At 62.2% G+C, this 55,209-nt stretch carries 58 protein-coding genes and 1 tRNA gene (2 of these 59 cut by a window edge); 15 read left to right on the top strand and 44 right to left on the bottom strand.

The features are described from left to right. The 5 genes from NKJ26_RS00815 to NKJ26_RS00795 all read right to left on the bottom strand — a co-directional run. Window positions 1-715: the 5' portion of an isoprenyl transferase gene (locus NKJ26_RS00815; protein ID WP_502903067.1), read on the bottom strand. Its footprint begins 20 nt before the window's first position; only the first 715 of its 735 coding nucleotides appear in the window; its start codon is at window positions 713-715; the stop codon falls past the left edge of the window. A 32-nt stretch (window positions 716-747) separates the two neighbouring features. Continuing rightward, complete coding sequence (gene frr / locus NKJ26_RS00810) at window positions 748-1,302, bottom strand: ribosome recycling factor (RefSeq protein WP_352692995.1); 555 nt, start codon at window positions 1,300-1,302, stop codon at window positions 748-750. 110 nt (window positions 1,303-1,412) lie between these two features. Next, on the bottom strand, window positions 1,413-2,135 hold the full coding sequence (gene pyrH / locus NKJ26_RS00805) for a UMP kinase (RefSeq protein ID WP_027025102.1): 723 nt from the start codon (window positions 2,133-2,135) through the stop codon (window positions 1,413-1,415). Window positions 2,136-2,266: 131 nt separating this feature from the next. Beyond that, entirely contained in the window at window positions 2,267-3,376 is a 1,110-nt protein-coding gene (locus NKJ26_RS00800) for an aldo/keto reductase (RefSeq protein WP_352692993.1), read from the bottom strand. A 37-nt stretch (window positions 3,377-3,413) separates the two neighbouring features. After that, window positions 3,414-3,950, bottom strand: coding sequence for a nuclear transport factor 2 family protein (locus NKJ26_RS00795; protein WP_352606385.1), 537 nt, complete (start codon window positions 3,948-3,950; stop codon window positions 3,414-3,416). Window positions 3,951-4,064: 114 nt separating this feature from the next. Here NKJ26_RS00795 and NKJ26_RS00790 point away from each other — a divergent pair, with 114 nt between their 5' ends. Beyond that, a complete protein-coding gene (locus NKJ26_RS00790; protein ID WP_352692991.1) occupies window positions 4,065-4,985 on the top strand; it encodes a LysR family transcriptional regulator in 921 nt (306 codons plus the stop codon). 35 nt (window positions 4,986-5,020) lie between these two features. Here the strand turns inward: NKJ26_RS00790 and tsf are convergent, their stop codons facing one another. The 5 genes from tsf to NKJ26_RS00765 all read right to left on the bottom strand — a co-directional run bounded on the left by tsf (window position 5,021) and on the right by NKJ26_RS00765 (window position 8,770). Then, window positions 5,021-5,941, bottom strand: coding sequence for a translation elongation factor Ts (gene tsf, locus NKJ26_RS00785; protein ID WP_027025106.1), 921 nt, complete (start codon window positions 5,939-5,941; stop codon window positions 5,021-5,023). Between the two features lie 108 nt (window positions 5,942-6,049). Further along, window positions 6,050-6,832 (bottom strand): 30S ribosomal protein S2, encoded by a 783-nt coding sequence (gene rpsB / locus NKJ26_RS00780; RefSeq protein WP_352606391.1) that lies wholly within the window; start codon window positions 6,830-6,832, stop codon window positions 6,050-6,052. 186 nt (window positions 6,833-7,018) lie between these two features. Next, the gene (locus tag NKJ26_RS00775) at window positions 7,019-7,630 is read right to left on the bottom strand and encodes a LysE family translocator (RefSeq protein ID WP_352692988.1); all 612 of its coding nucleotides are present in this window, start codon (window positions 7,628-7,630) and stop codon (window positions 7,019-7,021) included. Further along, window positions 7,627-7,905 carry a DUF4031 domain-containing protein gene (locus NKJ26_RS00770; protein ID WP_352692986.1) on the bottom strand — a complete coding sequence of 93 codons (279 nt, stop codon included), beginning with the start codon at window positions 7,903-7,905 and terminating at the stop codon, window positions 7,627-7,629. Before NKJ26_RS00770 ends, NKJ26_RS00775 begins: the two co-directional genes overlap by 4 nt. A 34-nt stretch (window positions 7,906-7,939) precedes the next feature. Then, complete coding sequence (locus tag NKJ26_RS00765; RefSeq protein ID WP_352692984.1) at window positions 7,940-8,770, bottom strand: cell envelope integrity EipB family protein; 831 nt, start codon at window positions 8,768-8,770, stop codon at window positions 7,940-7,942. A 138-nt stretch (window positions 8,771-8,908) separates the two neighbouring features. Between NKJ26_RS00765 and NKJ26_RS00760 the strand changes: the two genes are divergently transcribed. From NKJ26_RS00760 to NKJ26_RS00735, 6 genes are all read left to right on the top strand, one after another. Continuing rightward, window positions 8,909-9,373, top strand: coding sequence for a RidA family protein (locus tag NKJ26_RS00760; RefSeq protein WP_352599354.1), 465 nt, complete (start codon window positions 8,909-8,911; stop codon window positions 9,371-9,373). Between the two features lie 6 nt (window positions 9,374-9,379). Next, a complete protein-coding gene (locus tag NKJ26_RS00755; protein WP_352692982.1) occupies window positions 9,380-10,108 on the top strand; it encodes a glycerophosphodiester phosphodiesterase in 729 nt (242 codons plus the stop codon). A 56-nt stretch (window positions 10,109-10,164) separates the two neighbouring features. Then, window positions 10,165-11,379 (top strand): GNAT family N-acetyltransferase, encoded by a 1,215-nt coding sequence (locus NKJ26_RS00750; protein WP_352692980.1) that lies wholly within the window; start codon window positions 10,165-10,167, stop codon window positions 11,377-11,379. Window positions 11,380-11,471: 92 nt separating this feature from the next. Beyond that, entirely contained in the window at window positions 11,472-11,909 is a 438-nt protein-coding gene (locus NKJ26_RS00745; RefSeq protein ID WP_352693295.1) for an HIT family protein, read from the top strand. A gap of 118 nt (window positions 11,910-12,027) precedes the next feature. Beyond that, window positions 12,028-12,600 (top strand): hypothetical protein, encoded by a 573-nt coding sequence (locus NKJ26_RS00740; protein ID WP_352692978.1) that lies wholly within the window; start codon window positions 12,028-12,030, stop codon window positions 12,598-12,600. Continuing rightward, window positions 12,534-13,163 carry a phosphatase PAP2 family protein gene (locus NKJ26_RS00735; RefSeq protein ID WP_352693293.1) on the top strand — a complete coding sequence of 210 codons (630 nt, stop codon included), beginning with the start codon at window positions 12,534-12,536 and terminating at the stop codon, window positions 13,161-13,163. Before NKJ26_RS00740 ends, NKJ26_RS00735 begins: the two co-directional genes overlap by 67 nt. 172 nt (window positions 13,164-13,335) lie before the next feature. Here NKJ26_RS00735 and clpA read toward each other — a convergent pair whose 3' ends face one another. The 3 genes from clpA to NKJ26_RS00720 form a co-directional block, all read right to left on the bottom strand. Next, window positions 13,336-15,804 carry an ATP-dependent Clp protease ATP-binding subunit ClpA gene (clpA, locus tag NKJ26_RS00730; RefSeq protein ID WP_352692976.1) on the bottom strand — a complete coding sequence of 823 codons (2,469 nt, stop codon included), beginning with the start codon at window positions 15,802-15,804 and terminating at the stop codon, window positions 13,336-13,338. Window positions 15,805-15,810: 6 nt separating this feature from the next. Then, window positions 15,811-16,140, bottom strand: a complete 330-nt coding sequence (gene clpS, locus NKJ26_RS00725; RefSeq protein WP_010909565.1) for an ATP-dependent Clp protease adapter ClpS — start codon at window positions 16,138-16,140, stop codon at window positions 15,811-15,813. Window positions 16,141-16,416: 276 nt separating this feature from the next. Continuing rightward, complete coding sequence (locus NKJ26_RS00720) at window positions 16,417-16,746, bottom strand: phasin family protein (protein WP_027025117.1); 330 nt, start codon at window positions 16,744-16,746, stop codon at window positions 16,417-16,419. 287 nt (window positions 16,747-17,033) lie between these two features. Between NKJ26_RS00720 and NKJ26_RS00715 the strand changes: the two genes are divergently transcribed. After that, window positions 17,034-18,485 (top strand): D-alanyl-D-alanine carboxypeptidase, encoded by a 1,452-nt coding sequence (locus NKJ26_RS00715; RefSeq protein WP_352692974.1) that lies wholly within the window; start codon window positions 17,034-17,036, stop codon window positions 18,483-18,485. A gap of 46 nt (window positions 18,486-18,531) precedes the next feature. Here the strand turns inward: NKJ26_RS00715 and NKJ26_RS00710 are convergent, their stop codons facing one another. From NKJ26_RS00710 to NKJ26_RS00700, 3 genes are all read right to left on the bottom strand, one after another. Beyond that, complete coding sequence (locus NKJ26_RS00710) at window positions 18,532-19,233, bottom strand: DnaJ domain-containing protein (protein WP_352692972.1); 702 nt, start codon at window positions 19,231-19,233, stop codon at window positions 18,532-18,534. A 243-nt stretch (window positions 19,234-19,476) separates the two neighbouring features. Further along, window positions 19,477-19,914, bottom strand: a complete 438-nt coding sequence (locus tag NKJ26_RS00705) for a DUF1489 family protein (RefSeq protein ID WP_352692970.1) — start codon at window positions 19,912-19,914, stop codon at window positions 19,477-19,479. A 72-nt stretch (window positions 19,915-19,986) separates the two neighbouring features. Beyond that, complete coding sequence (locus tag NKJ26_RS00700) at window positions 19,987-21,390, bottom strand: L-serine ammonia-lyase (RefSeq protein ID WP_352692967.1); 1,404 nt, start codon at window positions 21,388-21,390, stop codon at window positions 19,987-19,989. A gap of 173 nt (window positions 21,391-21,563) precedes the next feature. Between NKJ26_RS00700 and NKJ26_RS00695 the strand changes: the two genes are divergently transcribed. After that, window positions 21,564-22,283, top strand: coding sequence for a DUF599 domain-containing protein (locus NKJ26_RS00695; protein WP_352692966.1), 720 nt, complete (start codon window positions 21,564-21,566; stop codon window positions 22,281-22,283). Here NKJ26_RS00695 and NKJ26_RS00690 read toward each other — a convergent pair. The 6 genes from NKJ26_RS00690 to NKJ26_RS00665 form a co-directional block, all read right to left on the bottom strand. Beyond that, on the bottom strand, window positions 22,256-23,053 hold the full coding sequence (locus tag NKJ26_RS00690) for a YdcF family protein (RefSeq protein ID WP_352692964.1): 798 nt from the start codon (window positions 23,051-23,053) through the stop codon (window positions 22,256-22,258). The two genes, NKJ26_RS00695 and NKJ26_RS00690, sit on opposite strands and share 28 nt — an antisense overlap. A gap of 61 nt (window positions 23,054-23,114) precedes the next feature. Then, a complete protein-coding gene (locus NKJ26_RS00685) occupies window positions 23,115-24,680 on the bottom strand; it encodes an amidase (RefSeq protein ID WP_352692962.1) in 1,566 nt (521 codons plus the stop codon). Next, complete coding sequence (locus NKJ26_RS00680; RefSeq protein WP_352692960.1) at window positions 24,680-25,135, bottom strand: GNAT family N-acetyltransferase; 456 nt, start codon at window positions 25,133-25,135, stop codon at window positions 24,680-24,682. Before NKJ26_RS00680 ends, NKJ26_RS00685 begins: the two co-directional genes overlap by 1 nt. 7 nt (window positions 25,136-25,142) lie before the next feature. Then, window positions 25,143-25,430 carry an Asp-tRNA(Asn)/Glu-tRNA(Gln) amidotransferase subunit GatC gene (gatC, locus tag NKJ26_RS00675; RefSeq protein ID WP_352692958.1) on the bottom strand — a complete coding sequence of 96 codons (288 nt, stop codon included), beginning with the start codon at window positions 25,428-25,430 and terminating at the stop codon, window positions 25,143-25,145. A 117-nt stretch (window positions 25,431-25,547) separates the two neighbouring features. After that, complete coding sequence (locus NKJ26_RS00670) at window positions 25,548-25,964, bottom strand: hypothetical protein (protein ID WP_352692956.1); 417 nt, start codon at window positions 25,962-25,964, stop codon at window positions 25,548-25,550. A gap of 24 nt (window positions 25,965-25,988) precedes the next feature. Further along, the gene (locus tag NKJ26_RS00665) at window positions 25,989-26,696 is read right to left on the bottom strand and encodes a metal-dependent hydrolase (RefSeq protein WP_352692954.1); all 708 of its coding nucleotides are present in this window, start codon (window positions 26,694-26,696) and stop codon (window positions 25,989-25,991) included. Window positions 26,697-26,821: 125 nt separating this feature from the next. Here NKJ26_RS00665 and ruvX point away from each other — a divergent pair, with 125 nt between their 5' ends. Next, complete coding sequence (ruvX, locus tag NKJ26_RS00660) at window positions 26,822-27,328, top strand: Holliday junction resolvase RuvX (RefSeq protein ID WP_352599321.1); 507 nt, start codon at window positions 26,822-26,824, stop codon at window positions 27,326-27,328. On the opposite strand, the gene NKJ26_RS00655 is transcribed toward ruvX, so the two are convergent. The 3 genes from NKJ26_RS00655 to NKJ26_RS00645 form a co-directional block, all read right to left on the bottom strand. Then, window positions 27,246-27,587 (bottom strand): DUF6105 family protein, encoded by a 342-nt coding sequence (locus NKJ26_RS00655; protein ID WP_352692952.1) that lies wholly within the window; start codon window positions 27,585-27,587, stop codon window positions 27,246-27,248. The genes ruvX and NKJ26_RS00655 overlap by 83 nt on opposite strands. After that, a complete protein-coding gene (locus NKJ26_RS00650) occupies window positions 27,587-28,135 on the bottom strand; it encodes a hypothetical protein (RefSeq protein WP_352599317.1) in 549 nt (182 codons plus the stop codon). The genes NKJ26_RS00655 and NKJ26_RS00650 overlap by 1 nt, the downstream gene beginning before the upstream one ends. A 190-nt stretch (window positions 28,136-28,325) precedes the next feature. Continuing rightward, window positions 28,326-29,954 carry a DNA alkylation response protein gene (locus tag NKJ26_RS00645; protein ID WP_352599315.1) on the bottom strand — a complete coding sequence of 543 codons (1,629 nt, stop codon included), beginning with the start codon at window positions 29,952-29,954 and terminating at the stop codon, window positions 28,326-28,328. Window positions 29,955-30,132: 178 nt separating this feature from the next. Between NKJ26_RS00645 and NKJ26_RS00640 the strand changes: the two genes are divergently transcribed. The 4 genes from NKJ26_RS00640 to dprA are packed head-to-tail and all read left to right on the top strand — an operon-like array spanning window position 30,133 to window position 34,171. Then, a complete protein-coding gene (locus tag NKJ26_RS00640) occupies window positions 30,133-31,113 on the top strand; it encodes an aspartate carbamoyltransferase catalytic subunit (protein ID WP_352692949.1) in 981 nt (326 codons plus the stop codon). Then, a complete protein-coding gene (locus NKJ26_RS00635) occupies window positions 31,110-32,396 on the top strand; it encodes a dihydroorotase (protein WP_352692947.1) in 1,287 nt (428 codons plus the stop codon). Before NKJ26_RS00640 ends, NKJ26_RS00635 begins: the two co-directional genes overlap by 4 nt. 57 nt (window positions 32,397-32,453) lie before the next feature. After that, window positions 32,454-33,041 carry a glycerol-3-phosphate 1-O-acyltransferase PlsY gene (gene plsY / locus NKJ26_RS00630; RefSeq protein WP_352599309.1) on the top strand — a complete coding sequence of 196 codons (588 nt, stop codon included), beginning with the start codon at window positions 32,454-32,456 and terminating at the stop codon, window positions 33,039-33,041. Then, window positions 33,038-34,171, top strand: coding sequence for a DNA-processing protein DprA (gene dprA / locus NKJ26_RS00625; protein ID WP_352692945.1), 1,134 nt, complete (start codon window positions 33,038-33,040; stop codon window positions 34,169-34,171). The genes plsY and dprA overlap by 4 nt, the downstream gene beginning before the upstream one ends. A gap of 8 nt (window positions 34,172-34,179) precedes the next feature. Here the strand turns inward: dprA and NKJ26_RS00620 are convergent, their stop codons facing one another. The 6 genes from NKJ26_RS00620 to NKJ26_RS00595 all read right to left on the bottom strand — a co-directional run bounded on the left by NKJ26_RS00620 (window position 34,180) and on the right by NKJ26_RS00595 (window position 40,746). Next, a complete protein-coding gene (locus tag NKJ26_RS00620) occupies window positions 34,180-34,386 on the bottom strand; it encodes a hypothetical protein (RefSeq protein ID WP_352599305.1) in 207 nt (68 codons plus the stop codon). Between the two features lie 63 nt (window positions 34,387-34,449). After that, window positions 34,450-35,232 carry a trehalose-phosphatase gene (gene otsB, locus NKJ26_RS00615; RefSeq protein WP_352692942.1) on the bottom strand — a complete coding sequence of 261 codons (783 nt, stop codon included), beginning with the start codon at window positions 35,230-35,232 and terminating at the stop codon, window positions 34,450-34,452. Next, entirely contained in the window at window positions 35,232-37,004 is a 1,773-nt protein-coding gene (locus NKJ26_RS00610; RefSeq protein WP_352692940.1) for an alpha,alpha-trehalose-phosphate synthase (UDP-forming), read from the bottom strand. Before NKJ26_RS00610 ends, otsB begins: the two co-directional genes overlap by 1 nt. Window positions 37,005-37,106: 102 nt before the next feature. Next, entirely contained in the window at window positions 37,107-39,269 is a 2,163-nt protein-coding gene (locus tag NKJ26_RS00605) for an amylo-alpha-1,6-glucosidase (protein ID WP_352599373.1), read from the bottom strand. Between the two features lie 45 nt (window positions 39,270-39,314). Next, window positions 39,315-40,376 (bottom strand): glycosyltransferase family 4 protein, encoded by a 1,062-nt coding sequence (locus NKJ26_RS00600; RefSeq protein WP_352692938.1) that lies wholly within the window; start codon window positions 40,374-40,376, stop codon window positions 39,315-39,317. Between the two features lie 294 nt (window positions 40,377-40,670). Then, window positions 40,671-40,746: transfer RNA gene (locus NKJ26_RS00595), tRNA-Lys, on the bottom strand. A 292-nt stretch (window positions 40,747-41,038) separates the two neighbouring features. Between NKJ26_RS00595 and NKJ26_RS00590 the strand changes: the two genes are divergently transcribed. Next, window positions 41,039-41,503, top strand: a complete 465-nt coding sequence (locus tag NKJ26_RS00590; RefSeq protein WP_352599298.1) for a BA14K family protein — start codon at window positions 41,039-41,041, stop codon at window positions 41,501-41,503. A gap of 93 nt (window positions 41,504-41,596) precedes the next feature. Here the strand turns inward: NKJ26_RS00590 and NKJ26_RS00585 are convergent, their stop codons facing one another. The 13 genes from NKJ26_RS00585 to NKJ26_RS00525 all read right to left on the bottom strand — a co-directional run. After that, window positions 41,597-42,094, bottom strand: coding sequence for a DUF6882 domain-containing protein (locus NKJ26_RS00585; RefSeq protein WP_352692936.1), 498 nt, complete (start codon window positions 42,092-42,094; stop codon window positions 41,597-41,599). 28 nt (window positions 42,095-42,122) lie between these two features. After that, window positions 42,123-43,616, bottom strand: a complete 1,494-nt coding sequence (gene glpK, locus NKJ26_RS00580; RefSeq protein WP_352692934.1) for a glycerol kinase GlpK — start codon at window positions 43,614-43,616, stop codon at window positions 42,123-42,125. Between the two features lie 92 nt (window positions 43,617-43,708). Further along, window positions 43,709-45,436, bottom strand: coding sequence for an ABC transporter substrate-binding protein (locus NKJ26_RS00575; RefSeq protein WP_352599292.1), 1,728 nt, complete (start codon window positions 45,434-45,436; stop codon window positions 43,709-43,711). Window positions 45,437-45,521: 85 nt separating this feature from the next. Beyond that, entirely contained in the window at window positions 45,522-45,809 is a 288-nt protein-coding gene (locus NKJ26_RS00570) for a DUF2160 domain-containing protein (protein ID WP_352692932.1), read from the bottom strand. Window positions 45,810-45,877: 68 nt separating this feature from the next. Next, complete coding sequence (locus NKJ26_RS00565) at window positions 45,878-46,798, bottom strand: carbohydrate ABC transporter permease (protein ID WP_352692930.1); 921 nt, start codon at window positions 46,796-46,798, stop codon at window positions 45,878-45,880. Window position 46,799: 1 nt separating this feature from the next. Further along, on the bottom strand, window positions 46,800-47,666 hold the full coding sequence (locus NKJ26_RS00560) for a carbohydrate ABC transporter permease (RefSeq protein ID WP_352692928.1): 867 nt from the start codon (window positions 47,664-47,666) through the stop codon (window positions 46,800-46,802). After that, window positions 47,667-48,734 carry an ABC transporter ATP-binding protein gene (locus NKJ26_RS00555; protein WP_352599284.1) on the bottom strand — a complete coding sequence of 356 codons (1,068 nt, stop codon included), beginning with the start codon at window positions 48,732-48,734 and terminating at the stop codon, window positions 47,667-47,669. 9 nt (window positions 48,735-48,743) lie between these two features. Next, window positions 48,744-49,823, bottom strand: a complete 1,080-nt coding sequence (locus tag NKJ26_RS00550; RefSeq protein WP_352692926.1) for an ABC transporter ATP-binding protein — start codon at window positions 49,821-49,823, stop codon at window positions 48,744-48,746. Between the two features lie 42 nt (window positions 49,824-49,865). Next, window positions 49,866-51,392: a glycerol-3-phosphate dehydrogenase gene (gene glpD / locus NKJ26_RS00545; protein ID WP_352692924.1), complete on the bottom strand. Its 1,527-nt coding sequence runs from the start codon at window positions 51,390-51,392 to the stop codon at window positions 49,866-49,868. A gap of 116 nt (window positions 51,393-51,508) precedes the next feature. Next, window positions 51,509-52,276: a DeoR/GlpR family DNA-binding transcription regulator gene (locus NKJ26_RS00540; RefSeq protein ID WP_027025153.1), complete on the bottom strand. Its 768-nt coding sequence runs from the start codon at window positions 52,274-52,276 to the stop codon at window positions 51,509-51,511. A 123-nt stretch (window positions 52,277-52,399) separates the two neighbouring features. Further along, entirely contained in the window at window positions 52,400-53,812 is a 1,413-nt protein-coding gene (locus NKJ26_RS00535; protein ID WP_352692922.1) for a pyridoxal phosphate-dependent decarboxylase family protein, read from the bottom strand. Between the two features lie 69 nt (window positions 53,813-53,881). Further along, window positions 53,882-54,613: a proteasome-type protease gene (locus NKJ26_RS00530; RefSeq protein ID WP_352692920.1), complete on the bottom strand. Its 732-nt coding sequence runs from the start codon at window positions 54,611-54,613 to the stop codon at window positions 53,882-53,884. Window positions 54,614-54,742: 129 nt separating this feature from the next. Then, window positions 54,743-55,209, bottom strand: partial view of a transglutaminase family protein gene (locus tag NKJ26_RS00525; protein ID WP_352692918.1) — the 3' portion only. 328 nt of this gene lie beyond the right edge of the window; the window shows 467 of its 795 coding nt (coding positions 329-795); its start codon lies beyond the right edge, outside the window — the gene reads right to left on this strand; the stop codon is at window positions 54,743-54,745.

The raw sequence follows: 55,209 nt of genomic DNA, 5'->3' as shown, positions 1-55,209 counted from the left end.
AAGCGACGTCTTGCGGGTCCAATCCGCCGAAGCGGCGTTCGCGGCCGGCAAATTCGCGCAAAGCCTCGGCAAGGTGCTCACGGCTGAAGTCCGGCCAGTAGCAAGGCAGGAAGACCAGCTCGCTATAGGCAGCTTGCCATAGCAGGAAGTTGGAAAGCCGAAGCTCGCCGCTGGTGCGTATGACCAGTTCGGGATCTGGAATGCCCTGAGTGTCGAGAGCGCCGGCAAAGCTTTCGGCTGATATCGCCTCGCTGTCGAGCTCGCCGCGCGCCACGGCCGCGGCAAGCTTGCGCGCCGTGCGCACGATCTCGTCGCGTCCGCCATAGTTGAAGGCGATCACCAGCGTCAGTGCTTCATTACCCGATGTCAGCGATTCGGCCTCGTCGAGCAGTCCTCTGATATCGGGCTGCAGCCCTGCCCTGTCGCCGATGATCCTGACGCGCACGCCGCTCTGGTGCAGTTCGGCCAGATCGCGGCGGATGAACAGCTTCAACAGCCCCATCAGGTCGCTGACTTCGGACTTCGGACGCGACCAGTTTTCCGACGAGAAGGCATAGACGGTCAGGAAGGAAATGCCGAGGCCGGGTGCCGCGCGCACCGTCTTGCGCAGCGCCTCGACCCCAGCCCGATGACCGGCAAGCCTCGGCAGGCCGCGCGCCTTGGCCCAGCGTCCGTTTCCATCCATGATGATCGCGACATGCGCGGGCGTTGCCATGATCTCGCTTTCGGATCGGCCTATGGCCAACCCTAAACCTGCATGATTTCAGCTTCCTTTTCGGAAAGCAGATGGTCGATGGTGCTGATCGTCTCGTCGGTGAGCTTCTGGACCTGGTCCGAACGCTTGCGCTGATCGTCCTCGCTGATGTCTCCGTCCTTCTCCGCCTTTTTCAGGAAGTCCATGCCGTCGCGGCGCACATGGCGCGCGGCGATGCGGGCGTTCTCGGCGTAGCCGTGCGAGATCTTGACCAGTTCCTTGCGGCGCTGCTCATTGAGTTCAGGCAGCGGAATCCTGAGATTGGTGCCATCGACGATCGGGTTGAAGCCGAGATTGGATTCACGGATGGCGCGGTGGACCGCCCCGACCATGGACTTGTCCCAGACCGATACCGAAATCATCCGCGGCTCCGGCACCGAAACGTTGGCCACCTGATTGATCGGCATGGAGGTGCCATAGGCCTGAACCTGGATCGCGTCGAGCAGATTGCTGGAGGCGCGACCGGTCCGCAGCGAAGCCAGATCGTGCTTGAACGCCGCGATCGCCCCGTCCATGCGCCGTTTGAGATCGTCGTACTCACCACTCATCTTAGTCTCCTCGACCCGTCTGACGCGGGTTCACTGCTTCAGGGCGCCGCCCCACGTTCGAGCCTGATTTTCGAAAGCCGGTTTTCCCGTTTTCGGGACCAGGCCCCGGCTCAATCGTCAGCGACGACCGTGCAGCGGCCGCCGCCCCTTAGAATATCGCCGAAACCACCCTTTTCGTGGATCGAATAGACGATTATCGGAATGTTATTTTCGCGCGCAAGTGCAATCGCTGCCGTATCCATGATGGAAAGACCCCGATTTATGACTTCGGCGTGGCTGATGCGCTCGAAACGTGTCGCATGCGGGTCCTTTTTCGGGTCGGCCGAATAGACACCATCGACCTGGGTGCCCTTGAACAGCGCGTCGGCACCGATCTCGGCCGCGCGAAGCGCCGCCGCCGAATCGGTGGTGAAGAACGGATTGCCGGTGCCGCCGGCAAAGATCACGACCTTGCCCTGGTTCATGTAGGCCGTCGCCTGGCGCTGCGAAAAGCTCTCGCAAAGCTCGGGCATGGCAATCGCCGAAAGCACCACGGCGTCGACGCCGATCTTGTTCAACGATGTGCGCAGTGCCAGCGAGTTGATGACCGTGGCAAGCATGCCCATGTGGTCGCCGGTGACGCGGTCACCGCCCTTGGAGGCAACGGCCACGCCACGAAAGATATTTCCGCCGCCGATGACGACGCCAACCTCGATGCCCAATGCGCGGGCTTCGGCGATGTCGGCGGCGATCCGATCCACCACCGAAACGTCGATGCCGAAATGTTGTTCGCCCATCAACGCTTCGCCCGACGCTTTCAACAAGACACGTCGGTAGAGGGGCTTCACCGTCATCTGGTCCTCGTCATTTTGCGTGGCGCATCCTGGCCGGCATTCGTAACGCGCCGTCCCAAAAACACTGGGTTCCGATACACGAAGGGCGCCGCGATGTCACGCGGCGCCCGTGCGGGAAATTCCCGGATTGGTCAGCTTGTGGACACGCTGGCGGATTCGCCCTCGACAAGCACCGGCGACGTATAGCCGGAGGGCTTGTCGCCGGTTACCGCACCGCCGGTGACGCGCGCTTGTATCTCCGATCCGAAATAGGAATAGGGAAATGGTGCCGGAATGCTGCTGACAAGATCCAGCCGTTCGCGAAGCGCGGCGGGGATCTCGAAATCCAGCGCACCAAGATTGTCCCGCATCTGGGCTGGTGTCGTCGCTCCAAGGATGACGGTAGCGACGCCCGGCTGTGTCGCCACCCAGTTGAGCGCAACCTGGGGCATGCTGCGGGCAAGATCCGATGCGACCTTCTCAAGTTCGGCCACGATAGCCCAATTGCGCTGCGTGAACTTCTGGAATCCCGGATGCGTCGAGTTGCGGAAGCCGTCGAGCCGCCCGGCATTTCCTGTCTGCGTTGGTCGATATTTGCCGCTGAGCAAACCACTGGCCAACGGGCTCCAGACCATGATGCCGGCGCCATGGCGCGTGCCGAAAGGCACGAACTCGTGCTCGATCGCGCGCTCGGCCAACGAATATTCGAGCTGCAAAGCCGAGACCGGCTCGTAGCCGCGCAGCTCGGCGATCGCCTGCGCCCGTCCCGCATACCATGCCGGCACGTCGGACAGGCCGACATGACGCACCTTGCCCATCCGCACCAGGTCATCGAGCGTGCGCATGACCTCTTCGGCCGGCGTCAGCCTATCCCAGATATGCAAGAGATAGAGGTCGATATAGTCGGTGCCCAAGCGCTTCAGCGACGCATCGACCGCCCGCATGATGTTCTTGCGGCCGTTGCCGCCCGCATTCGGATTGCCGGGCTGCATGTTCATGGCGAACTTGCTGGCGATTACCGCCTTGTCGCGCAGCCCGCGCTCGGCGATGAATTCACCAAGCCAGGCTTCGGCAGTGCCGCCGGTGTAGAGGTCCGCTGTATCGAAGAAATTGCCGCCAGCCTCGACATAGGCGTCGAACATTTCCCGCGCGGCCTGCTTTTCGGCGCCCCAGCCCCACTCCGTTCCGAAGGTCATGGTGCCGAGTGCCAGGCGCGTGACGCGCAATCCGCTGTTGCCGAGCGTATAATAGGACATGGTCATGATCGTCTCCCGATAATTGGTGATGAACGCCGCGGCGTCACTGTCCAGGGGTCGTCTTGACCCACGGATTGCCGCGCTCATGCGTCATGCGGAACGTGAAGCCGTCCACCTTCCAGCTGGCGCCGGAACGCGTCAGATGGTGCTCGTAGGTGCCCCAGACTTCCCAGAGCGGGTCGCCATTGCCTTCCATCCGGTTCCAGGCATAGCCGTTCGAAAGGACAGTCGCCGTGTCCGCCTCGATAACGACCTGATGATTGGTGCGCAGATGCAGGCTTGTCTTGCTGCCCTTGAGGTTCCCGGCCCAGGCACCGATCAGATCGTCGGAGGCGATGTTGGCCGCGGGCTGTCCCGACAGGCTGCTGAAATCAGCGGTGACCCGATCCGCGAAATAGCTGCGGGCGAGCTTCCAGTCCTGTGCGTCGACGGCGCGGTCGATGCCGTCGGCGATACGGATGACGGCACGCTCGTCAGCGAGCGCCTGCCAGTCGGGTGTCTCAAATGTCGCGGCGCCCCCGGCATCGACCGGCGCCAGGGCAATGCCTGCCGCGAAGGTGACGTGCTTCAACGCATTCATGTGTCTTCTCCTTGTGCATCGGCCCACCGCCCGTGTGCTGGCGACAATGTGGGCCAGCGCGCAGCCATCGATAAGATTGCGTTGTTCGCAAGGACTATGCGATATCCTTCATGAATGGATCGAGATCTTCTTAGCCATCTGCCAGTGGTGGTCGCCGTTGCCCGGCGGGGCGGCTTCGCGCTTGCCGCGGCCGAACTCGGCATGAGTCCTTCCGCGGTCAGCCACGCCGTGCGCCTGGTGGAGGAGCGCATCGGTCAGCCGTTGTTCGCGCGTACGACGCGCAGCGTTTCGCTGACGGAAGCCGGAAAGGCGCTGGTGGAGACGGCGGCCCCTGCCCTTCAGGACATTGGCGAGCGGATGGATCGGATCCGTGCGATCAAGGGCAAGCCATCTGGCCTGCTCAAGATCAATGTTTCCAACATCGCTATCCCGTTGGCGGTGACGCCCGTGGTCGCAGCAATGGCCGAGCGATATCCTGATGTGACGGTGGAGCTGTTCACCGATCAACGGCTTGTCGACATTGTCGGCGAGGGTTTCGACGCCGGCATCCGGTTGGGTGAGATGATCGCGCAGGACATGGTCACGGTCCGGCTGACGCCGCCCTTTCACGCCGTGATCGTTGCCTCCCCCGCGTATCTCGGACGGCATGGCCGTCCGCGCGATGTGGCCGACCTCGCGGACCACAACTGCATCGGTTACCGGCTGGTTCGGTCCGGAGCGCTCTACCGCTGGGACCTGAGTGAGAACGGCAAGGATCTCGTCGTCGAGACGCGCGGCACCACCATCGTTACCGATTCGCTTGCCGCTATCGATCTCGCTCTTGCGGGGCTGGGCCTTGCCTATGTCTTCGAGCCGCTGGTGCGCGCGGACCTTGCCGCTGGCCGCCTCGTCCAGATCCTGCCGCAAACGGCGATCGAGGAACCTGGACTGTTCCTCTACTTTCCGCGGCGGGCGGCGATGGCGCCGAAACTCAGGGCCTTTATCGATACCGCAAACGAAATCGGCCGGGCGGCCCTGCGGACGCCCGGCCGATAAATCCAGTCGAAAGGATAGAGCGCCCGAAGGCGACCTTACTTCTTGACCGCCGCCGCGACTTCCGCCGCAAAATCGGTCGCTTCCTTCTCGATGCCTTCGCCCAGCGCGAAGCGCAGATAGGCGGATATTTTGGCCGGAGCGCCGATATCCTTCTCCGCATCCTTCAGCGCCTTCTCGACGGTGATGTCGGGATTGAGCACGAAAGCCTGCTTCAGGAGCACGACCTCTTCATAGAACTTGCGCAAGCGGCCCTCGACCATCTTCTCGATGATCGCTTCCGGCTTGCCCGACTGGCGCGCCTGGTCGGCGAAGATCGCCTTCTCGCGCTCGACCGCTGCCGGATCGAGCTCTTCGGTCGTCAGCGCCATCGGGTTGGTGGCGGCGACATGCATGGCCACCTGGCGGGCAAACGCGTTGGCCGCATGCTCGTTGCCCGTGGTCTCGATGGCAACCAGCACACCGAGCTTGCCAAGGCCGTCGGCAACCGCGTTGTGGACGTAGGTGGCGACCGCTCCGTGCGGAACGGTGAGCTTGGCCGAACGGCGGAAGCCCAGGTTCTCGCCGATCGTGCCGACGGCGTCCTTGATGGCCTCGGTAACCGACTTGTCGGAGCCCGGATACTTGGCGGCGGCAACCGCCTCGGTCGTGCCATAGGCGAGCGCAACCTTGGCCACGTTGGCGACGATTTCCTGGAAAGCCCCGTTGCGGGCCACGAAGTCGGTCTCGGAATTGACCTCGACGACCGCGGCCTCGCGGACGCCGGAATCGACACCGATCAGACCTTCGGCGGCGGTGCGGCCGGCCTTTTTGTCGGCCTTGGAAATGCCCTTCTTGCGCAACCAGTCGACGGCTTCTTCCATGTTGCCGTTGGTCTCGTTCAACGCCGCCTTGCAGTCCATCATGCCCGCGCCGGTCAAGTCGCGGAGTTCTTTGACCTGTGCAGCCGAAATGCTCATTGTCGCCTCTTTGTTTCAAATGCGCCGACGCACCATCGAATCTCGACGGTGCGTCCGTTTAACGCGCAAAATATGAGAAAGATGAAGGCCGTGGTCCGGCCTTCGCTATCACGCTTCCGGAGCTTGCGCCGCCGGAGTTTCGTCGAGAGCCGGCTCGACCGGAGCTTCCACCGAGGCACCGACATCGACGCCGAGCGCGCCCTGCTGGCGAGCGATGCCGTCGATTGCCGCCTTGGCGATCAGGTCGCAGTAGAGCTGGATGGCGCGCGCCGCGTCATCATTGCCGGGGATCGGGAAATCGATCTTGTCCGGATCGCAGTTCGAATCGATGATGGCGACGACCGGGATGCCGAGCCGCTTGGCCTCGAGGATGGCGATCGCTTCCTTGTTGGTGTCGATCACGAACATCAGGTCGGGCGTCGAGCCCATGTCCTTGATGCCGCCCAGCGCCTTGTCGAGCTTCTCGCGCTCGCGGTCGAGGTTTAGGCGCTCTTTTTTGGTCAGGCCCTGGGCCTCGCCGGCCAGCATCTCGTCGAGCTTGCGCAGGCGCTGGATCGAGTTCGAGATCGTCTTCCAGTTGGTCAGCATGCCGCCGAGCCAACGCGAATTGACATAGTACTGGGCAGAACGCTGGGCCGCGTCGGCGACGATGTCCGACGCCTGGCGCTTGGTGCCGACGAACAGCACGCGGCCGCCCTTGGCGACGGTGTCGGAGACCTGCTTCAGCGCCTGGTGCAGCAAAGGCACCGTCTGCGAGAGGTCGATGATGTGGATGTTGTTGCGGGCGCCATAGATGTAAGGCGCCATCTTCGGGTTCCAGCGGTGGGTCTGGTGGCCGAAGTGAATGCCAGCTTCCAAAAGCTGGCGCATGCTGAAATCAGGCAGAGCCATTCTCATTTTCCTTTCCGGTTAGCCTCCACGGACACAGGCATTTCTGGACGAAGTCCTCGAACGCCACCGGAGGTTTCAGCCGGATTTCTCCCGGCAGACACCAAAGTCCGTGTGTGGAATGAGCGCGCATATAGAGGGGAAGCGCGACAAACGCAAGCCGTGAGGTGCCGTGAGGTGCTTCACCGCTCAGCGTGCGGCAATCAGCGCTCCGGTGCCGATCATGGCGCTGCCGGCAAATCTGTTCATCAGCCGCATCCGTCTCGGTGTCCTGAACCAGCCCGATGCCCGACCCGCCAGCGCTGCATAGATGCCCATCGTGAGAATATTGACGCTGATCACGACGAGGACCACCAGCAGACCGTCGGCGAAGGTCATGGTGTCGAGATTGAGGATCAGCGGCATGATCGAGGCATGAAACAGAATCGCCTTCGGGTTGCCGAGCGCAATGGACGCGCCGAGCAGGAACGACCGAGACAATCCCGCTTGAGGAGCCTGGAGGTCGTTGGCTTGTATGGCGGCAGCTCGCCACATCCTGACGCCGAGAAAGATCAGATAGGCAGCGCCCGCATATTTCAACAGCAGAAAGATCCATTCGAACGTCTGCGCCAACGCCACCAGCCCGAGCAATGCGAGCGTCACCAGCACCGCATCGCCTGCTGCAACCCCAACGCCAGCCATGAAAGCACGGAGGAAACCGCGAGACACGCCATTGGTGATGACCGCGAACATCGCCGGTCCCGGCGTCGCGGCGGCCAGCGTGATCGCGGCGCAATAGGCCAGAAATGCCGTCAAAGTCATCGCCGTGTCTTCCCGTTCGGCACGCGTACCCGCCGGAAGATCGCAACGATCTCCTCGCGGCTGCATTCCATGGCGCCGAGCCGCACCGCGCGGTCGCGCTCGAAGCCGGTTATGTCATAGTGGGGAGCCGATGTCTTGGGCGGCCCCTGGTAGGACGAACGCTTGACGCCGAGCTCGGCGGCGAACCGATGCAACTCGTCCATATCGTCGGCCAGCAGATGGCACCAGCGATGGCCGGCCCACTTCCAGATCGCCGCATCGACATAGACAGCCATCAAGCTTGCCGTGGCGCTCAATTCCGCGCTGCTGCTATTTCGACGCCGGGCAAGGCTTCGATTGGTCGAACAGCGACAGGTTGACCAGCTTGCCGGTCATCGAGAACTGGCCATAATCCATCACGAGGTCGCGCGTGATGCCGTTCTCATGCAGCTTGAAACTGATCCGGTATTCCGGCACCTCCTCGCCATCCTTGGTACTGTCGTCGAAATAGGCTATGTCGACCGGCCAGTACTTGTCGGTGGCGAGCTTCGCCAGCGCCGGCGCTTCCGGATCGGCTTTGTCGCCATCAGTCTTCTTTCCGACGACGACGGTGGTCGCCATGACCTTATTGGCGTCCTCCGAACCGTCGAACAGGTTTGTCTGGTAGAAGTTTTCGCCTTTCTCGGCCTTGCCGATCAGTTCGACCAGATGCTGGGTCGGAAACTGGGTGGCGGCGAGCTCCAGACTGTTCTTTTCGGGCTTGTCAATATCGACCTTGAGCCCTTTCGTGTCCTTCGTGGCGACGCCCTTGACCTCTTTGTCGAGGTTCTGGTCGACAAAGGATTTGGTCACGAATGAAAAGGTCTTGCCTTCGGCATCCTCGAAAGTGGTCGTCTGCTGATCGGTCAGCTTCGTGCTGTCAGTGGTGACGATCTGGGTGACGAAACGGAATTTCACCGTATAGCCTTCGCAGGCCGAACCGTTGAACTCATAGACCATCCGGCCGGTGATACCGGTGATGCCGGAGCGATCGTCCGCCTTGTTCAGCGACAGGTCATAGACGGCGCGGTGCGCTTGCAGCGCCGGCACGGCGAAGGCGGGGCCTATCGAGAAGACTGCCGACAACAGAACGGCGTTGAATGCAAGGCGCGTTGCGCGCATGAGGTGCTCCGATCGTCGCGGCTGATGGCAGGCCGCAGGTAAAGATGGCCCAGCTTAAAAAAAGTCGTGGCGGAAGCGAGGCAAAAATAGCAGTTTCGGCCCGGCCAGCGCGGCACCTTCCAGCAATAGGGAAAAGCAATGAGTGAAACAATCGAAAAGCGGCTAACCGATCTGGGCGTGACGCTTCCCGTTGCCGCCGCGCCTGCCGCCAACTACGTGCCCTACAGCAGGACCGGCAGCCTGCTGTTCACCGCCGGACAATTGCCGCTCAAGGACGGCAAGCTGCAGGCAAGTGGTCTGCTCGGCCGCGACGTCGACACCGCCGCCGGCAAGGACGCGGCAAAATACTGCGCGATCAACATTCTGGCGCAGGCCAAGGCTGCACTCGGCGATCTCGAGAAGATCCGCAAGCTGGTGAAGATCACCGTCTTCGTTGCGTCGGCGTCGGATTTCATCGAGCAGCATCTGGTTGCCAACGGTGCATCCGATTTCCTGGTCGCCGCCCTTGGCGAACGCGGCAAGCATGCCCGCTCCGCCGTCGGCACCGCCTCGCTGCCGCTTAATGCCGCAGTGGAAATCGAAGCGATCTTCGAAGTCGAGTGAAACACCATGACCGACCTATCCTGGCTGGCTGCCCGGCCCGTTGCGCACCGCGGCTTCCACGACATGAACAAGACGCGCTGGGAAAACACGCTTTCCGCCTTTGCCGCGGCAGCCGAGCGCGGCTATGCCATCGAATGCGATGTGCATCTGTCCTCGGACGGCGTTCCGGTCATCATCCATGATCAGGATCTGCAAAGGCTGACCGGACAGGACGGTTTCGTCTGGCAACGCACCGCGGCCGAGCTTGCGACGTTCAAGGTCGGCGGCACGTCGGACCATGTGCCGACGCTGCAGGAGGCGCTCGACCTGGTCGATGGCCGCGTGCCGATGGTCGTCGAACTGAAAGGAGTTCCAAGCCGTGACGAAGGCTTGGTGGCGCGCGTCGGCAAGATGCTCAAGCGCTATCGGGGCAAGGCGGCGATCATGTCGTTCGATCACTGGCTGATCCGCGACTTTGCCAAACATGCGCCGGGCATTCCCGGCGGACTGACCGCCTACGGCAAGGATGCCAAATTGATCGAGGCGCATTTCGCCATGCTGGCGCACGAGCTCGCCTTCACCTCTTATGCCGCAGGCGACTTGCCGAATCCCTTCGTCAGCTTCGTGCGTGAAAAGCTCAAAATGCCGGTCATCACCTGGACGGTGCATGACCAGCCGGCGATCGACCTCACCTTCAAATACGCCGACCAGATGACGTTCGAAGGGTTCGAACCCGACCTGGTCGATGTCGCCTGAAGCCGAGTGCCTGAAACGTGACTTGTAGCGGCCTGAGCGGAGCTTAAATAAGCCTCATGGATCAAGGCGACGACTGCGACGGCCAGACAGCAAATGCGGACTATTCGATCCGCGTCGCCGCCGGCATCGGCGCTTTCACCCCGGATGAATGGAATAGCCTCGGTGGGACCGCGCGCGGCGATGCGGAAGACGACTATAACCCACTCGTTTCCCTTGCTTTTTTGAGTGCCCTCGAGGATTCCGGCTGTGCCGTGCGACGCACCGGCTGGCAAGGCCATCATCTGCGGCTGGAGAATGCGCAAGGCAGGCTGCTTGGCGCGGTTCCTTGTTACCTCAAATCGCACAGCCAGGGCGAATATGTGTTCGACCATGGCTGGTCCGATGCCTTCGAACGAGCCGGCGGCCGCTACTATCCCAAGCTGCAATGCTCGGTGCCGTTCTCGCCGGTTACCGGCCCTCGCCTGCTGGTCGCCAAGGACGAGGACGCCGGCAGCGTCAAGGCCGGGCTGGCGGCGGGCCTGAAGGCAGTCACGGAGAAACTCGGCGTTTCCTCCGCGCACGTCACCTTCGCGCGCGAGAGCGACGTCGAGGTGCTGGAAGCGGCGGGATTCCTGCATCGCACCGACCAGCAGTTCCATTTCGTCAATGACGGCTTTTCAACCTATGACGACTTCCTCGCCACGCTTGCCTCGCGCAAGCGCAAGGCGATGAAGAAGGAGAGGCGCGAGGCGCTTGCCGACGGCATCTCGATCGACTGGCTGACGGGCAAGGACCTGACTGAAAAGGCCTGGGATGATTTCTTCGCCTTCTACATGGATACCGGCAGCCGCAAATGGGGCCGGCCGTACCTGAACCGGCAATTCTTCTCGCTGATCGGCGAACGTATGGCCGACGACATCCTGCTGGTGATGGCCAGGCGCAACGGCCGCTACATTGCCGGCGCGATAAATTTCATCGGCTCCGATGCTCTCTACGGCCGCAACTGGGGCTGCATCGAGGATCATCCCTTCCTGCATTTCGAGGTCTGCTATCACCAGGCGATCGACTTCGCCATCCAACGCAAGCTGAAGGTGGTCGAGGCGGGCGCGCAGGGCGAGCACAAACTGGCGCGCGGCTACCGGCCCGTGACGATGCACTCCGCGCACTACATCGCGCATCCTGGCCTGCGCAATGCGGTTGCCGACTATCTCAGGCGCGAACGACGCGAGGTCGAGCGGATGAGCGAATATCTGGAAGAGCACACGCCGTTCCGCAAAGATCTGGAGGAGTAGCGACCGGGCCGCGCCGATGGGCAGGATCGATGATCATCTTGCCGAGTTTCGACGGCTTCGCTACACGAGAGGCACAATCGGGAGCCTTCGCCATGGCCGAAACCGCCTACGAAACCGACAACATCTTCGCCAAGATCTTGCGCGGCGAAATTCCCTCGCATCGCGTCTACGAGGACGAGGCGGTCATCGCCTTCATGGATGTGATGCCGCAGGGGCCGGGCCACACGCTGGTGGTGCCAAAGGCACCGTCGCGCAACTTGCTCGACGCCGATCCGTCAACCTTCGGTCCGCTTTTCTTGGTCGTCCAGAACGTGGCGCGGGCAGTCAAACGAGCCTTCGGCGCCGACGGCGTTACCGTCATGCAGTTCAATGAGCCGGCCTCGGGGCAGACCGTCTTCCACCTGCATGTGCATGTCATCCCGCGTTTTGACGGCACCCCGTTGAAGCCGCACTCGGGCGCAATGGAAAAGCCTGAAGTGCTGGCGCAGAATGCCGGGAAGATACGGGCCGCGCTCGCCGCAAAATCTTAGGTCTTTGTAAACCGAGCGATCATCGCGGCGGCTTGGACGACCACCCAGCGGCTGCTTTCTTAATACTCCAGCAAGCCTTGCGAGGCATTTCTCACGTCTCACGCGAGAGGGGCATGCATTGCAAGATACTTTCGAATATTTGAGCCGGCGGTCCGGGGCCAATGATGATGCCGCTTTCTCAAAACTCTTGGTCGAATCGTTTCTTCGGCACCGCATTATTCATGCGGTTGCGCTGTTTACTCTGGGATTAGGCTTTGCGGTTGGCGCCCGGATCGGGAATTTGCCGGATTTCGCATTGCTTTATGAATATGCCTTTTATCTGGTGGTCTATTTCTGGATTTTTGGATGTGGATATGCAGCGTTCCGGTTGCTTCAACTGGCGTTGGTCGATCGCGAAAAATCGCCGGCCAAGCATTTGTTGGTTTCCTTCCGGCAATTGATGGCCGATAGAAACCGTATTGCCAATGGCGTGAACGGCCTTGCCGCGATCTTGATTTTTGTTTCCGGTTTCTCAGTGCTGAAGGGCGCTGTCGCCGTACTGGCGCCTTTCTCGTGGGACCAGGCCATTGCACAGTTCAGCACCAAGCTGCATTTCGGTCCGCTTCTTACCACTGGCTTTGGTGGATTCTTGAAAGCCCGCCAGCCATCAGTCTTCTTAATTTCTGCTACAATTTCTGGTTTGCGGTGCTGATCATGATTGTCTTTTCAAGTGTCGCGGCAACCCGCGACACTCTTCTTCGTCATCAGTTTCTGCTCAGCTTCATGCTGCTCTGGCTGATCGGCGGCTTCTTCGTTGCTTTGACATTTTCATCCGCGGGCCCTTGCTACTTTGCAAGGTTAGGTTTTGGCGATCTCTATCAGCCGCTCATGGACGCACTTCAATCGGCGAATAACCACTATCCGATCTGGGCACTGTCCGTGCAGGACCGGTTGTGGAACGGCTATGAGGGTGTGTCTTCAGGAACCATGGGCATATCAGCGTTCCCTTCCATTCATGTCGCGTCATCCGTGCTTTTTGCGCTGTATGCAACGAGGCTGTCTCCACGGCTGGGCGTCGCAATGTGGATATTCGCGGCGATCATCATGCTCGGGTCCGTGGTTCTTGGGTGGCACTACGCCCCGGACGGCTACGCGGGTATACTGATCTCGGTCGCCATCTGGAAAATCACCGGAGTGGTATTGTCCCGGACGACCATTGCTTCCTGTTTCGCGAGCGAGATTCCTTTGGCCCGCCCAGAAGCTTCGTCGGTATAGTCAGGAGCGCTGGTGGTTGCGAGGGACGGATCCACAAGCCTCTGAAAGCTATTGGGTACGCCGCTCCCGGTAGACGCCATTCGCGGATCGCATCCGCACAATGCACAGGGCTCACCCCATTGTTCGAATGAAAAAAGCCCCGTTTCCGGGGCTTTTTCGACTTTTCTCAGGATCAGTTCTTCCGGGGCAATTGCGGCACCAGACTGCGCTTGCCGCCATCCTTGCCTTTGGGCTCCGACTTCTGCGCCACCGCCTTCTTTGTGGCGGGCTTCTTGGCCACGGCCTTTCTCGGCTTGGGGGCGTCTTCCGGCTCTTCCTTCTTCGGTTTCACCGGCGCTTCGTCGGCCAGCGATTCGAGTTTCAGACCGGTCTCGCCGGTTTCCTTCTTCTCGACGGTGACGCGCACCGTGCCGCCCTTCTTCAGCTTGCCGAACAGCACCTCGTCGGCCAATGGCTTCTTGATGTGCTCCTGGATCACACGGCCGAGCGGCCGCGCACCCATGCGCTCGTCATAGCCCTTGTCGGCCAGCCAGGCGATCGCATCAGACGACAGGTCGAAGGTAACGCCACGCTCGGAGAGCTGAGCCTCGAGCTGCATGACGAACTTCTGCACCACCTGATGGATGACCGGCACCGGCAGCGAACCGAACGGGATGATCGCATCGAGACGGTTGCGGAATTCCGGCGTGAACAGCCGGTTGATCGCCTCGACATCGTCGCCTTCGCGCTTGGTCGAGCCAAAACCGATCGCCGCGCGCTGCGCATCGGATGCGCCCGCATTGGTGGTCATGATCAGGATGACATTGCGGAAGTCGATCTGCTTGCCGTTGTGGTCGGTCAGCTTGCCGTGGTCCATCACCTGCAACAGGATGTTAAACAGGTCCGGATGCGCCTTCTCCACCTCGTCCAGCAACAGCACGCAGTGCGGATGCTGGTCGACGCCGTCGGTCAAAAGACCGCCCTGGTCGAAGCCGACATAGCCGGGAGGCGCACCGATCAGCCGCGAGACGGTGTGGCGCTCCATGTATTCCGACATGTCGAAGCGGATCAGCTCGACGCCGAGCGAGGCGGCCAATTGCTTGGCGACTTCCGTCTTGCCGACGCCGGTTGGTCCCGAGAACAGGTAGGAGCCGATCGGCTTCTCCGGTTCGCGAAGGCCGGCACGCGCCAGCTTGATCGCCGAGGTCAGCGCGGTGATCGCGGTGTCCTGGCCGTAGACGACGCGCTTCAACTCGATGTCGAGGCCTTGCAGCACCTTCTCGTCGTCGGCCGAAACCGTCTTCGGCGGGATACGCGCCATCGTGGCGATCGACGCTTCGATCTCCTTGATGCCGATCGTCTTCTTGCGCTTGGCTTCCGGGACCAGCATCTGCGAGGCGCCGGTTTCGTCGATCACGTCGATCGCCTTGTCCGGCAGCTTGCGGTCGTTGATGTAGCGCGCCGACAGCTCGACCGAAGCCTTGATCGCCTCGCTCGTGTAGCGAACCTTGTGGAACTCCTCGAAATAGGGCTTCAGCCCCTTCATGATCTCGATGGCGTCTTCGATGGTCGGCTCGTTGACGTCGATCTTCTGGAAGCGCCGCACTAGGGCACGGTCCTTTTCAAAGAACTGGCGGAACTCCTTGTAGGTGGTCGAGCCGATGCAGCGGATCGCACCCGAAGACAGGGCCGGCTTCAACAGGTTGGACGCATCCATGGCGCCGCCCGAAGTGGCCCCTGCCCCGATCACCGTGTGGATCTCATCGATGAACAGCACAGCGCCGGGATAGTCCTCGAGCTCCTTGACGACCTGCTTCAGCCGTTCCTCGAAATCGCCGCGATAGCGCGTACCGGCGAGCAGCGTGCCCATGTCGAGCGCGAAGATGGTCGCGTTGTGCAGCACCTCGGGCACGTCGCCCTCGACGATCCGCTTGGCCAGTCCCTCGGCGATCGCCGTCTTGCCGACGCCGGGATCACCGACATAGAGCGGGTTGTTCTTGGAGCGGCGGCACAGCACCTGGATGGTGCGGTTGATCTCCGACTCGCGGCCGATCAGGGGATCGATCTTGCCGGCCTTGGCCTTGTTGTTGAGGTTGACGCAATAAGCGGTCAGCGCGTCCTGCTGCTGCTTCTTCTTGCCGCCTTCCTCTTGCGGTTCGGCCCCGTTCTGGCCGCCCTGCTCGTCATCGGCGCCGCGCGGCGAGCGCGTCTCCGATGCGCCCGGACGCTTGGCGATGCCGTGCGAGATGTAGTTGACCGCGTCGTAGCGGGTCATCTGCTGTTCCTGCAGGAAATAGGCAGCATGGCTCTCGCGCTCGGCGAAGATGGCGACGAGCACGTTGGCACCCGACACTTCCTCGCGGCCCGACGACTGCACATGGATCACCGCGCGCTGGATGACGCGCTGGAAGCCGGCTGTCGGCTTGGAATCCTCGTCGTAGCCGGTGACCAGATTGTCGAGCTCGGTGTCGATATAGGTGAGAACCGTGTGCTTCAGCTCATCGAGATCGACGTTGCAGGCGCGCATGACCGCGGCCGCTTCCGTGTCGTCGATGAGCGCGAGCAGCAGATGTTCAAGGGTTGCGTATTCATGGTGCCGCTCATTGGCGAGCGTCAGCGCCTGGTGAAGCGCCTTTTCCAGGCCTTGGGAGAAAGCCGGCATGTTACCTCACTTCTTCTCCATCACGCATTGCAGCGGATGCTGATTCTGTCGGGCGAAATCCATGACCTGAGACACTTTGGTCTCGGCCACCTCGAATGTATAGACCCCGCACTCGCCCACCCCATGATTGTGAACATGAAGCATGATGCGTGTGGCGGCTTCGCGGTCCTTCTGGAAAAAGCGTTCCAGCACGTGAACCACGAACTCCATGGGAGTGTAGTCGTCGTTGAGAATGAGGACCCGGTAAAGGCTAGGCTTCTTGGTTTTGGTTTTGGTGCGCGTGATCACAGCGGTCCCGCGGCCGGCCTCATTGCCGTCGCCGCCGCCGTTCTGCATCCGCGCCACCTGTCTCGTGGCAGTCAACCCGATCGTCACGTAATCCTGCCTCTTCGAATCCTCATGCGAATTCGACATGTAGGTGTTCGATGGACGATTTTAAGCCCTTCTGTTTAGCTGACAATATGGCTAGGTGGCCAAACTTGACCGATTTTCGCAATCGTGAAGGGGTGCGGGGGCCTGAAGCGGAAATTGACATGAAAAAACCCGGCCACGCTTGCGCGACCGGGCTTTGTCCCAGACCCAAGGGCCTGATTCCGATAATGCCGGACGAAACTACTTCGTCTTGGCGACAATCGATTCGAACGGCTTGTAGGCTTCCTTGGCGAGTTCGGCATAGAGATCGCCAATTTTTGTGGCCTCGGCGACGAACGCCTCGTAGGATTGTTTGGCGTAGTCGGACTGGATCTCGATCGCCTTCTCCAGCGACTTGGCCGAAAACAGCTTCTCGACAGCGGCGCTGCCGGCATCGAAGCTCTTCTTGGTGTACTCGCCGGCTTCGCTGGCGATCGCCTGCGCACCCTTGGAGAGCGAAGCGAAGCTCTTCAATCCGGTATCGGCAAACTCCTTGCCGTATTTGCTGAAGTCCTCATAGGTCTGGGTCATTTCACGCTTTCCCTTAACGGTTGAAGCGTCCTTCTTCGGGGCGCCCTTGTGCAATGCACGATAAATATATTGTGCGGCGCACAAAAGTCAACATTTTCGCCAAGGCTCCGGCCCGCACCCGCGGCCAATCGCTAAAAATCAAATAAAGAGAGCTTCAAGCCCGAAGAAAATGGTGAACGCGGCGGTTACCATAAACGGATTGGTAACGCTGGCCCGGTAGCTTGGCCCGAAGTGAGGCAGGACCCTTTGCCGCCTCCAACGCAACGGGAAATTCAAGGGAAATATCAGTGCGTCAGGCGTTGTCGGGCATCGTTTCGAAATCCGTGTCCCCTCTCAAAACGATCATGGTCGTCGCCTTGGCGATGACGTTTGTCGTCGCGGGCGCAGCCTCGTCGCTGGCGGCGAAATCCGCGGCCATCGTGGTCGACGCCAAGACCGGCAAGGTGCTCTATTCCTCGGATGCCAACGGCCGGCGCTATCCCGCCTCGCTGACCAAGATGATGACGCTCTATCTGACGTTCGAGGCACTCGCGAAAGGCAAGATCGCCAGGAATTCGCCGGTTGTCTTTTCGGCCAATGCCGCGGCCGAGCCGCCGACGAAGCTCGGCGTCAAGCCGGGCGGTTCGGTCACAGTGGAAACCGCGATCCTCTCGATGGTCACCAAGTCGGCGAACGACTCGGCGACCGCGCTCGGCGAAATGCTCGGCGGCAATGAGACCAATTTCGCCCGCATGATGACCGCCAAGGCGCGGCAGCTCGGTATGGGCGGCACGGTGTTCCGCAACGCCAACGGCCTGCCGGATCCCGGCCAGTTCACCACCGCTCGTGATATGGCGACGCTCGGCATCGCGCTCAGGGAGCATTTCCCGCAATATTACGGCTATTTCTCGCAGCGTTCTTTTCTCTATGGCCGCCAGCGCATCAACGGCCACAACCGGCTGCTCGGACGCATCAAGGGCGTCGACGGCATCAAGACCGGCTACACCCGCGCCTCCGGCTTCAATCTCGTCTCCTCGGTGTCCGACGGCAATCGCCGGCTCGTCGCCGTGGTCATGGGCGGCACCTCAGGCGGCAGCCGCGACAACCAGATGGCGTCCCTCATCAACACCTACATGCCGAGAGCCTCGACACGCGGCGGCGGCGCCCTCGTCGCCCAGGCCGACGACGGCGGCAATCCGATCAAGGCGCTTGCCAAGGTGCTGCTGCCCAAGCACGACGCACCAACCCCGGACGAAAAGCCGATGGCGGTGGCCAGCGCCGACGACACGGACGCCGCTGCCGTCGCCGACGATACCACTGTAGCGGAAGACAGCGCTGCCCAGAGCGAACAGGAAGACACCACGGCCCAGAGCGAAGAGGCTGCACCACTCGTCAAGGCGAAGAAAGTCAAGACGGTGATCGTATCGGCTCCTCAGGTCGCCACGGCCCAGATGGTGGCGGCCTATGCCGAACCCGCTCCAACTGTCGATCCGGTCAACACCGCATCCGTGCCGTCGGGTTGGGCCATCCAGGTCGCCTCTTCGCCAAAACAGTCGGAGGCCCAGGCATTCCTCGACAAGACCACCAAACAGGCACCCAAGGTCCTGGCCGACGCTTCCGGCTTTACTGTCGCTTTCGACAAGGATGGCGTCACCTACTACCGCGCCCGCTTCGGCGGCTTTGGTTCCAAGACCGCGGCCTGGAAGGCCTGCACCGCTTTGAAGAAGAAGAACATCGAGTGCTACGCCGTCCAGCAGTAGGACGGCGTCGAAAACATCTCCCGGAAAAATTCTGCGTCGAAGGAGACTAGTTGTGATTGGAGAGCAAGACGTCCTTGGCTTCGTTGATCCGCGCCGCCAGGAAAGACGTGCCGCCGACATCGGGGTGCAGGCGCTGCATCAGGCGGCGGTGCGCTTTGCGGACATCCGCCGCGGCGGCCCCCGCTTCAAGACCAAGGACCTTGTAGGCCTCCTCCTTAGTCATGGCGCCCGCACTTGGCGCAATACCCAGCCCTTCGCCACTGTCCGTCTCAGCGTGTTTGCGCCAGACGGGAAATCTGCCGTCAAGATACGTCTCTAGCAATTGCCGGCTCTCGCGATCGCCTGAAAGTTCGCGAAACAGCTGCATCAGTTCGGCACGTCCCATCGCGCCAAGCATCTTGCCGTCGTGGCGGCCGGCAAGAACCAGGCCCTCGAGGCCGCCCGTATCATGATCTAGTTCCATCTCCAGCGCGGCCGTTCGCACGGTTGAACGCCTTCGGGGCGCCGGCCTGGATTTCGGCCAGGCCATGCGCGTAATGCCGTACCATGCGATTGCCGCGACCAGGATTATGCCGCTGATCCCTCCGCGACCGACAGCGAGCACCGCGGCACCCACCAGGGCCAGCAAGATTGGCCCCAGCGCTCTCATCGAGCCCGCCAACCTCGCTGGGTCGGCACGCAGAAACGCGGTGGCTACGCTCAGCAGCACCAGAACCAACACGACCAGGACGATAATTGCGCCTAACATTTCCTACCGCCCCGCGGTCCCTTGTCCGACCAGACACCGCGTGATTTCGTTCAACACTTTTTCTGTGCCGGAATCATGGCCTTCCCGGACAAGGAGAGGATCGCCACACAAGAGGTTCTCGTCGCTCACAGATTTCAAGATGTGGCGTTGTTGCGCGGCTTGCAAGACCAGTACAAGGCAAGGTTGAGGGCCACCGACCGGCGGCGGCTGGTGCAGAAGAGCGCGCCAGTGTGACAATTGGATTTACAGCAAGCCCAAATCCGCAAGCTCGCGCCTGAGTTTCGGCGGCATCTCGACCAGCCCCGCCTTGCCTTTGCCGAGGTCGGCCGGCGCATCCGATGGTTTCAGGTAACGCCAGCCCTGGAAAGCCCGGCGCGGCTGCCAGTCGGTGCGCACCACCTCGGGATCAAGCATCAGATGGCAGCGGCGGATACCATCGTCATCGGTGAACGGCCGGATCTCGGTGATCAACTGCCGGCATTGCACGTTGCCCTTGATCACCCAATAGAGCGAACCTCCGTCGGTGATCTCCTTGCCGCGCGTCGGCACCATGCGGGTCGTGTGCCAGTGCTCGGCCGGTTCGCCCGCCCGGTGCCGTTCCTCGAGGCGGAACGCGATCCATTCCTCGAGATCCTCGACGCTGTCGCAGCCGACGCAAAGCTTTAGGAGATTGAGAGCCATTTTCGAAGATTTAATCCGGCGCACGAACGCGTCAACGGCCTGAACGAGTTCTCCACAGTGCCAGACGCTGGCTCAGCACTCGACAACGTTGACGGCAAGACCACCCAGGCTGGTTTCCTTGTACTTCTCGTTCATATCGAGGCCGGTCTGGCGCATGGTTTCGATCGCCGCGTCGAGCGGCACGAAATGGATGCCGTCGCCCTTTATGGCAAGTGACGCCGCCGTCACCGCCTTGACCGCACCCAGCGCATTGCGCTCGATGCACGGTACCTGCACCAGCCCGCCGACCGGATCGCAGGTCATGCCGAGGTGATGCTCCAGCGCGATCTCGGCGGCGTTCTCGACCTGCTCGGGCGTGCCGCCCATGACGGCGCACAGACCGGCCGCCGCCATTGCCGAGGCGGAACCCACCTCGCCCTGGCAGCCGACCTCGGCGCCCGAGATCGATGCATTCGTCTTGATGATGCCGCCGACGGCCGCTGCCGTGAGCAGGAAATCGCGGATGCTCGGCTGGTCCGCCTCGGGATGGAAATGCAGCCAGTAGCGCAGCACCGCCGGCAATGTACCCGCCGCGCCGTTGGTCGGCGCGGTGACGACGCGCCCGCCGGCCGCGTTCTCCTCGTTGACCGCCATCGCGTAGATCGACAACCAATCATTGGCGAGCAGCGGGTTGGGCCGGTTCTGCTGCCACTGCTCCTGCAGCTTGTCGTGGAGTTGCCTGGCGCGTCGGCGCACCTTCAGCCCGCCCGGCATGATGCCGTCCTGCGACAGGCCGCGATCGATGCATCTCTTCATGGCATTCCAGATGCCGTCGAGCCCGGCATCGAGCTCCTCGCGCGACATCTGCGTTTCCTCATTGACGCGCTTCATGTCGGCGATGGAGAGGCCGCTTTTGCCCGCCATCGCCAACATCTCGACGGCATTCTTGAAGGGATACGGCACTTTCTTGCCTTCGGTCGTCACCGACCCCTTGGCCTTCATCCGCTGCAACTCTTCTTCAGAGACCACGAAACCGCCGCCGATCGAATAATAGATGCGCTTGAGCAGCAGTCGGCCGCCGGCGTCGTAGGCATAGAACGCCATGCCGTTGGCATGGCCGGCGAGCGGCGTCTTGCGATCCAGCACCAGGTCGGTGGCCGGGTCGAAGCGATAGGATGGATGGCCGGGCGGCGATATCAGCCTCTCCGCGGCGATATGGCTGACAATGCCGTCGGCCTGGTCGGGATCGACTGTTTGCGGGGTCTGGCCGGCGAGGCCGAGAATGACGGCGCGGTCGCTGCCGTGTCCGATGCCGGTGTAGGCAAGCGAACCATGCAGGCTGGCGCCGATACGGGCAACCTTGGCGCCGGCCGGACGAGGCCAGTCGTCACCCGCCACCTCGTCGAGGAACCGCCGCGCGGCCGTCATCGGACCCATCGTGTGCGAACTCGAGGGTCCGATGCCGATCTTGAACAGGTCGAAAACCGAAAGGAACACGTTGTCTCCTGGCATCACGTCGAGGACTACATATAGGAACTCCCCGGATGTTTCCGCTCTTTTCAAGATCGCGGCGCAGCACCTGCCGACCTTGTTTGCTCCGGCAGCGACATTGGTTGTCGATCGCCACATACGGCGATCGAAGCGCTGGCTGGATATGATAAATTCAACGCATGGGCGATTCCCTCGATCTTTCCTCAGCCGATCTAATGGCACTGGCCTTTTTCCTCGCCGCATGGGTGCTGCATACGCTCGCCTCCGACGGCAAGCTGGTCAGCCGCATGTCGCTGACGAGGGCTATGGATACGCAGCGGCAAGCCTGGATGCGCACCATGGCCGAGCGCGAGATCCGCATCGTCGACACCGCCATCATGAGCGGCCTGCAGCAGGGAACCGCCTTCTTCGCCTCCAGTTCGCTGATCGCGCTCGGCGGCTGCTTTGCCCTGCTGGGCGCGTCCGACCGGGTCCTTGAAGTGCTGAGCAGCCTGCCCTTGGGCGGCGCGCCGTCGCGCTCGGCCTTCCAGATAAAGGTGTTGGGGCTAGTGCTGATCCTCGCCTTTTCCTTCTTCAAATTCGGCTGGGCCTACCGGCTGTTCAACTATTGCACGATCCTGATCGGCGCCGTGCCTATCCCGCATGGCGAAGCCTCGCGCAACCCGGTCACCGAGACAGCAGTGTGGCGCGCGGCGCAGATGAACATGCTTGCCGGCAAGCATTTCAACTCGGGCCTGCGGGGCGTGTTCTTCTCGATCGGTTATCTCGGCTGGTTCGTCGACCCGCTGGTGTTCGTGCTGTCGACGCTTCTGCTGTTGTCCGTTCTGGTGCGGCGCCAGTTCTTCTCGGCAGCGCGACGCGCCGTGATCGGTCAGCCGCCCGGCGCAGGGAAAGGTTGATCGATGCGGCCCGAAAGCCAATAGGCAAAGAGTCCTATCCATTCGCGAATCGCGAAGGTCGTGGCTTGCAGCGAGTCGGCCGGATTGTCGCGGAACACTCCGATGCCCTCGCGCCCCGACGTGCGGTAATCCACCGGCCAGGGCACGGTCGCGAAGCCGGCCTTGTCGAACAGCGCCTTGGCACGAGGCATGTGAAAGGCCGAGGTCACCAGCAACCAGGTTTCCCCGGGTTTAGGCGTTATCAACGCCTTGGTGAAGACGGCATTCTCGTAGGTGTTGCGGGATTTGTTCTCGAGGATCAGGCGTTCCGGCGCCACCCCGAGCGCGCCAAGCAGGCGCGGCCCGGTGTCGGCATCGCCCTCGCCGTCGAGGAACAGTTCGCCATTGCCGCCGGAGACGACCACCCTCGCATCAGGAAAGCGCCGCGCCAGCACGGCGGTTTCGACCATCCGGTCGCCGCCGGCATTCAGCTCATAGCCGCCGCGCGCCAGGTTGATCCCGCCCTCGAAGCCGCCACCGAGCACGACGATCCCATCGATCCTCTGCGGCAGCGGCGGGCGTGGAAAGCGTTCCTCCAGCGGGTTGAGGAGCAATGCGCCGAGCGATGTCCAGGCCGACAGAGCAAGGATCAGAAAGGAAAGCACGCTGCCGGCGGCGGCAAGCCGACGGCGGCCGACCATGGCCGCGATCAGTCCTGCCAGCAGCAGAAAGGTAGCCAGATTAAGCGGCTGGATGAAGAACCAGAAGATCTTGGAAACATAGAAGAACATCCCTCACCCCATTACAGCGCCGCGCACCCTTTCGGGGTCATACGCTAGATGAGAGAAGATCTTACCACCACTTCTCCGGCTGGAACGTGCCGGCTGCCCGCTCGATGACGGCGGCCGTCTGGAACAGCGTCTCTTCCTCGAACGGTCTGCCGATCAGCTGCAGGCCGAGCGGCAGTCCCTTGGCGTCGAGGCCGGCGGGCACGGCGATGCCCGGCAGGCCGGCCATGTTCACGGTGACGGTGAAGATGTCGTTGAGATACATCTTGACCGGATCGGCGGCCATGTCCTCGTCGGCGATGCCGAAGGCGGCGGACGGCGTTGCCGGGGTCAGAATGACGTCGACGCCCGCGGCGAAGACAGTCTCGAAGTCGCGCTTGATCAAACTGCGCACTTTCTGCGCCTGCAGATAGTAGGCGTCGTAATAGCCGGCCGACAGCACATAGGTTCCGATCATGATGCGGCGCTTGACCTCACGGCCGAAGCCGGCGGCTCGGGTCTTCTCGTACATCTCGGCGATATCCTTGCCCGGTACGCGCAAGCCGTAGCGGACGCCGTCATAGCGGGCGAGGTTAGAGGAGGCCTCGGCGGGCGCCACGATATAGTAGGCCGGCAGCGCGTATTTCGTGTGTGGCAAGGAGATGTCGACGATCTCGGCGCCCGCGTCCTTCAGCCAGGCAATGCCTTTCTGCCACAGCGCCTCGACCTCTTCGGGCATGCCGTCGACGCGGTATTCCTTGGGAATGCCGATCTTCATGCCCTTGATCGGCTTGCCGATCGCAGCCTCGTAATCCGGCACTGGGCGATCGACCGAGGTCGTGTCCTTCGGATCGACGGAGGCCATGGATTTGAGCAGGATCGCGGCATCGCGCACGTCGCGGGCGATCGGCCCGGCCTGATCGAGCGACGAGGCGAAGGCGACGATGCCCCAGCGCGAACAGCGGCCATAGGTCGGCTTGATGCCGACCGTGCCGGTGAACGCGGCCGGCTGGCGGATCGAACCGCCAGTGTCCGTCGCAGTCGCGCCGGCGCACAGGAACGCCGAGACGGCGGTAGCCGACCCGCCGGAAGAACCACCCGGCACCAGCTGCGCATTGTCCAGGCTGCGCGCTGTCCTGGTGCCGCCGGCGGAGACAAAACCGCCATCGCCCTGATGCGTCGTCGGCATCACCACCGTGTCGAGGCGCGAGCGCCGCCACGGATTGATGACCGGACCGTAATAGGAAGTCTCGTTGGACGAGCCCATGGCGAATTCGTCCATGTTGAGCTTGCCCAGCATGACCGCACCGTCGGCCCATAAGTTGGCCGTGACGGTCGATTCGTAGCGCGGCTTGAAACCGTCGAGCACATGGCTGCAGGCCTGGGTGTGGACGCCTTCGGTGCCGAACAGGTCCTTGATACCGAGCGGGATGCCTTCCAGCGCACCGCCCTCGCCCTTGACAAGCCTGGCGTCGGACGTCTTGGCCATGTCGCGCGCCTTGTCGCCGGTGACCTCCACATACGCATTGAGCGCCGGATTGGCGCGATCAATGGCCGAGAGATAGGCTTCGGTGATCTCGGTGGCGGTGATTTCCTTGCCGCGCAGCTTGGCGCGGGCCTGCGAAATCGTCAGCTGGGTCAGGTCGCTCATCAAAGGCTCTTTTCGTAAAACACCGACCACTCGGAATCGGGATAATCCAGTACCGGGCCGCAACGCGAAAACCCGGCGCGTTCGTAGACTGTCCAGGCGGCGGGATGACGGTCGCCCGTCTCCAGCACAAGCCGCGTCAACCCCTCATCGCGCGCCAGCGCCTCGATCCGCTCGATGATCCCAGCGCCGATCTTGCGGCCGCGATGCGAAGGCCGCGTGTACATGCGCTTGACCTCGCCGATGGCGCCGTCGTGGCGCTTCAGCGCGCCGCAGCCGATGGCCAGGCCGTCGTCGCGGGCGATGAAAACGGTCGTATCCTCGCCGGCCATCTGCTCGACCGTCAGGTGGTAGCAATGCTCCTGCGGCGTCAGTTCGAGCAAGGTTTCGTTGAGCTCGTTGACCAGCCCGCGCACATCGTCCTGCAGTGGCGTCTCGATGGCGATCTCGATTGCCATCGGCGCGCTACTCCATGACCTTCGGAACGAGGAAGAAATTTTCGTCGGTCGCCGGCGCATTGGCGACGATGTCGGCGGCCTTGCTGCCGTCGGTGACGACGTCTTGGCGCTTCTTCATCTCCATCGGCGTCACCGAGGTCATCGGCTCGATTCCGGAAACGTCGACCTCGTTCAACTGCTCGACAAAGCCAAGGATGGCGTTCAGCTCGCCTGTCATGCGTTCGGCATCTTCCTCGCTCACTGCGATGCGGGCGAGATGCGCTACGCGCTTCACTGTCTTGACATCAACGGACATGTTTTGCCTCGGGGAAAACCAGTCCGGGGCTATAGCGGCGCCGCGCGCATGGCGCAACATCCATCGTGCAGCCGTGGCGGCCGGCGCTTCGGCCATTGGTCGCCGCCAGGATGCCGTCTATGGCAGCGCCACGCCGTCGCACAGATAGTAGCTGCCGCCGTTGCCGCTTGCCGAGCTTTCGTCGTCAATGGGCCGGACCGACACGAGATCGACTTGCTTCGGGTTCATTTGCGTCACCGAGAGGACATCCGGAAAGACATAGCCCGGTTCCTGGCAGATTGCCGTCACCGCCCAGCTTGGCGAAGCTGTCGCCTTGCTGACCTGAACGAACTCGCAATTGTACTCGACGCTTTGCAGACCATGGGCCGAAAGCACGATGTTGCCGGCGTCGATCAGCGTCTGCAGCGTATCTTTTTTGGCCTGTGCGCAAAGCTCTTCGGACTGAAGGTAGACGCCCTCGATGAAATCATCCGCGGCAAGCGCAGGCGACGCCGCGACAAACATGGACACGCAAAGAGATTGTCTCAACACCATGCTCTCGTTCCATTTTTGCTGCCTCTAGATCGTAATCGTCTCGCCAATCCCGGGCAATGCCACCTTCACGCCGGATCCTTCCAGTCCGGCCTCGAACTTGTCGGCGGTCGGATCGATCATCGGAAACGTGCCGAAGTGGCAAGGGACAACGGCTTCGAACTTGAAGAAGCGCTGGCAGGCAAGTGCTGCCACCGCGCCCCCCATGGTGAAGCGGTCGCCGATCGGCACGATGCCGATCTTGGGTTCATGCAACTCGTTGATCAGCGCCATGTCGGAAAAGATATCGGTGTCACCCATGTGGTAGAGCGTTTTGTCCTGCGGGAAATGCAGGACGAGGCCGCCCGGATTGCCGAGATAGACATTCTTGCCACCTTCTTCGCCAAACGAGGAGGAATGCAATGCCTGGACGAAAGTGGTGGTGAAGCCGCCGCAATCGACGGTGCCACCGATGTTGCCCGGGTTGATCTTCTTGTCGCTGACGCCCTTGCCGACCAGATACATGCAGATCTCGAAATTGGCGACCAGTTGGGCGCCGCTTTTGCCCAGCACTTCCAGCGCGCCGCTGATATGGTCGCTATGGCCATGCGTCAGCAGCACATGCGTTACGTCCTCTGCCGGCCCTTCCCAGCCGCCCGTCCACGACGGGTTGCCGATCAGATAGGGATCGACGAGAATCTTGACGTCGCCGGTTTCGATGCGGAAGGCGGAGTGGCCATACCAGGTCAGTTTCATCAATACGTTCCTCGATTTTTGCCGTGCCAGAGGATAGAACGCCGATAGCCCAGAGATCAAAGGGTTCCTGCATCCACCGCGTGTTTCGACATAACGCGCGGCGTTGAAAAGGCGAAGGACTGCCGTTGAGCATTATCACGATCGAGGAATTGCCGGGCCGCCTTGCCGGCGGCAAGACGCTGGCCGGGCTCGACCTCGGCGACAAGACGATCGGCGTCGCGGTTTCGGACCGGGGGTTCTCCTTCGCCCATCCGCGACCGGTCATCATGCGCAGAAAGTTCTCGCTCGACGCCGCCGTTCTACTGGCCTTGCTGAAGAAAGAGAACGTCGGAGCAGTGGCGATTGGGCTGCCGATCAATATGGATGGGTCCGAAGGGCCGCGCGCACAGAAATCGCGCGCCTTCGTGCGCAACATGGCGCAGATAAGCGACCTGCCCTTCGTTTTCTGGGATGAAAGATTGTCGACGGTCGCGGCCGAACGGACCCTGATCGAAATGGATTTCTCGCGCGCCAAACGCGCCGGCAAGATCGATTCGGCTGCAGCCGCCTTTATTCTGCAGGGAGTTTTGGACCGGCTTCAGTCACTCGATGCAGCCGCTCGAACGGAACCGGACCCGCCCAACGCCGCTTGATCCAGCCCAGAATTTCGCGGCGGCGGCGAAATGCCCATATCGCGATCAGAAGCAGGCCGTCGAACACGCAGGCCTTCGCCACCATGCCGGGGATAATGGCCGGATCGATGCCGAGCAGTTCGCCGTAGAGCTGGAACACGAAATCGTGCAGTTGCCGGGTCAGCATGACATAGCCGAAATTCATGTCGTTGAGCGACAGGTAGAACCAGCCCCAGAAAAGCGCCATCGGGGCGGCCCACAATGCGAAGATGTAACGCATCACTGGCCTCCGTTCCGGGTCGAGCCGGTCCGGCCCGAGATCAGCGAGAGCAATGAAATATGGGCCGCGGCTTTCGCCATGCCGTGCGCCGTGACGTGGATATCGCCCTCGACCAGCGCGGCCGCGGAGCGCCGTTCGGCAAGCATCGCGACATAGGACGCCTGAAGTGCGGCGAGTTGCACGGCAACGACCATGAAAAGGCCGTTAATGCCTTGCGCGGCGCCACCGATCAGGATCATCGACAGTACGCCGGAAGCGGAAATGAAGGCGATGCGCACGACGCTGTCGGCCTCCAGCTTGGTCGCATCGCTGACCAGCGTGTCGACAAAGGCCCAGAAGAACAGCACCGCCACGACAAGCAATGCGATCGCCAAGGGCGCGACCACGACGACATTTTCGAGGTCGGCAAACCGGGCACTCTCGATGGTTACGCCGAGCACGCCGAGCGCCGCTGCCACACCACGGTTTCCGTCGATGCAGATCAGCGCCAGCAAGGCAAAGACGATCGCCCAGTGCACGGACAAAAAAGAGGTCAATACGTGTCGCATCGAAATTCCTGCTTCGCAAAGCAAGGAACAGCCAATCTGAACCATTCCTCGCTCCGGCAGGACAGTGGGCCTTGCCGACGCCCCTCGCAACGGAAACCATTTGTTAAGGTTAACGCCGTCGGGCACGGCACATACGGATGTTCGCCGGCGCCTCAAATCGGGGCGGACCCGGTTTTGGACAGCGCCGGGCTCAATTCACCGGCGGATAGAGCGTGTCGATGATCATCCGGGCGTCGTGACGCGAATCGAGCATGCCATAGGTGGTGCGCCATTGGCCGGCTAGGCGCGTCTCGACGAAAGCATCGGCGATCCGCCCTGCCCCCAGCCGGCGCAATTCCGCCGCCGCCGCCGAAAGCGCCAGTTGCTCGGTAAGCAGACGCGCCGAGCCCTCGTCGGTCGCGGCGACCTGCATCGCCGCCTTCAGCACGCCGATCGTGCCTCGCCCGCCGGCCCCCAGGTCACGATCGATGCCGGCCAGGACGTCATCGAACAGGCCGGGCGCGCGGCCAAGCACGCGCAGCACATCGAGCGCCATGACATTGCCCGACCCTTCCCAGATCGCGTTGACCGGGGCTTCGCGATAGTAGCGGGCGAGCGGTGCCTCCTCGACATAACCATTGCCGCCAAGACACTCCATCGCCTCGTAGAGCAGCGGCGGCGCGATCTTGCAGACCCAGTATTTGACGACCGGCGTCATGGCACGGGCAAACGCCGCCTCGCCGCGGTCGCTGGCCGCCTCGTCGAAGGAACGCGCCAGCCGGAACGACAATGCCGTGGCGGCGGCGACGTCGAGCGCCATGTCGGCCAGCACGCGCTGCATCAGCGGCTGTTCGATCAACGTCGAGCCGAACACCTGGCGATGGCGGGCATGATGAATGGCCTCGGCGAGGCCGGCGCGCATGATCGCCGAGGACGCCACGGCGCAATCCAGCCGCGTCAACGTCACCATGTCCATGATTGTCTTCACGCCGGCGCCGGGTTCGCCGACCATCTCGCCGATGGCATTGACGAATTCCACTTCGGAAGACGCGTTGGAGCGGTTGCCGAGCTTGTCCTTCAGCCGCTGGAAACGGAACCCGTTGCCCGAGCCATCACCGAGAACACGCGGCACCAGGAAGCACGACAGTCCCTCCGGCGCCTGCGCCAGCACCAGGAAGGCATCCGACATCGGCGCCGACATGAACCATTTGTGGCCCGTCAGGCGATAGAATCCGCTGCCGGCGCGTTCGGCTTTCGTCACGTTGGCGCGCACATCGGTGCCGCCCTGCTTCTCGGTCATGCCCATGCCGAGCGTCAGCCCGCTCTTCTCGACCGGCGGTTTTTGGCTCTGGTCATATTTGCGCGTCGTCACGCGCGGGGCCCATTCGCGAAACAGCTTTGGGCTGGCCATCAATGCCGCCAGCGAAGCGCTGGTCATGGTGATGGGACAGAGATGCCCGGTCTCGAGCTCGGCCGTCAGGTAGAAGCGGGCGGCGCGCACCTGATGGCGGCGGCCGATCTCGGCGTCGCCGTTTTCCCACACCGAGGAATGCAGCCCATTGGCCACCGAGCGGCGCATCAAGGCGTGATAGGCGGGGTGGAACTCGACCAGGTCGATACGCCGTCCCTGGCGGTCATGCGTCCTGAGCTTCGGTGTCTCGACATTGGCGAGACGGGCCAGTTCTTGCGCTTCCTGCGTGAGGACGAAACGGCCAAGCCCGTCGAGATCCTTGCGCACCGGATCGGAAAAGCGCTCGGCGAGTTGGATCAGCAACGGATCGCCCCGCCAGGCGTTGCCGCCCGTCAGCGGCGGCGGCTGGTTGGTCACGTCGTCGGTCACGCCCAATCCTTCTATCGGTAGAAAGGTCCTTATCGTCGGAAAGCCACGAATCCAAGGCCGTCGGCTAGATATAGACCAAGCCATGCAATGCACGCGACGAAAATACCGGGGAGAACGGCTTCAATCCAAAGCTGGCGCTTGCGGGCACAAAATCCGCACCCTATAGCAGCCCCTTGAGATGACCGACGCTTCGTCCCTGCCACTCTACCCTCACCGCCATCTTCTAGGCATCCGCGATCTTTCGCCGGCCGACATCGAGCTTCTGCTCGATAGGGCGGATCGGGCAGTCGCGATCTCGCGGCAATCCGAGAAAAAGACCTCGACGCTGCGCGGCCGCACCCAGATCAACCTTTTCTATGAAGCCTCGACGCGCACGCAGTCGTCCTTCGAACTCGCCGGAAAGCGGCTCGGCGCCGATGTCATGAACATGTCGGTAGCCAGTTCCTCGGTGAAGAAGGGCGAGACGCTGATCGATACGGCGATGACGCTCAACGCCATGCGGCCCGACATCCTGATCATCCGCCATCAATCCGCGGGTGCCGCCGCCCTGCTGGCGCAGAAGGTCGGCTGCTCCGTGGTCAATGCCGGCGACGGCGCGCACGAGCACCCGACACAGGCGCTGCTCGACGCGCTGACCATCCGTCGCGCCAAGGGACCGCTCTCGAAGCTGATCGTGGCGATCTGCGGCGACATACTGCATTCGCGCGTGGCGCGCTCCAACATCATGCTGCTCAACGCGCTCGGCGCCCAGGTGCGCGTCGTTGCACCGTCGACGCTGCTGCCCTCGGGCATCGACAAGATGGGCGTCATCGTCTCCCGCTCGATGGCCGAGGGTCTCAAGGACGCCGACGTGGTAATGATGCTGCGCCTGCAGCGCGAGCGGATGGAAGGCGCCTTCGTGCCTTCGGTTCGCGAATATTTCCGCTATTTCGGCCTCGATGCCGAGAAGCTTAAGGCAGCCAAGGACGACGCGCTGGTGATGCATCCAGGCCCGATGAACCGGGGCGTCGAGATCGCCTCGGAAATCGCCGATGGTCCGCAAAGCGTCATCCAGGAACAGGTCGAGATGGGTGTCGCCGTGCGCATGGCGGTCATGGAAGCGCTGCTCGATCCCCGTCGCAATCAAGAGGGCCTCAATCAACAGGGTCGCGGCGCATGAGCACGACGGTCTTCCAGCGCGCCCGCATCGTCGATCCCTCGCGCGGCATCGACGAAGTCGGCTCCGTCATCGTCGAAGGAAGGAAGATCGCCGCCGCCGGCAAGGCCGCGCTGAACCAGGGCGCGCCCGAGGGCGCGACCGTCATCGACTGCGCCGGCAAGACCATCATTCCAGGCCTCGTCGATGGACGCGTCTTCATCGGCGAGCCGGGTGGCGAGCATCGCGAAACCATCGCTTCGGCGAGTGTCGCGGCGGCAGCCGGCGGCGTCACTTCGATCGTCATGATGCCCGATACCGATCCGGTGATCGACAATGTGGCGCTGGTCGAGTTCGTGCTGCGTACCGCCAAGGACACGGCAATCGTCAACATCTTTCCGGCGGCGGCGATCACCAAAGGCCTCGACGGCCGCGAGATGACCGAGTTCGGCCTGCTGCGCGAGGCCGGCGCCGTCGCCTTCACCGATGGCCGCCACACCATATCGAGCGCGTTGGTGATGCGCCGCGCGCTGACTTACGCGCGCGATTTCGGCGCCATGATCGTCCATGAGACGCAGGACGCCGACCTCGCCTCGGCCGGCGTCATGAACGAGGGTCTCTATGCGAGCTGGCTTGGCCTTTCCGGCATCCCGCGCGAAGCCGAATCCATTCCGCTGGAACGCGATCTGGCTCTGGCGCGCCTGACGCGAGGCTCCTACCACGCGGCGAAGATCTCGACGGCGATGGCGGCTGGATCGGTGGCGCGTGCGAAAGCCGATGGCGCGAACGTGACATCAGGCGTGTCGATCCACAATCTGTCGCTCAACGAAAACGACGTCGGCGAATACCGCACCTTCTTCCGCCTGACGCCGCCGCTCCGCGCCGAGGAAGACCGGCTGGCGATGATCGAGGCGGTCAGGGATGGCACGATCGACGTCATCGTTTCCTCGCACGATCCGCAGGACGTCGATACCAAACGCCTGCCCTTTGCCGATGCAGCGGCCGGCGCCATCGGGCTGGAGACGCTCTTTGGCGCTGCTCTGCGGCTCTATCACAATGGCGACGTGCCGCTGCTCCGGCTGATCGAGACATTGTCAACCGCTCCGGCAAAGCTGTTCGGCCTGCCTGGCGGCACGTTGAAGCCGGGCGCCGTCGCAGATCTTGCGCTGGTCGATCTCGACGAGCCCTGGATCGTCAGCGAGAGCGGCATTCGTTCGCGCTCGAAAAACACCTGCTTCGAGGGTGCGCGGCTGCAAGGCAAGGTCTTGCAAACGCTGGTGGCGGGCCGCACAGTGTTTTCGGCCTGAGCCAACTGCCGCGCATCGCGCCGGATCTGATCAGACTGGAGGAATGCGGGGGAAACAATGACTTACAACCTGATCCTGGCCTTGGTGGTCGGCTATCTTCTGGGCTCGATCCCGTTCGGACTGCTGCTGACGCGTGCCGCTGGCCTGGGCGACGTCCGCAACATCGGCTCGGGCAATATCGGCGCCACCAACGTGCTGCGCACCGGCAACAAGGGCCTTGCCGCAGCCACGTTGCTGCTTGATGCGCTGAAAGGAACGGCGGCCGTTTTGATTACCGGCCATTTTGCACCGGAATTGGCGATCTGGGCCGGTCTTGGCGCCTTTCTCGGTCATCTCTATCCGGCATGGCTGGGCTTCAAGGGCGGTAAGGGCGTCGCGACTTACCTCGGCGTGCTGATCGGCATTGCCTGGCAGGTAGCACTGATCTTCGCCCTCGTCTGGCTGGTGGTGGCATACCTCTTCCGCTACTCGTCGCTGGCCGCGCTGGCGGCGGCTGTCGTCGTGCCGATCGCGCTCTTTGTCCTGAGCACGCCGCAGATTGCCGCTCTGTTCGCGGTGATGAGCATCATCGTCTTCATCAAGCACCGGGCCAACATTTCGCGGCTCCTTGCCGGCACCGAGGGCAAGATCGGAGCCAAGGAGTGAGCGAGCCCGCCGCCGGGCCGCGCCTCAGCGACCGGCAGCGGCTGAGCTGGCTCAGGCTGATCCGCACCCAGAATGTCGGCCCAGCCTCCTTTCGCGACCTGATCAACCGCTTCGGTTCGGCCGAAGTGGCGCTGGAGATACTGCCGGAACTGATGATTTCCGGCGGCGCCAGCCGGATCGCCCGTATCCCTTCCGTTGCCGAAGCCGAGGCGGAGATGGAAACAGCCCGGCGGACCGGCGCGCGCTTCGTCGGCATCGGTGAAACAGACTATCCGCCGCTGTTGCGCAGCATGGACAATCCGCCGCCGCTGCTGGCGGTCAAGGGCAATGCCGCTGTGTTCCAGCTGCCGGGAGTGGCCATCGTCGGCGCCCGCAACGCATCGCTGGCCGGCATCAAGATGGCCCGCATGCTGGCGGCGGATCTTGGCCGCGACGGCTATGGTATCGTCTCGGGCCTGGCGCGTGGCATCGATACGGCGGCGCATCAGGGCAGTCTCTCGACCGGCACGATCGGCGTCCTGGCCGGAGGCCTCGACCTGCCCTATCCGCCCGAAAATGCTGGCCTGTGCGAGGAAATCACCGAACGCGGCGCCGTTATTTCGGAAATGCCGTTCGGCTGGCAGCCGCGCGCCCAGGATTTTCCGCGCCGCAACCGTCTCGTCGCCGGTGCGGCCCTCGGTTTGGTGGTGGTCGAGGCCGCACAACGTTCGGGCTCGCTGATCAGCGCCAGGCTTGCAGGCGAAATGGGCCGGCTCGTTTTCGCGGTGCCCGGTTCACCGCTCGACCCGCGCGCCGCCGGCGCCAACGGGCTGCTCAAGGACGGCGCCACGCTAGTCACCGAGGCATCCGACATTTCCAGGGCAATCGCGCCGCTGACCGGTATGCGGGCGCCCGACGTGCCGCCCTTCGAAGAGCCGCCCGATTTTTCGGCCACGCCGCCACCTGGCGAGAGCGACCGCGCCCGCGTCATCGAGGCGCTCGGCCCGACGCCGGTGCCGGTCGACGAGATCATCCGCCACACCGGACTGCACCCGGCCCAGGTCTTCATGGTGCTCCTGGAACTCGACCTCGCCGGCCGGCTCGAACGCCATGCCGGCGGCAATGTTTCGCTGGTTTTTGAGGAAAGCTGAAGCAGCCGTCAGTGGCGGTCGCGTTTTTCGGTCTCCGCGTAGTCCTGCGTATTTGCGCCAAAGAGATCTCTCTCGACAACTTTGCGCCAGACCGCGTCTGCTTCCTCGGGGCGCGACGGATCGAAGTTGGGGTCGGTTCGGTTGACACTCCGGCGCGAGCGCCGGCGTAGCCAGTTAGGCATGATCTCGCCGATGAGACTGGTGAATTGGGTCATTGACGGCTCCTTCAACTCGAAATCCTAAGAAAATCGCTGCTGGCCGCGCCAGGGTGATTTTGCTCATTTTGCAGGGGTGGCCGGATCAACCACTCTCTCGGCACTCCGGCTTACGACATCCAGCCAAGCCAACGCCTCGCTGACATCAGCCAGCACGTAACGCGCAGCGGTCGGCCCGCGGGGTTTTATACGAACCGAAACGCCATCGATTTCATTGATGGCATCGAAGCCGTTCTCGTCCGATGTATCGTCTCCCAGGAATATCGGCCTGCGGCCAGCGAAAGCCGATTCCAGCATGAAACGCCTGATGGCCGCGCCCTTCGCCGCCTCAAGCGGCATCAGTTCCACCCCGGCATTGCCGGCCAGAACCCGATATCCCCCCGGGAGCCTGTCCAGTGCCTGTTCGACCAGCTGTGTGGCGCGCTGGAGCAATTGTGGCGCCGCACGCGTGTGAACCGCCAGGATCGGACCCTTGCGCTCGATATAGACGTTTCCGCTGAGCTCGGCCTCGAGTTCCCTTGCCAATGCGGCAATGTCGGCGGGCTCATCCGCCGCTTCGACCGGCCCGTCCGGTTCAAGCCTGTGCTCCAAGCCATAGAGTCCGGCGGCGCGCAGTTTGAGCGGCCGGAAGAGATGGTCGACGGCGGCGATCGACCGTCCGGTGATGAAGGCCAGCGCTCCGCCCGCCCGCGCTTCCAGCCTTGGTAGCAAGGCCCTCAGCTCATCGCCAACGACGACCGCGTCGGGATGGGCGGCATGTTCGAGAAGGGTGCCGTCTATGTCCAGGAACAATGCCCATCGGCCTTGCGGCATGGTCGGCGCTGGCAGGTTTGGCGATCCGGACATCACAGTGCCGCGACCCGTTTGCGATCGAGTATCGATATCACGTTGGCGGCGGTAGACGGCCCCGGCCGGATACCAGGGTCGATCGTGGCCCGTTTTCGCAAACGGGGGGCGTCGAGAAGCATGCTGCCAGCCCAGCGATAGACATTGTTGTCGCGGACGATCTCGCGCATGCGATGCATGCGCTGCTGCTGCTCCGAGGGCGCCATGGTCAAGGCCTGCAGCAGCGCCTCGGCCATCATGGTGGCGTCATAGGGGTTGACGATCAGCGCCTCGAGAAGCTCTTTCGAGGCGCCGGCAAACATGCTGAGCATCAGCACGCCCTGCTCGTCGTCGCGCGCGGCGACAAACTCCTTGGCAACCAGGTTCATGCCGTCGTGCAGGCTGGTCACCATGCAGACGTCGGCGGCACGGTAGATTTCGTAGACCTGATTCTGCGCATGGTGCTCGGCCACCATCAATACAGGCTTGTAGCCTTCGCTGCCGTAACGTTGGTTGATCTCCTCGGCGCAGCGCAGGCATTCCTCATGCAGTTGCCGGTAGGCAGGCAAGGTGCCTCGGCTCGGTGCCGCGATTTGCAGGAATGCCACCTTGCCGATCCATTCCGGATGCTGCTTGAGCAGTTCGTCAAGCGCATTGAAACGGTCGAGAATGCCTTTGGTGTAGTCGAGGCGCTCGACCCCGACGCACAGGCTGACATCGTCCGCCAGGCCGAATTTCTTGCGAACTCGGTCGCGGCACTGCGCGACCGAGGGCATCTTCCCAAGTTGCGCGGGAGGCCATTCGATCGAGATCGGATAGGCATGGACCAGGCTGATTTGGCCGCCGTAAGTGATCGCCGAATCCTCGCGCTCGATCCTGCTCTCCAGGAAACGGTCGACGCTTTCGATGAAGTTGTTGCAATGGAACTGCGTGTGGAAACCGATGATCGAACTTCCCAGCAGCCCGTCCAGGATCTTCTCCCGCCACGGGCAGATGCTGAACACTTCCGAGTTCGGCCACGGAATGTGCCAGAAGGTGATGACGATCGCGTCAGGGAGCCGCTCCCGGATCATTCGCGGCAACAGCGCGAAATGATAGTCCTGAACCAGGACGATGGGGCGTTCGTTACGGGCTTCGGCGACAACGGTGTCGGCGAATTTCCGGTTGACCGCTTCGTATGTTTCCCAATCGGAGGCTCGGAATATGGGGCGGGTGAAGGCTATGTGGCACAACGGCCAGAGACCCTCATTGGCAAAGCCTAGATAGTAGCCCTGCTGTTCCTCCTCGGTGAGCCAGACACGCCGCAACGTATAGGACGGATTTTCTGGCGGGACCTCGATGCGGTCGTCCCGATCGACCACGAGATGATCCGCCGAGCCGCCGCCATAGGCGATCCAGGTTCCGGCACAGGCGCGCGTGATCGGTTCCAGCGCGGAGACGAGTCCGCTGGCCGGCACCACCAGTTCGACGTGGTCGTCCCTGAGATTGTGGATGTAGGGTTCGCGATTGGAGACCACGATGACCTGCGCGTCAGGCAGTTCCCTCGCCAAAATATCGCGCAGCGTTTCGGGCGACCAGTTGACCAGCGCCGCATCGGCGGAATGGCCATTCTTCTCGAATTCCCGCAGCACGACGCGAACCGGCGGAGGCTCTGTACCAAATGAGCCAGGTTTTATTCGGCGTGTGCGCAAGGCAGTTAATGCCAGAGCGGCAATGGAAACACAAAGACTGGCCAGAATGACGAACCATAGCGCGGAGGCGGAATGCAAAAGATCGAAACTGTTGTCTGTCATTGAATTTAGGCTGCTCTCCGATCGGAAGTTCGTCGGTGGGTCTCGGGCTCACGCTTGCGCCGACCTTTGTGCAACGCACATGGTCGGCGATGGTTCCGATTTTCAGCTCCTGACGACCAACTGCGCCAGCCCTTCATGGCGATCGGCCAGAAATGCGCCGACGCGGTCTCCGACCCGTTGGAAGACCAAATCGACCGATGCGTCGCCCACGGCGAGGTGGCGGATCACCAGATTATCGATGCCTATCGGCAAGCGCGGCCTTGTCACCTGGATTTCGCCGGTCCAGCCGTCGATCTGAAGGCCGAGGCAGGCCTGCATGAGCATGAAGGCGGACCCCGCCGACCAGGCCTGCGGCAGGCAGGCAACCGGATAGGCAATAGGCGCCTCGCCCGGTGCACGCGTAAATCCGCAGAACAGTTCGGGCAGGCGCATGTTGAAATGGACCGCGGATTCGAACGTTCCGCTCATCAGCCGCACGACGCTGTCGCGGATGCCGTATCGCGCCAGGCCGGCCGCGCAGATCGCGGTGTCGTGCGGCCAGATCGAACCGTTGTGATACGACATCGGGTTGAAGAATATCGCGTCGTCCGCCAGCGTTCGCAGTCCCCAGCCGGAGTGGAACGAGGCCGAAAGCAGCTGGTCTGCGACGATACGCGCACGGTCCGGTTCGGGAAGGCCGACGTAGAGCAGGTGTCCGGCATTGGACGTGCGCACCTTGCAAGGTTGGCCATCGCCATCCAGGGCCAGCGCGTAATAGCCTAATTCCTCGATCCAGAATTGGCTTTCGACCCGCTGGCGGATATCAAACGCACTTTTCTCCCAGCCTTCGGCTCTTTCGGTTTCGCCGCGCAGTCGCGCCAGTTTCGCCAGCCCCTCGAACGCCGCGAAGACATAGCCCTGGACCTCGACCAGCGCGATCGGCCCCTTCGGAATGCGGCCGTCGGCATGAAAGACGGAATCGAGGCTGTCTTTCCATCCCTGGTTGGCCAAGCCCGATTCCGCCGCGCGCCGGTAGGTGACGAAGCCTGTCGCCTGGCTTGCTGCCTCGATCCATTCGGCGGCGGCGCACAGTGACGGCCACAGGCTGTCGATCAGGCCCGTATCGCCGGTGCGGTCCGCGTAGGCGCAGGCAAGATGGACATAGAGCGGCGTTGTGTCGACACCGCCATAGTAGCGGCCGAACGGCAGCTCGCTGAGCGCCGTCATCTCGCCCTTGCGGGTCTCATGCATGATCTTGCCGGGCTGGGAATCGCTGAAGGGCGAGGTTTCGGTAGCTTGATGCTGAGCCAGAAAAGCGAGCACGCCGCGCGCCAGGCCGGGATTGAGCCAGAGCATCTGCAAGGCCGAGATCACTCCGTCCCGGCCGAAAGCCGTCGAGAACCAGGGAATGCCGGCATAGGGATATGGCCCGGTCGCCAGTTCGGTGGTGAGCAATGCGACATCCGCGCGCGCCCGCTCTATCCAGTCGTTGAACACCCGGCCCGAGCTGTGCAGCGTTGCACCATGGCGGCGCTTGGCGCGCATGCCAAAACGCGCGCGGGCCGCTGCCGCGCGAAATCGCTCGCGTTCGGGAGCATCCGTTATCTCTGTCCCGACCTCCACATAAAGCGTCTTGCGGCTGCGCTTGGTGACGGCGATGAGAAAATCCGCCCGCTCGGCGGTCAACTCGTCCGGTGTCTGCGAGAACGATATGACCGACGTGCGCACGACTTTGTCCAGGCCTTCGTAGCGAAGCGTGACCGAGTTCTCGGCCAATTCGGCTGTATGGGCAGTGCCGCGCTTGGGACGAGTCGAGCCGCGAACTTCGAACATGTCGCGAAAATCGGCGGCGAAGCGCAGCGAAAGCAGGACCGTCGAGTGTTCCTGGCTATAGTTTGAAAGCGTCAGGCGCTCATACAACCGGTCCTGCCACAGCAGCCTGACGCGTTCGATATGGATCGCGCCCTGCGGAATGGGCCGGCCACCGGCGCTCTCGATCGGCAGATTGGTCAGATTGGTGGTGAAAAGGACATTGTCCTGGCTGAGCGATGCGCCAAGCAGCGACGTCGAACGGCCACCGATCGCCAGGCGAAATTCGGAAAGCACGCGCGTGTCGTCGCGGAAAAATCCATCGCCGACACCTCGTACGTCGCCATAGGCATCGGCGACGGCAAAGCAATCGCCGTGCTTGAGGGCGAAAAGCCGGTGCGGCTCTCTCGGTGCCGTTTCGTCAAGGGAGGCCAGCGCTATTGCCGGATCGAGCTTGCGCTCGTCGAGTTGGGTGATGGTCAAGAGGATTGTCCCGTGCTCGTTTCTGAACGGGGTGCGGTGTTATGAAGCTTTGATCTCGTCATCGCTGCTGTTCATCCGAGAATAGGCCGCGACATAATCCCTGGCCATCCTGTCGGCTGAAAACCGCCTTTCGAATATCGCTCTTATTCGTCGCCTGTCGAGTTGCAGAAGAGCCGGCATTGCAGCGACGGCATCTTCGATTGTCTCTACGACGAACCCGGTCGTGCCATGATCGATTATCTCGGGCATGGCGCCGCAACTCCAGGCCATGACGGGGGTTCCGCACGCCATCGCCTCGATCACGGCAAGCCCGAACGGCTCCGGCCAATCGATGGGAAACAGCAAGGCGGCAGCATTGCCGAGAAACCTGCTCTTCTGCTCCTCGCCGATCTCGCCGACATATTCGACGCGGTCACCGTCGATCATCGGCTGGATGACTTCCTCGAAATAGGCGCGGTCGCCGTCGCCGATCTTGGCCGCGAGTTTGAGCTTCAGCCCGGTGCGCCTGGCGATCTCGATTGCCCGGTCCGGCCGCTTGTCGCGCGACATCCTGCCCAGGAAAGCCAGATACACACCATCCGAACCAGCCTCGAAATCGGGCTCGTAGATGTTGAGCGGCAAGCCGTGGTGGATCGTAGCCAGCCAGTTCGCGGAGGCAAACCGAGCCCTCTGGCTGCGCGATATGGAAATCATCGGGAAGCGTGGGAACCGGTCATAGGCCTGTGCGAGGTCCGCGTAATCCAATCTGCCATGCGGCGTCGTCACCGTGCGGTGCGGCATGTGGCGAAAAAACGGGAAATGCAGGAAATGGCTGAGATGGAAGTGAATGACATCAAAATCGTCGGCCCGTTTCCTCACCTCGTCGAGCATCGACAGATGCGCCGCGATTTCCGACTTCAGCGGGCGGGGATCGAGGCGAAGCGCCCGTTCGCGGCAAGGCACCAGCCGGGCAGAGGTCTTCGTATCGCCGCTGGCGAACAACGTCACGTCGTGGCCGAGTTCGACGAGCGCTTCGGTGAGATAGGAGATGATGCGCTCGGTGCCTCCATAGAGTCTCGGCGGCACGGATTCATACAGCGGCGCGACATGGGCGATCTTCATTGGCCTGCGTTCCCTCAATGAGCTGGTCACAGGCGAAAATGCATCAGCGGCGGGATCGTTCCTCGATAATCGCGAAGATGTGTCGAGCATGCGGGCAGTTCCGGCGACGGGATTCAGCAATTTAACAAAATCAATGGCTTACAGAATCAACCCTGCAAGAGCCGCACGATCTGTCGTGTCGTCACTGACGGAGTGGTTTTTAGAAGTCGCGCGGATCGCGAAAAAAATCGCGCGGTTCAGGTTTTGGTCCAAACGCCAGGACACCTAAGCCACTGATATTTAACGTTAAAATAGTGGTGAGCGCGATGGGATTCGAACCCATGACCTACTGATTAAAAGTCAGTTGCTCTACCGGCTGAGCTACGCGCTCCCGCGGGCTCGAAAGGCCGCCCTCGAAATTGCGCGGAACATAGGGAGAGTGCCGCGGCCGGTCAACCGAAAAAGATCGCTTGCAGGCCGGGCTTTTCCGCGGTCTTGCAGCGCCCTTTCGATCTGCCCCGGCAAGGCGGGATTGCCCTTCGAAATTGGCTTCTCGTGGCAGGTCAGCAGCGGGAGCTATCGCAAATCAGCGGCTTGGTATTTTTCCCGGAACAATTGCAAAGGACGCCCGTTCCCCTGCCACAAGGGACAGGCAATCCACCTTCGAATCGAGGAGCAGAACGATGAACAGAATCGCATCAGGCTTGTTGGCCAGCGTGCTATCTCTTTCGTTTGCCGCGGCGGAGATCGTGCCAGTCAACGCGCAGCCAAATTACACGCCGCTTGGCCAAGGTCTCTCATCGGATGTGCAGACCGTGCAGTACCGGGAGTGGCGCAGGCACCGCACCTTCAATCGCGACTTTTCCCGCAACCGGGTCTATTCGCGCAACGATGACATGTATTGGCGCGGGCATCGCGGCTATCGCGAATACCGTCCGGGCTATCGCCGCCACGGAGATTTCTGGTTTCCGCTGGCTGCCTTCGCCACCGGCGCGCTGATTACCGGCGCAATCGCCAACCAGAACCGCGTCTATCGTGGCGATGGGCACGTGCAGTGGTGCTATGATCGCTATCGGTCCTATCGGGCGTCGGACAATACGTTCCAGCCGAACTACGGTCCCCGCCGTCAGTGCGTCTCGCCCTACTGAGCGCCAGCAGCAGGGTCGTTGCCCGAGCCCGTGCCTCGACGGCATGGGCTCTGTCGGCTGCTCGGATCTGGGCCTGAAAGAAGCGAGCCCGGGTCAGTTCGCCCAGTCGATGGTCTTCAAGATCAGATACAGGCCTCCGCCATCACCGCGCGGAGAACGGTAGGCTCCAGGCGCGTTGCAGATTCGAACCATCGCTGCCGTCAGCTCCCAACCGAGCGCTTCCAGGTCGTTGCCTGCATCCGCCACATACGCCTGGGCCAGTTCGTCGATGCCGTTCTCCTCACCAAACGATCGAACCAGCTTTGCGTCGCTAAGGATATCGCCAGGCAAGTTTGAATTCGACCACGCCCAGAGCCAGTTGCTGGCCTTGGTGCTGGTCGAGCCTGCGATCTGGATCTTGGCGACGACCTTGACCACCCCTTTCTCGGAAAACAGAAGCTTTCCAGCCGTGAGGTCGTAGTCATAGCGTGCCCAAGTGCCGAGATGGAAATCTCTCTGCAAACCCGCATTCTTGACATTCAGCTGTTCGATGGCTTCATCGCGCCACGCAGGATACCAGCCTGGCTTCGTTGCCTCTCGCCTGACACTCACCGCCCGATCGCTCCTTGTTGCATGCCTCTTATCGCACGCTCAGCGTCCTTCGCACAGCATCTCGCCAACCGGCAATCTTGGCGGAACGTGTCGAAGCGTCCATGTCCGGTTGAAACCGCCGTTCAAGCGCCCAAGTCTTGGCGAATTCCTTGGCCTTTGGCCAAACACCCGCCTTCGAGCCGGCCAGCCACGCGGCGCCGAGCGCGGTCGTCTCCAGAATGATCGGGCGATCGACCGGGGCATCTAGGATGTCGGCAAGTCTCTGCATGGTCCAGTCGGAGGCCACCATGCCGCCATCGACGCGAAGCACGGTCTTGGCCGAGGCGCCCTTCCAGTCCTTGCGCATGGCGTCGAGCAAGTCACGGGTCTGGTAAGCGACGGCTTCGAGGGCCGCGCGGGCAAACTCCGCCGGGCCGGAATTGCGGGTCAGCCCGAAAATGGCGCCGCGCGCCTCGGCATCCCAATGCGGTGCGCCCAGGCCCACAAAGGCCGGCACCAGGTAAACGTTCTGGGTTGGGTCGGCCTCGGCCGCAAGTCCGCCGCTTTGCTCGGATTTGCCGATCACCTTGATGCCGTCGCGCAACCATTGCACGGCTGCGCCGGCGATGAAGATCGACCCCTCCAGCGCATAGGTCGTCTTGCCGTTCAGCCGGTAAGCGATGGTGGTCAGCAGCCGGTTCTTCGAACGCACCAGATCGCTGCCGGTATTGAGCAGCGCAAAACAGCCGGTGCCATAGGTGGATTTCATCATGCCCGGCTCGAAACAAGCCTGGCCAATGGTCGCGGCGTGCTGGTCGCCGGCGACGCCGAGGATTCTTATCCCGGCACCAAACAGGTTTTTCTCCGTGATTCCATAGTCGTCGGCGCAGTCCTTCACCTCCGGGAGCAGTTTCACCGGGATATCGAGGATGGCCAGCAATTCGTCGTCCCAGGCATTCTCCGCGATGTCGTAAACCAGCGTACGCGAGGCATTGGTGGCGTCGGTGGCATGCACCTTGCCGCCGGTCAGCCGCCAGATCAAAAAACTGTCGATCGTGCCGGCGAGCAATTCGCCCTTCTCGGCGCGTTTCCTGGCGCCTTTAACCTTGTCGAGCATCCAGGCGATCTTGGTGCCGGAGAAATAGGGATCGAGCAGCAGGCCGGTCTTGCGGGTGAACTTCTTCTCCAGCCCCTGCTTCCTGAGCTTCTCGCAAAGCGGCGCGGTGCGCCTGTCCTGCCAGACGATGGCGTTATGGATCGGCTTGCCTGTCGTCTTGTCCCAGATGACGACGGTTTCGCGCTGATTGGTGATGCCGAGCGCCGCGACTTCGGAAGCATTGCGGCCCGCGGTCCTCAGGGCGGTCTTCACCGTTGCCACAACGCTCGACCAGATCTCTTCCGGATCGTGCTCGACCCAGCCGGACGCCGGGTAATGCTGAGTGAATTCCTGCTGCCCGCTGCCTGCGACTTTCATCTGGCCGTCGAACAGGATCGTCCGGGTCGATGTCGTTCCCTGGTCGATTGCCAGCACAAAACCGCTCATTCCACGTCCTCCGCCTCTATGCAAAGAAGGGAGACGGCAATGAGCCGCCTCCCCCGATTTTACACGGACGCGAACGTCCGCTCAGAACGGTCCTACTTCTGCCAGCTCTTCACCAGTTCGTCGTAGTTGATGGTGATCGGCTTTTCCTTCTCGTTCTCGATCTTCAGCTGAGGAGCGAGATTGCCCTTCTTGACCGCGTCGGCGTTCCAGTAGGCGAGGTCATGCTCTTCGGCCATCTTCGGGCCGATATCGCCCTGGACGCCCGACTTTTCGATGCGGGTCATGACCTTTTCCTGCTCGCCGCAAAGCGAGTCCATCGCTTCCTGCGCTGTCTTGGCGCCCGACGAAGCGTCGCCGATCGCCTGCCACCAAAGCTGTGCCAGCTTCGGATAGTCCGGCACGTTGGTGCCGGTCGGCGACCACTGCACGCGGGCCGGCGAACGGTAGAACTCGATCAGACCGCCGAGCTTGGGCGCACGTTCGGTGAAGCTCTTGTCGTGGATCGTGCTCTCGCGGATGAAGGTCAGGCCGACATGGCTCTTCTTCACGTCGACGGTCTTCGAAGTGACGAACTGCGCGTAAAGCCATGCGGCCTTGGCGCGGTCGGTCGGCGTCGACTTCATCAGCGTCCAGGATCCGACGTCCTGATAGCCGAGCTTCATGCCGTCCTTCCAGTAGACGCCGTGCGGCGACGGCGCCATGCGCCATTTCGGCGTGCCGTCGTCGTTCAGCACCGCCTTGGCGCCGGCGTCGACCATCGACGCGGTGAAGGCGGTATACCAGAAGATCTGCTGGGCAACCGCGCCCTGAGCCGGCACCGGACCCGATTCGGAGAAGGTCATGCCCTGCGCTTCCGCCGGTGCGTAGGCCTTCAGCCAGTCGAGATATTTCTGGATCGAATAGACGGCAGCCGGGCCATTTGTGTCGCCTCCGCGGGCCGTGCAGGAGCCGACCGGTCGCGAATTCTCGTCGACCTTGATGCCCCATTCGTCGACAGGCAGACCATTCGGGATGCCTTTGTCGCCATTGCCGGCCATGGACAGCCAGGCGTCGGTGAACCGCCAGCCGAGCGACGGGTCCTTCTTGCCATAGTCCATATGGCCGTAGACCTTCTTGCCGTCGATCTCTCGACCGGTGAAGAACGCGGCGATGTCTTCATAGGCCGACCAGTTGACCGGCACGCCGAGATCGTAGCCGTACTTCGCCTTGAAGTCCGCCTTGTTCTTCTCGTCGTTGAACCAGTCGTAACGGAACCAGTAGAGGTTGGCGAACTGCTGGTCGGGGAGCTGATAGAGCTTCTTGTCGGGTGCCGTCGTGAACGAGGTGCCGATAAAGTCCTTGAGGTCGAGGTTCGGATTGGTGACATCCTTGCCCTCGCCCGCCATCCAGTCGGTCAGGTTACGCACCTGCTGGTAACGCCAGTGCGTGCCGATCAGATCGGAATCGTTGACCCAGCCGTCATAAAGGTTCTGGCCGGTCTGCATCTGGGTCTGGATCTTCTCCACGACGTCGCCTTCCTGGATGACGTCGTGCGTGATCTTGATCCCGGTGATGGCGGTAAAGGCCGGCGCCAGCACCTGCGATTCATACTGGTGCGTGGCGATGGTTTCGGAGACGACCTTGATGTCCATGCCGGCGAAAGGCTTGGCCGCGTCGATGAACCATTGCATTTCGGCTTCCTGATCGGCGCGCGAGAGCGTCGAAAGCGGACCGATTTCCTTGTCCAGGAAAGCCTTTGCCTCATCCATTCCGGCATAGGCATTCCCCGCCCCCAGCAATAGGACCAAGGCCGTCGTCGATGTTAGAAATTGCCGTCGCATGTGTTTCCTCCACTTTTACACGTTCAGGTTTAAAGTGCGATCTGGATCGGTCGCCTGCGCGCGGCCGCTCCAACAGTTTCCCCCTCTATACGTAGCGGAACACGCCGACGGCGTAGACTACGGAGAGAGCGAGAGCCCACCATAGGTTGGGTCCGACAAGACCCAGCCAAGCGAGATGAATAAAGGCGCTGCCCAGCAGCGATAGGAAAAGTCGGTCGCCGCGCGTCGTCTCGAAGCGCAGCACGCCGACGCGCGGATTGCCGCCCGGCGAGGCATATTCCCAAGTCGCCATGCCGCAGAGCAGCAGAAAGATGGTTCCGAAGAAAGCCGCGGTCGGCCAGGTCCACGCCATCCAGGAGAGGTCGAGATTCATGGGTCAGATGCTCCCCAGTGCAGTGCCGCCGGCGATCGTGTCGAGGACGAACCCGTGCATTCGTTTCATCAAACCCTCCCCAGAGCGAAGCCCTTGGCGATGTAGTTTCGCACGAACCAGATGACGAGTGCGCCAGGGATCAGCGTCAGCACACCGGCGGCGGCCAGCAGGCCCCAGTCCATGCCGGCGGCCGAAACCGTTCGGGTCATGGTGGCGGCGATCGGCTTGGCATCCGTGGTCGTCAGCGTGCGGGCGATCAGCAATTCGACCCACGAGAACATGAAGCAGAAGAAGCAGGCGACGCCGATGCCGCTCGCGATCAGCGGCATGAATATCCGCACGAAGAAGCGCGGGAACGAATAGCCGTCGATATAGGCGGTCTCGTCGATCTCCTTCGGCACGCCCGACATGAAGCCTTCGAGGATCCACACCGCCAACGGTACGTTGAACAGGCAATGCGCCAGCGCGACGGCGATATGCGTGTCGATCAGGCCGAATGCGGAATAGAGCTGGAAGAACGGCAGCGCGAACACCGCGGGCGGCGCCATGCGGTTGGTCAGCAGCCAGAAGAACAGATGCTTGTCGCCAAGGAAGCGATAGCGCGAGAATGCATACGCCGCAGGCAGCGCAGCCGCGACGGAAATCACCATGTTCATAACCACATAGGTGATCGAGTTGATGTAGCCCGAATACCAGGACGCATCGGTGAAGATGGTGACGTAGTTGGCGATCGTCGGTGAATGCGGATAGAGCGTCAGCGACGAGACGATCTCCGCATTCGTTTTGAAGCTCATGTTGATGAGCCAGTAGATCGGCAGCAAAAGCACGACGATGTAGAGCGTCGGTACGATCCACCACCAGCGCGATTCCTCGCCACGCCGCCGCATGCGCCTATCGAGTTCGCTCTGCGACAGCGAGCTCGCGAGGCCTTCCGAGCTTGCCGTCCCGTTCACCGCGTTGCGCTCGGTCCGTTCGTTGGCGCCGCTCATCTCAGCGCTCCGCGTCGTAGTTGGTCATCACGGTGTAGAACACCCATGACAACAAGAGGACGATGAGGAAGTAGACCAGCGACATGGCCGCCGCCGGACCAAGATCGAACTGGCCAAGTGCCGTCTTGACGAGGTCGATAGACAGGAAGGTCGTCGAATTGCCAGGACCGCCGCCGGTCACGACAAAAGGTTCGGTGTAGATCATGAAGCTATCCATGAAGCGCAGAAGCACGGCGATGAGCAGCACGCGCTGCATCTTCGGCAACTGGATGTAGCGGAACACCGCCCAGCGCGAGGCGCCGTCGATCTTGGCCGCCTGATAGAAGGCGTCGGGGATCGAGACCAGGCCGGCGTAGCAGAGCAGCACGACCAGGCTCGTCCAGTGCCAGACATCCATGATGATGACGGTGACCCAAGCATCGAATGAGTCCTGCACATAGTTGTAGTCGATGCCCAGAGCATTGACGTAATAGCCGAGCAGACCGATGTCGTTGCGCCCGAATACTTGCCAGATGGTGCCGACCACGTTCCACGGAATGAGCAGTGGCAAGGCCATCAGCACCAGGCAGACCGGCACGCCCCAGCCCTTCTTCGGCATGTTGAGGGCGATGAAGATGCCGAGCGGCACCTCGATGGCCAGGATGATGAAGGAGAAGATCAGGTTGCGGACCATCGCCTCCCAGAAGCGGCTGGACGAGAGCAGCTCCTCGAACCACTCCGTGCCGGCCCAGAAGAAGACATTGTTGCCGAACGTGTCCTGCACCGAATAGTTTACGACGGTCATCAGCGGAATGACGGCCGAAAACGCCACCAGCACCAGAACCGGCAGCACCAGGAACCAGGCCTTGTTGTTCCAGGTCTTGTCCATCTACGCCCCCATCTCGACACGCCAGGAATCGGCATAGATGTTGATCCCGGCGGGATCGAACCGCACCTTCGGTTCGGCCGCCACCGTCTCGTCCTCGCCGATGATCGCCGCGATATCGCGGCCCTCCAGCTTGGCGCGCACCACCTTGTGACGGCCGACATCCTCGACCTTGCTGATAGAAACGGCCATGCCGTCGCGACCAAGGCGCACATATTCGGGACGGATGCCGAGCTCGACCGCGCCGCCGGCGGCCTTCGGCACACCCGGCAACTCGATGCGTTGCGAGCCGAACGTCGCCGTCTTGCCGGCGACCGTGACCGGCATGACGTTCATGCCGGGCGAACCGATGAAATAGCCGACGAAGGTATGGCGCGGGCGCTCGAACAATTCCGCCGGCGTGCCGATCTGCACGATGCCGCCATCATACATGACCACCACCTGGTCGGCGAAGGTCAGCGCTTCGGTCTGGTCATGGGTGACATAGACCATGGTGTAGCCGAAGCGGCGGTGAAGCTGCTTCAACTGCGAGCGCAGCACCCATTTCATATGCGGATCGATGACGGTCAGCGGTTCGTCGAACAGAATGGCGTTGACGTCGGAGCGTACCAGACCGCGGCCGAGCGAAATCTTCTGCTTCTGGTCGGCGGTCAATCCCCTCGCCTTCCTCTTCGCCCAGTCGGCCAGGTCGATCATCTCCAGCGTCTCGCGCACCTTGCGGTCGACATCGGCCTCCGGCACGCCGCGGTTACGCAGCGGAAAGGCCAGATTGTCGTACACGGTCATCGTGTCGTAGATGACCGGGAATTGGAACACCTGCGCGATGTTGCGCTCTTGCGTCGACAACCTGGTCACGTCCCTGCCGTTGAACAGCAATTGCCCGTGCGAGGGATGAAGCAGGCCCGAAATGATGTTGAGCAGAGTGGTCTTGCCGCAGCCGGACGGCCCGAGCAACGCATAGGCGCCGCCATCCTCGAAGGTATGATGGACTTCCCGCAGCGCGAAATCCGCATCCGTGCGCGGGTTCGGCAGGTAGGAATGCCTGACATGGTTGACGTCGATGCGCGCCATTTCTACCTCCTACGCGGCCAGCTTCGGCGCGGCCATGGCGCGGCCATGCTCGTCGAAGACCATGATGTGGCGCGGGTCGATGAACACCTCGACCATCTCGTCTATCTCGAAATGGCGGATGCCATGGGTCAGCATGACCCAGCGCGCATCGGCGAAATCGAGATGGATGAAGCTCTCCGACCCGGTGATCTCGGTGATGGTGACCTTTGCCCGTACCGGCACGGCGCCAGCGTTGGGTCGTTCGAGCGAAAGATGATGCGGCTGGAAGCCGATCGTATAGTTGCCGTCGACGACGGCGACGAGTTCCGGTGGCACCGGCAGCTCGACCCCGCCCTCAAGCAGGAAAGCCGGCCCCTTCTTGGCCAGAACGATGGTGTTGAGCGGCGGATCGGCGAAGGTTCTTGCCGTTACAAGATCGACCGGCTTGCGGAACACCTCGATCGTCGGGCCGAACTGGGTGACGCGGCCTTGCGACATCGTCGCCGTGTTGCCGCCGAGCAGCAGTGCTTCGTGCGGTTCGGTGGTGGCGTAGACGAAGATGGTGCCGGCGGCGGCGAAGATCCTCGGCAGTTCGGCGCGCAGTTCCTCGCGCAGCTTGTAGTCGAGATTGGCGAGCGGCTCGTCGAGCAGCACCAGGCTGGCATTCTTCACGATGGCCCGCGCCAGCGCGGTGCGCTGCTGCTGGCCGCCCGACAGGCTGAGTGGCGTGCGGTCGAGATAGGGCGTCAGCTTGAGCAGGGCAGCTGCCTCGCGCACCTGGCTGTCGATCCTGGCCCGCTCGACGCCGGCCACCCGCAGCGGCGAGGCGATGTTGTCATAGACGGTCATCGCCGGATAGTTGATGAACTGCTGGTAGACCATGGCGACATTGCGCTTCTGCACCCGCGTGCCGGTGACGTTCTGGCCATCGAACCAGACCGAACCGGACGTCGGTGCGTCGAGGCCGGCCATCAGCCGCATCAGGCTGGTTTTTCCCGACAGCGTCGGTCCGAGCAGGACGTTGAGCGAGCCGTGCTGAAGCGTCAGCGACACGTCGCGGATATGTTCGGCCGCACCGACGGCCTTGGTGACGTTCCTCAGTTCCAGCATGATGCCTCCTCCCAGGCCTTCCGCATCAGCTTCCAGCCTTCTTCATTCCGCGGCCGCGACATGCCGCCGGCTTATGCCGCGCATGAATTCATCGAGCGCCGTTACCTGGTCGCGGCCGAGATGCAAGCCGCGCTTTGTCCGGCGCCACAATACATCCTCGGCCGTGACAGCCCATTCGTTTTCAACGAGGTAGCGCACCTCGGCCTCGTAAAGGTCCGCGCCGAAACCGCGGCCAAGGTCGGCGTTCGACTTGGCAAGGCCAAGCAAGGCGCGGGCTCGGGTTCCGTAAAGCCGGGTCAGCCGGCGGGCGAGGCGCAAGTCGAGAAAAGGATAGGCCAGCTTCAGTTTCGCCACTTCGGCGTCGAAACCGGTGGCCGGAAAATCGCCACCAGGCAGCGGCGCATCCGCCGTCCACGGTTTACCGCGCTTGCCCAGGAAACCCTCGATCTTCTCCAGCATCGATTCCGCCAGCCGGCGATAGGTGGTGATCTTGCCGCCAAAGGCATTGACTATCGGCGCGGCACCCTCGCCGCCATCGGCCTTCAATACATAGTCGCGCGTCGCCTCCTGCGCCTTCGACGCGCCGTCATCATAGAGCGGACGCACCGCCGAATACGTCCAGACGATATCCGAACGCTTGACCGGTTGCGCGAAATATTCGCTTGCCGCGGCGCAGAGGTAATCGACCTCGGTGTCGCTGATCTTCACATCGTGCGGATCGCCGGGATAGTCCCGATCGGTCGTGCCGATCAGGGTGAACTCGTCCTCGTAGGGAATGGCGAAGATGATGCGGCCATCCTTGTTCTGGAAGAAATAGGCGCGCGGGTCATCGAACTTCTTTGCGATGACGATGTGGCTGCCTTGCACGAGACGAACATTGTGCACGTCGTTGAGCCCGACCACACCGGAAAGCACATGGTCGACCCACGGTCCGGCAGCGTTGACCAGGAGCCGCGCCTTGACCGCTTCGGTCTCGCCGCTCAGCAGGTTCTCGATCTGGATCGTCCAAATTCCGTCATCGCGATGCGCGGCCACAACCTTGGTGCGGGTCCGGATCGTCGCGCCACGGTCGGCGGCGTCGCGTGCGTTCAGCGCCACCAGCCGCGCATCGTTGACCCAACCGTCCGAATATTCGAACGCCTTTTTGAACAATGGTTTCAGCGGTTTGCCGGCCGGGTCGCGGGCCATGTCGAGAGTCCTGGTCGCCGGCAGCAATTTGCGCCCGCCAATGTGGTCGTAAAGAAACAGGCCGAGCCGGATCAGCCAGGCCGGGCGCAGACCCTTGGCATAGGGCAGCACGAAGCGCATCGGCCAGATGATATGCGGCGCGTTCTTCCACAGAACCTCGCGTTCCATCAGCGCCTCGCGCACCAGACGGAATTCATAGAATTCAAGGTAGCGCAGACCGCCGTGAATAAGCTTGGTCGAGCCGGAGGAGGTCCCGCTGGCGAGATCGTTCATCTCGGCTAGGAAAACCGAAAACCCGCGGCCGACGGCATCGCGGGCTATGCCGCAGCCATTGATGCCGCCACCGATGACGAAAATGTCATGGATAGGAGATGCGCTCACCGGTTCCTCCACGATTTCGCATTGCACCATTTTGATCTTTTTGCGAAACCGTTATGGAATTATTTCGAACTCATAACGAATGTCAAACGAAATATCTCGGAGGCAGCAAAAACACCTCAGCCGAGCGAGGTCTCAATAAGCTGGACCTCGGCTTCCTGACAAATCTTGCGCACCGACGGGATGTCGCAACGATCGGTGATGAAAGTGTTGACCTGCGACAGATGGCCGATGCGAACGGGTGCCGTGCGCTCGAACTTGGTCTGGTCGGAAACCAGGATGACGTGTCTCGCATTGGCGATGATGGCTTGCGCCACCTTGACCTCGCGAAAATCGAAATCGAGCAACGCGCCATCATGGTCGATGGCGGAAGCGCCGATGACGGCGTAGTCGACCTTGAACTGCCTGATGAAGTCGACGGCGGCCTCGCCGACGACACCGCCGTCCGAACCGCGGACGACACCGCCGGCGATCACCACCTCGATCGAAGGATATATGCGCATCCTGTTGGCAACATTGATGTTATTGGTGATGACCATCAGGCCGTCGTGATCGAGCAGGGCTTTGCTGACCGACTCCGTCGTAGTGCCGATGTTGATGAACAGCGAGGCATTGTCGGGGATCAGCCTGGCCGCCGCCCGGCCGATCGCTTCCTTCTCATCGGCGGCGATCTTGCGCCGCGCCTCGTACTCCATGTTCTCTATGCCGGACGGGAACAACGCGCCGCCGTGGATGCGGGAAAGCAGCCGCTGGTCGCACAAATCGTTGAGATCCTTGCGTATGGTCTGCGGCGTCACATTGAAATGGGTGGCCAGATCCTCGACCAGCACACGACCATGATCCTTGGCCATCTGGATGATTTCGGCATGGCGTGGTGACAGATACATACGACGACCTCCCGTTTTCGTTTTTCTTGTCTATAGCCGAAAACGAAACCAATGAAAAGGCAGAAGCCGGCTAATGAAAATCACATGGCCGCAAAGGCAAACCCTTGCGCAATTCCCGGCCGGCTAGCTCATGCCGCGCGCGATCTCGACGATGACCGCGAAAGCGGTGTCGACGTCCGCTGCCGTCGTCTCGAACTGACCGACCTGAAAGCGGATCGCGACGCGCCCGCCCACCCGTGTCTGCGTCAGATAGATCCGGCCATCATCATTGATCGCGTTGACCAGGCGAAGGTTGTGGTCATCCTCATCGACTTCCGCCGCAGCCAGATGCCGGAACGAAAATAGCGACAGCATCGGTTCGGTGACGATCTCGAAATCCGGCTCCCCGGCCAAGCGCGCGGCAAGACCCTCGCTCCAGGCGACGTGATTGCGGATCATGTTCCGCAGGCTTTCCAGCCCGTAGGCTCGCAGCAGGAACCACAATTTCAGGGCGCGGAACCGGCGCCCGAGCGGCACCGACCATTCGGAATAGTTGATGATGCCGTCGCGGCCATGCGTCTTCAGGAATTCGGGCTTGATCGCCAGCGTGCGAACGAGATCCTCCGGCCGGCGGATGAACTGCATCGAGCAGTCGAACTGCGCGCCCAGCCATTTGTGCGGGTTGAAGACGATGGAATCCGCCTGCTCGACACCAGCCCAGAAATGCCGGTACTCCGGGCAGATCATCGCCGAGCCGGCCCAGGCGGCATCGACATGCAGATAAAGCCCGTGCCGCCGGGCGATATCGGCAACGCCGGAGATGTCGTCGGTGCCGCCGGTGCTGGTGCCGCCAACGCTGGCGATAATGCCCGCAGGCACCATGCCGGCCTTCTGGTCGGCGACGATCGCCGCTTCAAGCGCCTCCGTGTCCATCGCCCGAAAACGGCCGGTGACAGGGATACGCACCAGATTGTCCTCGCCGATGCCCGAAACCCAGATCGCCCGGTCGATCGACGTGTGCACCTGATCCGAAGAATAGATGCGCAGCTTCGCCTGCCCTGCCAGGCCTTGTTTGTTGCCTCGCCACTCCAACGCGCGCTCGCGCATGGTCAACACCGCCGCCAGCGTCGCCGACGAGGCCGAATCCTGGATCACGCCGGAGAACCCGTCCGGCAGGCCTAGCGCCTGGCGCGTCCAGTCGACAGTCCGTGTTTCGAGCTCTGTCGCCGCCGGTGATGTCTGCCACAGCATGCATTGCGCGGCCATCGCCGAAACCAGATATTCCGCCACCACCGAGACCGGCGCGGCATTGGCAGGGAAATAGGCGAAGAAGCGCGGATGCTGCCAATGCGTCATCCCCGGCACGATCTTCTCCTCGAAATCGGCAAAGATCCTGTCCATCGGTTCCGCGCCTTCGGGCGGCGATGCCTCGATGCTGCGGAAAATGTCGCCCGGCTCGACAAGCGGCCGCACCGGCCGCTCGCGCAGGCTGTCGCGATAGTCAGCACCCCAGTCGGCGGCGCGCCGCGACCATTGCCGGAATTCAGTGTTGTCCATCGTGTCCTCCCGACATGATCGCCTCGCCGACGTCTTCCGGCCGGCTTTAGATTCTTCTGCGACTGCCCCCTATCCCGGAAAATCCGGCAGGCTGGCAAAGGCCGCCTTAAGCGCATTCGACCAGCCATCCGAGACGATGCGGTAATACTGGTCGTCCTGGCCGATTCGCTTGTTAAGGCCGACTTTGAAAGCGTCGTTCTCCAGGAAAAGCAGGTCGAGCGGCAGGCCGACCGACAGGTTCGATTTCAGCGTCGAATCAAACGATACCAAAAGCAGCTTCACCGTCTCGGCCAGGCTCATCGTTCGCTCGTACGCGCGTATGATGATCGGCTTGCCGTATTTGGTCTCGCCGATCTGGAAGAACGGCGTGTCGTCGGTCGATTCGATGAAATTGCCTTCCGGATAGATCATGAACAGGCGTGGTGCACTGCCCTTGATCTGGCCGCCAAGGATGAACGACGCGTTGAAATAGGAATCGGCCTTGTCTCCGGACGGAGAGGAATGGGCGATGACGTCCTTCACCGTGTCGCCGACCATCCGTACCGTCTGGTACATCGATGGCGTTTCGAGCAACGTCGCGTGGCGATCCGCCACGGCCTTGGTGCGTTCGTCCAACTGGCTGATCACGGCTTGCGTCGTCGCCAGATTGCCGGCAGACATCAGCACGATCACGCGCTCGCCTGGCACTTCCCAGACATGCATCTTCTTGAACGTGGAGATCGAATCCATGCCGGCATTGGTACGCGTGTCCGACATGAACACGAGCCCGTGATCGATCTTCAGGCCGACGCAATAGGTCATGAAATCTCTTCTAGAGCGTTCATCGCTTCACGGAAACGCAGAACCGCTCTAACTCCTTGTTTTGACGCAACTCCGGAGGGAAACCGTTTCACACTTTCCTGGAATTGCTCCAGCGGCAATCCCAGGGGATTACTGCTCCACCGTGACGGTGACCGCAAGCTGTTCTTCCGCCTGTCCCAGTCGAATTCCCGACACCGGCGTGGCGTCGCGGTAGTCGCGGCCAGTTGCCACTTTCACATAGCGCTCGTCGGGCGAAATGCCATTGGCGGCGTCGAAGGCAACCCAACCGAGACCCGAAACATGGGCCTCGGCCCAGGCATGACTTGCCGCTTGCTCGACCGTCGCGTCGAGCATCAAGTAGCCGCTGACGTAGCGGGCCGGATAGCCCATGGCGCGCGCGGCGGCGGCAAAGATATGGGTGTGATCCTGGCAGACGCCGGTTTTCAGCGCCAAGGCTTCCTCTGCCGGCGTCGTCGCGTTGGTGGTGCCTGGCGTGTAGGCGACGCGCTCGCCGATGACAGCCATCAACCGGTGCAGCCTTTCGATGTCGGTGCCCTTGCCGACCGATGCGGCGAGTTCGCGAACCCCGCTGCCAA

Origin of the sequence: Mesorhizobium sp. M0152 (genome assembly GCF_040322415.1) — a bacterium.
In the GTDB taxonomy this organism is placed as follows: domain Bacteria; phylum Pseudomonadota; class Alphaproteobacteria; order Rhizobiales; family Rhizobiaceae; genus Mesorhizobium.
Note: the sequence above shows the minus strand (reverse complement) of the source record. Positions and strands in the feature narration are given on the sequence as shown.

What these genes read in the sequence shown, in the direction of transcription:
- frr (WP_352692995.1), bottom strand. Translation starts at nt 1,302, where the DNA reads ATGAGTGGTGAGTACGACGATCTCAAACGGCGCATGGACGGGGCGATC.
- pyrH (WP_027025102.1), bottom strand. Translation starts at nt 2,135, where the DNA reads ATGACGGTGAAGCCCCTCTACCGACGTGTCTTGTTGAAAGCGTCGGGC.
- NKJ26_RS00800 (WP_352692993.1), bottom strand. Translation starts at nt 3,376, where the DNA reads ATGACCATGTCCTATTATACGCTCGGCAACAGCGGATTGCGCGTCACG.
- NKJ26_RS00795 (WP_352606385.1), bottom strand. Translation starts at nt 3,950, where the DNA reads ATGAATGCGTTGAAGCACGTCACCTTCGCGGCAGGCATTGCCCTGGCG.
- NKJ26_RS00790 (WP_352692991.1), top strand. Translation starts at nt 4,065, where the DNA reads ATGGATCGAGATCTTCTTAGCCATCTGCCAGTGGTGGTCGCCGTTGCC.
- tsf (WP_027025106.1), bottom strand. Translation starts at nt 5,941, where the DNA reads ATGAGCATTTCGGCTGCACAGGTCAAAGAACTCCGCGACTTGACCGGC.
- rpsB (WP_352606391.1), bottom strand. Translation starts at nt 6,832, where the DNA reads ATGGCTCTGCCTGATTTCAGCATGCGCCAGCTTTTGGAAGCTGGCATT.
- NKJ26_RS00775 (WP_352692988.1), bottom strand. Translation starts at nt 7,630, where the DNA reads ATGACTTTGACGGCATTTCTGGCCTATTGCGCCGCGATCACGCTGGCC.
- NKJ26_RS00770 (WP_352692986.1), bottom strand. Translation starts at nt 7,905, where the DNA reads ATGGCTGTCTATGTCGATGCGGCGATCTGGAAGTGGGCCGGCCATCGC.
- NKJ26_RS00765 (WP_352692984.1), bottom strand. Translation starts at nt 8,770, where the DNA reads ATGCGCGCAACGCGCCTTGCATTCAACGCCGTTCTGTTGTCGGCAGTC.
- NKJ26_RS00760 (WP_352599354.1), top strand. Translation starts at nt 8,909, where the DNA reads ATGAGTGAAACAATCGAAAAGCGGCTAACCGATCTGGGCGTGACGCTT.
- NKJ26_RS00755 (WP_352692982.1), top strand. Translation starts at nt 9,380, where the DNA reads ATGACCGACCTATCCTGGCTGGCTGCCCGGCCCGTTGCGCACCGCGGC.
- NKJ26_RS00750 (WP_352692980.1), top strand. Translation starts at nt 10,165, where the DNA reads ATGGATCAAGGCGACGACTGCGACGGCCAGACAGCAAATGCGGACTAT.
- NKJ26_RS00745 (WP_352693295.1), top strand. Translation starts at nt 11,472, where the DNA reads ATGGCCGAAACCGCCTACGAAACCGACAACATCTTCGCCAAGATCTTG.
- clpA (WP_352692976.1), bottom strand. Translation starts at nt 15,804, where the DNA reads ATGCCGGCTTTCTCCCAAGGCCTGGAAAAGGCGCTTCACCAGGCGCTG.
- clpS (WP_010909565.1), bottom strand. Translation starts at nt 16,140, where the DNA reads ATGCAGAACGGCGGCGGCGACGGCAATGAGGCCGGCCGCGGGACCGCT.
- NKJ26_RS00720 (WP_027025117.1), bottom strand. Translation starts at nt 16,746, where the DNA reads ATGACCCAGACCTATGAGGACTTCAGCAAATACGGCAAGGAGTTTGCC.
- NKJ26_RS00710 (WP_352692972.1), bottom strand. Translation starts at nt 19,233, where the DNA reads ATGTTAGGCGCAATTATCGTCCTGGTCGTGTTGGTTCTGGTGCTGCTG.
- NKJ26_RS00705 (WP_352692970.1), bottom strand. Translation starts at nt 19,914, where the DNA reads ATGGCTCTCAATCTCCTAAAGCTTTGCGTCGGCTGCGACAGCGTCGAG.
- NKJ26_RS00695 (WP_352692966.1), top strand. Translation starts at nt 21,564, where the DNA reads ATGGGCGATTCCCTCGATCTTTCCTCAGCCGATCTAATGGCACTGGCC.
- NKJ26_RS00690 (WP_352692964.1), bottom strand. Translation starts at nt 23,053, where the DNA reads ATGTTCTTCTATGTTTCCAAGATCTTCTGGTTCTTCATCCAGCCGCTT.
- NKJ26_RS00685 (WP_352692962.1), bottom strand. Translation starts at nt 24,680, where the DNA reads ATGAGCGACCTGACCCAGCTGACGATTTCGCAGGCCCGCGCCAAGCTG.
- NKJ26_RS00680 (WP_352692960.1), bottom strand. Translation starts at nt 25,135, where the DNA reads ATGGCAATCGAGATCGCCATCGAGACGCCACTGCAGGACGATGTGCGC.
- gatC (WP_352692958.1), bottom strand. Translation starts at nt 25,430, where the DNA reads ATGTCCGTTGATGTCAAGACAGTGAAGCGCGTAGCGCATCTCGCCCGC.
- NKJ26_RS00670 (WP_352692956.1), bottom strand. Translation starts at nt 25,964, where the DNA reads ATGGTGTTGAGACAATCTCTTTGCGTGTCCATGTTTGTCGCGGCGTCG.
- NKJ26_RS00665 (WP_352692954.1), bottom strand. Translation starts at nt 26,696, where the DNA reads ATGAAACTGACCTGGTATGGCCACTCCGCCTTCCGCATCGAAACCGGC.
- NKJ26_RS00655 (WP_352692952.1), bottom strand. Translation starts at nt 27,587, where the DNA reads ATGCGTTACATCTTCGCATTGTGGGCCGCCCCGATGGCGCTTTTCTGG.
- NKJ26_RS00650 (WP_352599317.1), bottom strand. Translation starts at nt 28,135, where the DNA reads ATGCGACACGTATTGACCTCTTTTTTGTCCGTGCACTGGGCGATCGTC.
- NKJ26_RS00640 (WP_352692949.1), top strand. Translation starts at nt 30,133, where the DNA reads ATGACCGACGCTTCGTCCCTGCCACTCTACCCTCACCGCCATCTTCTA.
- NKJ26_RS00635 (WP_352692947.1), top strand. Translation starts at nt 31,110, where the DNA reads ATGAGCACGACGGTCTTCCAGCGCGCCCGCATCGTCGATCCCTCGCGC.
- plsY (WP_352599309.1), top strand. Translation starts at nt 32,454, where the DNA reads ATGACTTACAACCTGATCCTGGCCTTGGTGGTCGGCTATCTTCTGGGC.
- NKJ26_RS00620 (WP_352599305.1), bottom strand. Translation starts at nt 34,386, where the DNA reads ATGACCCAATTCACCAGTCTCATCGGCGAGATCATGCCTAACTGGCTA.
- otsB (WP_352692942.1), bottom strand. Translation starts at nt 35,232, where the DNA reads ATGTCCGGATCGCCAAACCTGCCAGCGCCGACCATGCCGCAAGGCCGA.
- NKJ26_RS00610 (WP_352692940.1), bottom strand. Translation starts at nt 37,004, where the DNA reads ATGACAGACAACAGTTTCGATCTTTTGCATTCCGCCTCCGCGCTATGG.
- NKJ26_RS00600 (WP_352692938.1), bottom strand. Translation starts at nt 40,376, where the DNA reads ATGAAGATCGCCCATGTCGCGCCGCTGTATGAATCCGTGCCGCCGAGA.
- NKJ26_RS00590 (WP_352599298.1), top strand. Translation starts at nt 41,039, where the DNA reads ATGAACAGAATCGCATCAGGCTTGTTGGCCAGCGTGCTATCTCTTTCG.
- glpK (WP_352692934.1), bottom strand. Translation starts at nt 43,616, where the DNA reads ATGAGCGGTTTTGTGCTGGCAATCGACCAGGGAACGACATCGACCCGG.
- NKJ26_RS00575 (WP_352599292.1), bottom strand. Translation starts at nt 45,436, where the DNA reads ATGCGACGGCAATTTCTAACATCGACGACGGCCTTGGTCCTATTGCTG.
- NKJ26_RS00570 (WP_352692932.1), bottom strand. Translation starts at nt 45,809, where the DNA reads ATGAATCTCGACCTCTCCTGGATGGCGTGGACCTGGCCGACCGCGGCT.
- NKJ26_RS00565 (WP_352692930.1), bottom strand. Translation starts at nt 46,798, where the DNA reads ATGAGCGGCGCCAACGAACGGACCGAGCGCAACGCGGTGAACGGGACG.
- NKJ26_RS00560 (WP_352692928.1), bottom strand. Translation starts at nt 47,666, where the DNA reads ATGGACAAGACCTGGAACAACAAGGCCTGGTTCCTGGTGCTGCCGGTT.
- NKJ26_RS00555 (WP_352599284.1), bottom strand. Translation starts at nt 48,734, where the DNA reads ATGGCGCGCATCGACGTCAACCATGTCAGGCATTCCTACCTGCCGAAC.
- NKJ26_RS00550 (WP_352692926.1), bottom strand. Translation starts at nt 49,823, where the DNA reads ATGCTGGAACTGAGGAACGTCACCAAGGCCGTCGGTGCGGCCGAACAT.
- NKJ26_RS00540 (WP_027025153.1), bottom strand. Translation starts at nt 52,276, where the DNA reads ATGTATCTGTCACCACGCCATGCCGAAATCATCCAGATGGCCAAGGAT.
- NKJ26_RS00535 (WP_352692922.1), bottom strand. Translation starts at nt 53,812, where the DNA reads ATGGACAACACTGAATTCCGGCAATGGTCGCGGCGCGCCGCCGACTGG.
- NKJ26_RS00530 (WP_352692920.1), bottom strand. Translation starts at nt 54,613, where the DNA reads ATGACCTATTGCGTCGGCCTGAAGATCGATCACGGGCTCGTGTTCATG.